Below are 57,671 nucleotides of genomic sequence, written 5' to 3' on the forward strand. Positions count from 1 at the left end.
TGATAAGAAGTGATGAACAGAACCTTAAGTTGACGCGTATGGTCGCCGCCCTGCACTCCGATCAACTGTAGATTTTATTATATAAAGAAGCATATTCGATGATGTTACTAACTAACATCACTTACAAGAGTAACGTCAACAATCTATTTAGATCAAATCGGCTATGAACCAAATTATAATCACGAAACAGAGAACAAAAGTCATCTATATCTCATTTCATAATCCCTATTATAAGAAACTATAAAAAACAATCCAGCGGGAGGCCTCCACCAGCGCCGCAGCGAATAAATGAGAAATCCCCACATATCACTTCACTAAGTATCTAAAAAAAACCATATCTCATCACACTAGAGCCCAACCTATGTAATCAACTGTCTTTATAATTGTTTCACGTCTCCCACAAATAATAGAAACGGAAACAAACTATAAAAACCAATCCAGCGAAGGCGCCTTACCGGTGGTAGCCGGAGCAATAAGACTGATAGTGACCTTCTATCAGGCTTATTGCGGGAGGCCCCCACCAGCGTCGCAGCGAATAAAAGAGAAATCCCCACATATCACTTCACTAAGTATCTAAAACAAAACCCATATCTCATTACACTAGAGCTCAACTTATGTAATCATCTGTCTATATAATTGTCTCGCGTCTCCCACAAATAATAGAAACGGAAACAAACTATAACACCAATCCAGCGTAGGCGCCTTGCCAGTGGAAGCCGAAGCAATAAGACTGATAGTGGTCTTCTATCAGACTTATTGCGGGAGGCCTCCACCAGCGCCGAAGCGAACTAAAAAGAAATACTCAATTATCACACCACCAAGTACCCATTAATTATAAATTACCAATTGACTAGCAAACAAGAAAACGCATCAAACAATATAGTAGACTATGTTATAATTGCAATATTGAAGTCTTGAATCTTCATAGTAAAACCTAAATTCTAACAATATAAATCTATAAACCATTGTGAGGGCTTAAAAATGAATTTTGCAATCATCGGATGCGGTTTTATCTCCATAAAACACGTAGAAACCATAAAAAAAATAAGCGGCTCGAAAATTGTAGCAGTCTGCGACAATAACCCCGCAGCAACAGAACGCTACGAAGTAGAATTCGGCGCAACCGCCTATACAGATATAGAAAAAATGCTAGCAACAGAAAATATAGACATCGTTAACATTTGCACACCTAGTGGATCACACGCGAAAATTGCCGAACTGGCGGCTTTTTACGGGAAACACATCATCGTAGAAAAACCGATGGCGCTCACACTAGAAGACTCAGACCGAATAATCGAAGCAACCGAAAAGAACAATGTGAAACTAGCGGTTGTTCATCCAAACAGATTTCGTCCCGCTGTGATGAAACTATATGAAATCATCGAACAAGGACAATTAGGTAAAATTAGCCATGCACTGTGTATCGTGAATTGGAATCGCGGTCAACATTATTACGACCAAGCACCATGGCGCGGAACCAAAGAACAGGATGGCGGCGTATTGATGAACCAAGCCATCCATAATATAGACTTGCTCTTATCGGTCATGGGGCGTCCAACCGAAGTATTTAGTATGGGCGCAACACGGCTTCGGGACATTGAAGTCGAAGACGTTTCGACAGGTGTAATCCGATTTGAGTCGGGTGCATTGGCGACTGTACAAGCATCCACGACAGTTTATCCACAAAACTATGAAGAGTCATTGACAATATTTGGAGAAAAAGGTACCGTGAAAATTGGCGGTGCACATGCACTCCATTTTGAAACGTTGGAGATTGACAATATTGCGGATGCAGAAATTGAACAAACGGTAGAAGCTGTAGCATCCGATCCTTGGGGAACACCCGGACATGAACGAATTATACGAGATATGATAGACGCGATAAAAGAAGATCGTAAGCCATTAATTGATGGAGATGACGGACGAAATGCAGTTGAACTCGTGCTAGCATTCTACGAATCAGCTGAGAAAAATAGTCCGATTAAAATTTTGAAAAGGGGAGAGCCAAATGACAAAAGTAAAAGCAAGACCAGAAAAGCTGATCGAGCAATTCGCGTCTAAAAAAGCAACGATTGGTGTTGTTGGTTTAGGCTATGTTGGCCTCCCACTAGCCGTTGAAAAGGCAAAAGCAGGCTTTACTGTAATTGGTTTTGATATACAAGAAGAAAAAGTAGGAATGGTGAACGACGGTAAAAACTATATTGGTGATGTCGTGCAAGAGGATTTACAAAATCTAGTAGACCAACAGAGGCTGACTGCCACAAGTGATTACGCTTTCTTGCAAGATGTTGATGCAGTCGCAATCTGTGTTCCAACTCCACTCGATATTTACAAACAACCCAATATGCAATATGTAGAGAGTTCTGCAAGATCAATAGCAGAAAACATTCGTCCAGGCACACTGGTTGTCCTAGAAAGTACAACCTATCCGGGTACGACTGAAAAGCTCATAAAACCAATCTTTGAAGAAGCAGGATTTGTCATCGGCGAAAATATCTTCCTAGCGTATTCACCAGAACGCGTAGACCCGGGGAATAAGCAATACAATACAAAAAACACACCGAAAGTAGTCGGGGGCGTCACGAAAAGTTGTACCAAAGTTGCAGCTGCTTTATATCGCGCTGTATTAGATAGTGACATACACGAAGTCTCTAGTCCGAAAATTGCCGAAATGGAAAAACTTTTGGAAAATACGTTTCGTAACATCAATATTGCACTTGCCAACGAGATGGCAATCCTCTGTCATAAAATGGACATTGACGTATGGGAAGTGATTGATGCTGCAGCGACAAAACCATACGGATTTATGCCATTTTATCCAGGGCCAGGAATCGGCGGACACTGTATTCCGATCGATCCATGGTATTTAACTTGGATTGCCCGTGAGCATAATTACCATATGAAATTAATTGAATCTGCAGGCGAGATAAATGACGGAATGCCTGATTTTATCATCCAACGTTGTACGGAAGTGTTAAATGAACAGCGAAAATCGGTCAATGGCTCAAAAATCATTGTACTGGGTGTTGCGTACAAAAAAGATATTGACGATTACAGGGAATCGCCGATCTTACCTGTATTGAAGAAACTCACCAAATTAGGCGCGGATTGGGAAGTTGTAGACCCATACATACCACAGTTTGTCATAGATGGTGAAGTCGTTGAAACAGTGTCACTAACAAAAGAGAAATTAGTAGAAGCCGATCTAGTCATTATCGCAACGAATCACAGTGCATTTGATTATGACCTACTGCATGACAATGCGAATGCGATTCTTGATACACGTAATTCTGCAGTAAATCGTGATTATATTAACGCGGGATATCAGAAGATATAACATGTCGAAAACGAAAAGAAACTCATTATATCTATTAGGCGGATTGTCATTATCACAGCTGATTAATTTCATCACATTACCGATTATTACACGCCTATTTACACCGGACGATTACGGAGTATTTACGATTGCGATGACAATCAGCACTTTCTTTATTATTATTTCAACCTTAAATTATGATAAAGCAATCATCTTACCGAAAGAAGAAAAAAAATCGCAAAACCTATTAAGGATTATTGTGATTAATTCTTTTGCCTTAGCCCTTATAAGTGTCGTGCTTCTTTATATAACAGGATTATATAAATTGCCATTTTTAACAGAAAAGGGGTTAACGGGGCCAGTTCTTCTGATGATCATCGGCATTACCTTTTTCACAGCAATGTCTCAAGCATTCTATTACTATAATAATCGGTTTGACCGGTATTTGAAGATGTCGATGTCTCGGATACTCATGTCAGTTATTTTTGTAGGACTTGCAATAGTATTCCCAACGCTTTACTTAAATTCTTCTGTGCAGTATTTACTGACAGCGCAGCTTGTTTCCGTTATAAGCGTATGCTTATTTTTATATATGCCGCGCCAATTTTCATTATCAACATGGAATTTTAAGAAAAACCATACAGGAATGAAGGCGACGGCAAAAGAGTATGATTCATTTCCCAAATATAATGTTCCGCATGCAATTTTAGATATTGTTTCTGCAAACTTAATCATCGTCGTCATTACGATTTTGTATAATGTTGCCTATGTCGGATTATTTGCAGTTGTACTTCGCGTGTTAAAAGCCCCGATTAGTTTGATTGGAACGAGCTTGTCGCAAGTATACAATCGTGAAGTAGCCAAATTACTGCAAGAAAAACAATATGACTTAGTGCGTCCGAAAACAAAAGGCTTGATCATTAAACTCATTTTTGTGTCGACCCCGTTATTTATCGTTTTCGCTTTCTTTTCGGAAACGATTTTCGATCTATTCCTAGGTGAAAGATGGGTTGGCGCAGGACAAATTGCAGCGATTTTAATTATTTGGATTTCGATAAACTTTATTTCATCACCGATTTCTCAAACGTATATTTTGGTAGGGGAACAGAAAAAAGCATTACTCCTTTCGGGAGCGCAAAATATATTGCTGTTGATTTATTTTGGTTTTTCGTTCTTCCTAAAATTGGAATTCATGACGTTCTTATTATACTTTTCTATAATTAGCGCATTTAATAATCTGGTGTTTGCCATTTGGACGTACAAAATTACAAATCGTGATTATTTGAAAAAGAAATTGGATACGGGAGGAATATCGTGAAGGTTTTAGTTATGTCTCATATGTACCCGCATCTTAATAATCCGAATTCCGGTACGTTTGTGCATGAACAAGTCGTCGAATTACAAAAACAAGGCGTAGAAGTTGTGGTGCTCTGTACATTATCCAAGAGTGCAAAAGCTTTAACATACATCTCCAAGAAGTGGAAAAACTACTACGAACAGCCGTCCTTTACAGAACTAGACGGGGTGCCAGTTCATTTTGATAATTACCTAGTCATTCCACGCAACTTTTTTTATCACACATCTGGCGCACGTATGTATAACGGGATCGTTGATAAAGCAGTAAGCTTACATAAAGAACATCAATTCGATCTGATTCACGCCCATGTTGCACTGCCCGACGGCTATGCCGCGGTAAAAATCGGTGAAAAATTGAATCTTCCGGTGGTGACAACAATCCACGGGCAAGATGTTCAAACTGTCATTCATAAAAGTAAGCAATGTAAAAACAAAATAGAATATGTGATTGATCAGTCAGATGCTACTGTTTTCGTTAGTACAAAGTTATTAAAGCTAAAAGAACAACATCTGACTATGAAAAATGATCGAAGTGTCGTGATTAATAATGGTTTATCTTCATTATTTAACAGCACTGCAGCTGAAAAACGACAATCGAATCACATAACCCAATTGCTAAGCATCTCAAATCTAAAAAGTACAAAAGGACTAAATTACAACCTCGAAGCCCTCAGCCAATTAAAGAAAGAAGGCTCTACTTTCCACTATTCAATTGTTGGCGAGGGAGAAGAGAAAGGGAATTTAGAAGCCCTCGTCACAAGGTACCAATTAGAAAACGAGGTATCATTTCTGGGTTTATTAAAAAGAGAAGAAGTGCTCCATCAAATACAGCAATCCGATATTTTCACGATGCCGAGTTGGCAAGAAGGTTTTGGCATGGTCTACTTAGAAGCTATGTCACAAGGGTTGCCGATTATCGCCTGTAGAGGTGAAGGCATTGAAGATGTTGTGACAGACGGAGAAAACGGATATTTAGTGAAGCCGAAAGAGCATCTGGAACTAAAAGAGCGCTTAGCCCAACTATTGAATGGTGCTGATTTACGTCGTAAAATAGGTGGAAATGCTAGAGATACGGTGAATCGCAACTTTACGCTGTCGGAAACCGTTAGAAGACTAAGAGGCTTATACCAATCTGTGGTAAATGGAGAGCGAGGTATTGAATGACTAACTTACATATTCTTCAATTAAACTCTTATTTCATTGCCAATAAGCTTCATCATAAGTTGACTTCAACGTTGGCTAGAAAAAACGTGCAGCAAACGGTTTATATACCAATTAAGTCGAAGGAACTTGAGAATCGAAATATTGTCGATTCACATCAACTTGAATTTCACTACGACTTTATATTGAAAAAGCATGACCGCATTTTATATAAAGGAAAGATCAACAAACAGTTGCGAAGAATTGAAGAGAAAATAACAAATATAGAATCGTTCGACCTGATCCATGCACATACCTTATTTAGCGACGGTGGCACTGCGTATTTATTGAAAAAGAAGTATGGGCTTAACTATGTCGTCTCGGTTCGAAGTGCGGATATTTATGCGTTTTACAAATATGCGATTATCCATCGGCCTTTTATTCATAAAGTGCTTGAGAACGCTTCAGCAGTCGTTTTTATTTCGCATGCCTATCAAAAACAAACACTAAATCTTTTACCTAAAAGCGTTGTGCAGGCAATTGAACATAAAACAAAAGTTCTACCAAATGGTGTTGACGACAAATGGTTTGAAATGGTGCCTTTGAAACAATACGTGGCCGAGCGAAAAAAGCTCCGTCTCTTATTTACAGGTTCATTAGATAAAAACAAAAATCTAGGGACCGTGTTGAAATTGGCACATAGCCTGCAATATAATCATGCCGTCGATGTGACAGTAAACGTAGCTGGAGATGGACCGTTAAAGGAACAGCTGCTGGCTGTGCGTAAAGAGTTGAAATTACAAGACTTCGTTCATTTCCACGGAAATGTTTCAATCGAAAAACTACGTGCACTTGCGGATGAATCAGATATGTTCATCCTTCCTTCATACAAAGAAACATTTGGCATTTCTTATATTGAAGCGATGTCACGAGGTTTACCAATTATCTACACAAGGGGCGAAGGAATCGATGGGTTTTTCCCTGAAGGGGTTGTTGGCTATTCAACAAATCCTGATGATATAGATGAAATGGCGGAGAAAATCGACTTAATTTTAAGAAATTATGACCAGATTTCCGATAACTGCATTGAAAAATCTAAACGATTTAATTGGCATGATATTGCGGATGAATATAAAGATTTGTATGAGAATGTAAGGAATAGGAGACCAAAAGATGAAAGTTCCAATGCTAGATTTATCTGAACAGTATTCGACAATGAGAGATGAAATATTAACCAAACTCGATGAAGTGATGTCTTCTTCACAATTTATTCTCGGCAGTCATGTGAAAGAAGTGGAGCAGAATATCGCAGAAATGAGTGAAACAAAACATGGGATTGGTGTTGGCAACGGCTCGGATGCCATCCATATTGCACTTCAAGCCGCGGGTATTTCAGAAGGCGATGAAGTCATTACTACAGCGTTTACGTTCTTTGCAACAGCGGGTGCAATTGTTCGTGCACAGGCAACACCTGTATTTGTCGACATCGACCCAATTACATTCAATATCGATGCAACTAAAATAGAAGCAGCCATTACAGAGAAAACGAAAGCGATCTTACCAGTGCATTTATATGGTCAAATGGTGGATATGGATGCAATTATGCAAATAGCTGAGAAATATAATTTGCATGTCATTGAAGACGCGGCCCAGGCAATTGGCGCGACATATAAGGGAAAACAAGTTGGCCAACTAAGCAGTGCAGCAACATATAGCTTCTTTCCTACGAAAAACTTAGGCGCTTACGGTGACGGCGGAATGATTGTATCGAATCTTGAAGACCTAGCAGAGCAGGCGCGGGTCATCCGTGTCCACGGGAGTAAACCGAAATACCACCATCATGTATTGGGGTATAACAGTCGTTTGGATGAAATGCAGGCAGCCATCTTAAGTGTCAAACTTCCACATTTAACAGCGTGGAGCGAAAAACGTCGAAGTCACGCGAATTACTACACAGAACAATTAGCAAAATGCGAAGCAGTTGTAACGCCGATAGAAGCAGAAGGGAATTATCATGTCTTTCACCAATACACACTACGTGTAGAAAATAGAGATGAACTTCAGGAATACTTAAAAGAACATGGTGTTTCTACGATGATTTATTATCCAATTCCATTACATACCCAACCTGTTTTTGAGGGGCTAGGTTACGCAGAAGGCGACTTGCCAGTTACTGAAAAAGCAACGCAAGAAGCTTTGTCATTGCCGATGTTTCCAGAACTGAAAAAATCACAACAAGATTATGTCATTGAGAAAATACTGGAGTTTTACGCATGAAAAAAATCATGACAATTGCAGGAACAAGGCCACAATTAGTGAAAGTTGCCGCAGTCTCTAGAGTTTTACGCGAATCTTTTGAAGAAATTCTCGTCAATACTGGCCAACATTATGATTACAAAATGGCAGGTGTGTTTTTCGATGAGCTTAATATCCCGAAACCAAATTACGACTTAGGAATTGGATCCGATACACATGGACGGCAAACGGGAAAAATGCTGATTGCTGTTGAAGAAGTTGTAGAGAAGGAAAATCCTGATGCCATTCTCGTGTATGGGGATACGAACTCTACGCTTGCAGGAGCAATCGTCGCCAGCAAATTACATATACCACTCATTCATATCGAAGCAGGACTACGAAGTTACAATAAAAAAATGCCTGAAGAAATTAATCGAATTATGACAGATCACGTCGCAACATTATTATTTGCACCGTCTGATTTAGCTGTCGCGAACTTGGCGCAAGAAGGAATTCATGAAGGCGTTCACCAATCGGGTGATGTCATGTACGATGCAGTGCGCTATAATATGGAAATAGCAGAAGGGAAACACGCCCTCGAAGCATTTAATGTAACGAGCGGTCAGTATATACTAAGCACGATTCACCGTGCAGATAATACAGATGACCCAGAACGCTTGGAAGCAATTTTAAAAGCATTTGTGGAAATGAACGAGAAAATCATTTTACCGCTTCATCCTAGAACGAAAAGTAAAGTTGATTCATTCGGACTACAGAACATAATAGAAAACGCTTCAAATATTGAAATTATTGAACCCCTCTCTTATTTGGAAATGTTACTTTTAGAGAAACATGCAAAAGCAATCATCACTGATTCTGGTGGGGTGCAAAAAGAAGCTTATTTTATGGGCGTACCATGTATCACATTACGAGATCAAACTGAATGGACGGAAACGATAGATGCAGGGTGGAACCAGTTAGTCAATCCACTCACGGATAACTTACCAAAAGTCCTCGAGAACCTAAAACCAGGAAAACCGGCTGAAAACTTATATGGTGATGGAAATGCTGCGAAAAAAATTATTGAGGTAATAAAATCTAATTTGTAAAATTCATAAAACTGGTCTAATAGTCGGCCAGTTTTTTATAGGTAGGTGGAATCACTATGACACTTAAAAAAGGTCGAAATGTGGTACTAGGGGATAATGTGGAATTTGGAAACAATGTTATACTAGGGAATAATGTAATAATTTACGAGAGAACGACAATTGGCGATAATTGCATCATTCAAGATAATGCCGTCATCGGAAAACAACCGACACGTGCAAAAACATCGATTTTGCCAGATATAAAAGAATTATTACCACCAACTGAAATTGGTAGTGGGGTAACAATTGGAACTTCTGCAATCATTTATGCGAACGCTAAAATAGGCAATGATGTATTTGTCGCAGACCTTGCGACAGTACGTGAGCGCGTTCAAATTGGTGAGGCAACCATTATTGGTCGCGGCGTCGCGGTAGAAAATGATTGTATGGTAGGTAAGCGTTGTAAATTAGAAACAAACTGCTATATTACGGCCTATTCACAGATTGGAAATTATGTTTTCATCGCACCAAATGTGGTGACCACAAACGACAACTATATGGGCCGAACAAAAGATAGACTGAGCCAATTCAAAGGGGTAACGATAAAAGATGGCGGTCGAATTGGCGCAAACGCAACCATTCTTCCTGGAAAAACGATTGGTGAAGATGGAACTGTTGCAGCTGGAAGCATTGTTTCAAAAGACGTTGAGAAAGAAAGTCTGGTCATCGGTTCCCCAGCGAAGGAAATTAGAAAGGTTCCGAACGAGCAATTATTAAGGAATCAATAAGGAAGTTGTTATATGAATCTTTGGATATTTAATCATTATGCGGTAGGTCCAGGTTCTTCAGGATTTACACGACATTATGACTTAGCAAGAGAATTAGTAAAGAAAAAGAAAAATGTCACCATTATTGCAGCCTCTTTTAACTATCAAACCAAAAAAGAGGAACGTCAGTATAAAAAAGGTGAATGGTATCAAATTGAAATGCTCGATGGCATAAAATTCGTGTGGATTAAAACGATACAATATCAAGAGAACGATTACAAACGCGTGATCAATATGTTCGAATATGCGATAAAGGCTTACTTCATCAAAAATGTCCTTAAAGATCAGCCAACACATGTCATTGGCTCATTAATGCATCCTTTTGCAGCGATTACTGGTGCAAGAGTCGCCAAAAAGAAAAAAGCATTGTTCATCTTTGAGGAAAGAGATTTATGGCCGCAGTCAATGATCGATCTTGGAAACGCATCGCCCAAGAGTTTTAAAGTGAAAATACTTCGAAAAATAGAACGTTGGCTGATTAATTCTTCAGACAAAACCTTATTGTTATTTGATAAAGCAAAACAATATATGTTGCAAAATGGCGTCGCACATGAAAAACTAATGGTTGTATCCAACGGTGTCCAATTGGAAAATTACACAAAGAATTTAGCGAAACAGTTACCGCCAGAAGTAAATGCAGTTTTTACCGAGCATGCTGGGAAACTTATTGCAGTATACACAGGTGCACACGGTATGGCGAATAATTTAGACATGGTACTCGATGCTGCAAAGGAATTGGAAAAACAACAAAAAAACGACATCCATTTTATATTTTTAGGTAATGGTGTCCATAAAACGGAACTTGAAAATCGGAAACATCTAGAAGACATTGACAATGTTTCATTTCTTGGTTCCATTCAAAAAGACCATATCCCTAACTTCTTAAGTAAGGCGGATATTGGCTTATTGCCATTACATGACTCGCCTGTGTTTAACTGGGGTATCAGTCCAAATAAGATGTACGATTATATGGCGGCGAAATTACCAGTAGTCATCATGACGGACATTGATGAGGACGCACTACACGCGGAGAATCCGAGTTTGCTCATTCGTCATAATCAAGCCGAAAACTTAGTGAAGTTGCTTAGTCAACTGCAACTGGAACGTCAAAAAGCGAAAGAAATTGGTGAACAAGGTTATCAATTCATTCTGCAACATTGTACATGGGAGACATTAGCAGAAGACTTTTTACGCCAATTAAACATAAATACTGAAACTTAATAAAGTCGATTGGATGGGACATATTTTGAATGAAAAACAAATTGATTTCAAAAAATATAGCTATTTATATGTCAGTACAACGGCCAAGCATGATACACCTATGCTTAGACTACCCGACCGCAAAATTATCAATGAGCGATCTTTAAATTACATTATTTCGGATGAAACAACAGCCATCGATTTCTTTCATCGAGTGGATGGACAAATACCGACTATTATCATAGATTGCGAGTTAAAACAAAAAATAGACTTATACACACTTGCAGAAAAATATATAAAAAAATCCAGAATATTTACCAATAAACCCAATGATATTGCAGTAGAGTCCACGGATATATTGCTACAACATCATTTTTCAGGTGCGCTTGTTGGAAAAAAGGTGTTAATTATCGGTACGGGTAATATTGCATTTAAAGTTGCACTGCGTCTAGCCGAACGCAGCGCTCAAGTATTTATTGACGGACGTAATGAACAGAAAGTCAATCAATTGGTAGAGACCATTAATATGGTGATGCCAGCATACAGCAAGCACAATGTGCAGAAATTGGATGTAGATACTTTTGACGGGCAACTAGATGCCATCATTCCATTCATATCTGCTGAAAAAATCATTGAAGATACCTATGCGAAGTGGTTGCACAGTGGTTCAATCTCGATTGATGGTGGAATTGGAAACTTTTCTGAAAACTATATTGCAGCTGCTTTAGAAAAAAACACAAAGATGATTAGATTAGATGTACGAATTGCAATGCCGTATATGGAAACTTCGCTTACATCGCTATTTCCGACATTCGATTTCTTTGAACGCGTAAGCGGTGAGAAAGAAATTGACGGCATCACGATGGTCGCTGGCGGAATTATTGGCAAAGAAGGATCTGTCATTGTTGACCAAATCGAAAATCCGCACCAAATCATTGGGATTGCGAACGGTTATGGAGGCGTTAAAAATGAGTCAGCATTATCAACAGAAGAGAGAAGAAGTATTGACTTGCTCCGAAAGCATGTCTTATAAAATCACCAAAAGAGCATTCGATATTCTGTTTAGTACCTTTACTGTGATCGTGATAAGCCCTCTATTACTCCTGCTTGCTTTACTTATAAAACTTGAAGACGGTGGCCCGGTCATATTTAAGCAAAAAAGATCAGGACAGAATGGTGAAGTATTTAATATTTACAAGTTTCGTTCCATGAAAGTTCAGCGCAAACAAAAGAGTAATACAACGTCTAAATATAATTGGCCAAATCGTGTACCTGATGACTTTGTTTTTAAGATGACAGATGATTTCGATCCTAACGTGACGAAAATTGGCCGATTTCTTAGAAAGTCCAGCTTAGACGAGTTACCGCAATTCTTTAACGTCGTCAAAGGTGAAATGAGTATAGTGGGTCCGCGCCCCGAAATCATTGAAATTACAAGTTGCTACGATCCGGAGCAATATCAGCGATTATCCGCGAAACCTGGCATCACAGGGTGGGCACAAGTCAACGGCCGCAGCGAGATGAACCACGGACGAAAAGTCGCATTAGATTTAGAGTATATTGAGCACCAAAGCTTTACACGAGACATTAAAATTATTGCCATGACCATTAAACAAACCTTATTTGGTAAAGGGGCGATATAAAAGAAAAGATAACCAACAGTATAAAACTGGGTTATCTTTTTTATTGGGAAATTTTTGATATGATTTCGCGACATTCTTTTAGAAAGGACGCCTTTCGTCGGGCATCACCGCATGTGTCATCCAATCCTACACAGAGCAACTTGAAATTATAACCAACAACGAAAAGCAACTTGAAAGATGGCAAACAAAAGCGACATCAACTCAGCCTTGTTTTTTCGGAGGGGATGCTCAAAACACCAAATTATTTACTTCATCATTAACATCGCTATCTGAGCTGCCGTGTCCTCCCTACCGATGTTTAAAAAGTATTGATAAGACTCCTTGGCATAAAAGCGGGCGTCAATAAATCCTCCATTTTCCATGAGATGCGGAATCAGTACCTTATATAATTTTTCGTAATAAAGTTCTTTTTCATCTTCCACAAGGAGGGTAAGGAGATCGAAATGCATGGTTTCATCGTTCCCAGGGTGTGAGATACCTTCTTTAATCAAACCCAACCATTTCTCTTTTTCATTATCAGCAAAAGGTTTGCTTTGCCATAAGCGACTGTTAATTTGACCTATCAATGAACTTATGTAATAAGCTTTATCATCCATTTGTAAAGAAAATTTCTTCGCCTCTTCATAGATGGTCTGTGCTCTTTCAAACTTTTTTTTCAAAAAATAAGTTCGAGCAAAGTTCATAAGCAGAACCCAACGTCTTTTATGAAACTGATATATATCACACATTTGAATCAAGTCCCGATACTTTTGAATCGTATCATCAAAAGTATCGATTTCATTGCTTTGTGTCAGGATCAGCAGTAGGATTTCCGTATCGATTATTCTTTTGAAATTATTAGTTTGTCTAAAGTAATCCAAGGCTTTCATGGCATAAAATAAAGCCTTGACTTGGTTATTTACGTAAAACAAAGAACCTGCGATGTGATAGTATATTTCATAATTAGGGTATTCACTTCCCTCGATCTTTATCAGATGTTCCAAAGCCTTATGATATTTTTCCTCTTGGCATTCTTTCATCCCAAGGATATGTTCCCTCATATACCATTCAAATCCTTGCAGGATCGGATAGTTATCATCTAACTCCTTCAACATTTTATTGAATTCGTCCATATTTTTGATTTCCAAAGCATATCGACATCGAATGAGTAAAAAAAAAGGATGAAACACATCCATATAAATAATGGGGTTTTTGGCCAAATCATTTAATCTGTTTTCGACAGTATCCAACTGAAGTTTCACAATCATCGTATTAATTTCGTTTAACTGTACTTTCAGATACTTGAATCGTTCAATTTCTATTTCTTCCTGAATTCCAAGTCGCTCACACAAAAGATTGATTGTGGCAGTAGAAACCTTTGTAGAGCCTTTTTCAATCCTACCTAAATGCGCCTCAGAACAGATGCCATTCCCCAAATCTCTCTGGGTCCATCCTTTCTGTTTGCGATAGTATTTGATGATCACGCCTATGTCCAATGTCAATCACCTCTAGTATTTACATCTATAATTTTAAGCAAGACTTCTATATCAGTCCAAAAGGCCTGAAAAAATAACCCAGATTAGAAGACTTGCATTAATTATACAACTCTATGTAAAGTAATAAAAGAAAGATGTTTCATTACATTTCGACTTTTATGAAAATGATGAACGGAAAAAGGGGGTTATTTGACGATTTTTGTTCAATAGAATCGAATCATCAAAGCCATCAGAAGTCGAAAGCCGGAAAACGCAATATGCTAAATCAAAATCGAATGTTTCCGAAGCGCTTTACAAAACAACAAAAGTCGTTGAGCCGTTCGTATTCTATTGAAAGAAGGAGGAATTTAATAGTTTTTACATTTAATTGCTAGGGGGATAAAAACAACTAGTCAATTGATCGATTTGTTTTATCGAACTATTATGCTAACAACATCATGAAGTATTTTTTAACATGACTTATACCACTACATAACTTATTTAAGGGAGGAAAATCTATTGTGGAAGAAGAAGCAGTCTCAAAAAAGGTTTTTCAGCATATTCGGCTCTTTTTTGATGATCTTTTCACTACTAGCACCTGGATTTGCTACGGCAGAATCATCAATTAGCAGAAATAGTCATTCTGTCAATGGCACACAAACAAGCGCGAAAGATAAAGTGAGTGATCGTCTACTCTCAGCGTTTAAAGATAATGAACAAGTCACATTTTTAGTTAAATTTAAAGCGAAATCTGATCCTATGAAAATTGCAAATGAAGCAAAAGAAAAAGCAAAGTCAAACCAATTATCATCGGGGCAGGCACGGTTTCAACAGCGTTCAGCAGTCGTAGCTGATTTAAAATCAGTCGCGCTCGAATCTCAATACAATATTGTTGAATTCCTAGAAAAGGAAGTCGAACGCGGGAATGTCGAAGAATTTGAATCATTCCATATTGTTAACGGAATGGTAGTCACTGCGACAAAAGATATTGCAGAAAGAATTGCTGCTTTTGCCGAAGTCGATAAAATACTACCAAACGAAGTACGTAAATTACAAAAAACAATTGTCAATACTGATGCAGTTGCACCACAGTCAGAACTTGCAAACGTGGAATGGAGCGTCGATCGGGTAAATGCACCTGAAGCTTGGGCGCTTGGAATTGACGGTTCAGGAACTGTAGTTGCGAGTCTGGACACGGGTGTCCAGTGGGATCATCCGGCATTAAAAGAGAAATACCGCGGCTATGACGGAGACGCTGATTCAATAGATCACGCGTATAGTTGGTTCGATGCTTCGGGTGGCCAAGCCGTACCTTATGATGATAACGGGCATGGAACACATGTAACCGGAACTATGGTCGGCAGTGAACCAAATGGAACAAACCAAATTGGCGTAGCACCAGGCGCCAAATGGATTGCCGCAAAAGTATTTGATGGGGCGGGCAACACGACAGACGCTATTTTATTGCGGGCTGCGGAGTGGATTATTGCTCCCGGCGGCGATGTGAACAAGGCGCCGGACGTTGTCAACAACTCATGGTCAGGCGGATCGGGTATTGATGAATGGTATCGTGATGCGGTTATCGCATGGAGGGCAGCAGAGATTTTTCCAGAGTTTTCAGCTGGGAATGCTTCGGTAGGGAACCCTGGTGGACCAGGAACAATAGCTGCACCATCTAACTACCCTGAATCATTTGCAACAGGTGCAACCGATATTAATAATGAGGTAGCAGATTTCTCATTAAGAGGACCTTCACCATACGGAGATAATAAACCGGATATTACAGCACCTGGTGTAAATATTCGCTCAAGTGTACCCGGCAGCAAATATGAAGGCGGTTGGAACGGAACATCAATGGCGGGACCGGCTTTAGCAGGTGTTGCGGCGATGTTGCGTCAAGCAGACGCTAATATAACGGTTGATGAGATGGAAGAAATTTTGTTGCGTACAACATTACCATTAACAGATACCTACTATCCAGAATCTCCAAATAACGGATATGGATACGGACTTGTTGATGCCAATGCAGCAGTATCGGCAATTCTGGACGGGGTGGGTATGTTAAAAGGTCAAGTTCTGATCGAAGGTGAAGATGCAGAAGCATTGACATTTGAGCATTATTCACCATTAGAAACATACACGGACCATGATTTGAATTTATCCGTTTTTGTCAGTGATAACGTTAGTATTACCAGCGTTCAACTGATGTACAAGACTGGGGCTGAGTGGACAACTGTCGATGCAGCGCGTAAATCGGGTGACTTTAAGGCCGGTGATTACGCTGTAACGATTCCCGGAGATGATATTGCAGGTTCTTCACTCACATACAAATGGGTGATTAATGACTTCGGAAATAACACAGTTGAAAGTAATGAGTATGTAGTCGAAATTAAGTCGGGAATTACAATAGGCTATTTCGAAAACTTTGATGCAAAGTACGCACCTTCTGGTTGGAGTTCTTCGGGAGCGAATGATGCATGGGAATGGGGGACGCCTACAAGTGGTCCAAAAGGAGCTTATTCCGGTGAAAATGTCTATGCAACAAATAATGACGGGTTATACAATTTCGACATGAATGCAACTCTCGTTATGCCTCCGGTAGATCTACCTGAAGGACCTTCCTTCTTGCAGTTCAAACACTGGCATAACTTTGAATTATCACCAATAGGAGCAGCTTATGATTATGGGCATATCGTTATTTCTACAGACGGAGTGGAATGGACGCAATTGCAAAAGGTCCAAGGTGTTTCAGATGGTTGGGAAACTGCTGAACTGGACCTATCGGAATATAGCGGACGCGTTTACCTTGGTTTCCATACGTTCTCTGACCCAGCTGTGAACAAAGATGGTTGGTATATTGACGATGTAAGCCTAACTGCTGCATCACCAACACCGACTGCAAAAGTAAATCAAAAAGTTGAAAATACACCTTCAAAACTTCCATTGCTTGCGCAAGTAAGCGTTGTTGAAACTGGAAGATCAGTAACTACAAATCCTGCAGACGGGTCTTACTCGCTAAGCTTACCTGTCGGTGAGTTCACTGTAGAGGCAGGAGCTTATGGATTTGAAACAGTACAACAAACTGTAGCCATTGCAGATGGCGAAGAGACACTTGCTAATTTCACATTGGATGAAATTGCCCAAGGAACGATCACAGGACAAGTGACGAACAGTGAAACAGGAACGGCAGTCAGCGAAGCAACTTTACTATTAATTGAAGATGCAAATGTTGCACCAATAAAAACGGATGACAATGGGAACTTCTCGCTCACAGCGTATGAAGGAACCTATACATTGAAAGTGATGGCATCGAATTTCTACAGCCATGAATTCGAAATTACAATTGGATCTGATTCAACTGTAATGGATATTGAACTTGAACCCTTCTATACGTATACTGGCAGAGAAATTGGCTATGACGATGGAACCGCTGAAAGCCAAATTATTGTCAGAAAAATAGGCGATGGCCGGGCAGTTAAAATGTCTCTGGCGGAAGGAAGAGATTCTGCAATCTTAACGGAGGGGACATTCCGTTTCTGGGATAAAAGAGTGCCAGTACCGAGTGAAACTGAATTTGCGGTTGAAGTTTGGGATGTTGGCTCTGACGGCATGCCAGGACAGAAGCTAGCGGGCCCAATCAAAGGGAAAGCACAATATGATGGTACTTGGACAACAGTAGACCTGAGAAACCAAAACATCATGGTCGAAGATGATTTCTACATGGTTTATATTCAAACGAAGTATCCTAATGGGCCGACTATAGCCACGGATAAAAGCAGTATAAATGCGGAAAGAAATTACGTATATGCGAACGGTGCAATGTCTGCAACACCATCTAAAGAAGGAAACTATATGATTCGTGCACAAGTAGATTACTTAATCGAAAAACCAGCGATTACTACTCCAGATGCCGACTTTGTGACAAATGAGGAAAGCATTACAATTGAAGGAACTGGATCGCCAACAACGACCATTCAGCTCAACAATAATGGCCAAGCAGTTGATACAGCTGTAATTGATGACCATGGTGCATTCAGTTTCACAACAGACCTGACTAACGGAGCTAACGAATTTGATGCAGTCATGCTTGTAAACGGTGAGGCAGCTGATTTTGCAGATGGTTCGTCAGAAAAAGTTACAGTCACGTCAGATACAAAAGACCCCGAATTGACAATCGATAGTCCAAGAGACGGGGATGCAACAAATAAGAATGCAGTTGACGTTGAAGGAACTGTATCAGATATACACCTTGATTCTGTAATGGTAAACGGTGAAGAAGCAACCATTGCAGAAGATGGCAGCTACTTTAAACGGATTACAGTGGAAAAAGGCGCCAATGAAATTGCGGTAGTGGCGACTGACCTAGGCGGCAACTCGGAAACGAAATCGGTCGCAATCACTGTGAGCCAAGAAGCTCCAGTTCTTGAAAATCTGCAACCGTCAGAAGATGTAACAGTCGAAGCCGGCGATGAAGTCGTCGTTTCTTTCGAAAGTGAAACAGAAGGCGGGGAAGCGAGCTTTACATTACAGCTTCCTGGTCAAAACACCCTGCAATCTTCTACAGCAACTCAGATGAAAGAAATAACGCCTGGATCCTATAAAGGAATTTGGAATGATTCAGAAGCTTCGTTTGAAAACGCAATAGTTGTTGTAGAATTAACAGACACTGTTGGCAATCAAGTAACAGAAGAAGCAACAGGGACAATTACGATTATTCCTAAAGAAGATGTAGATCCGGAATTACCAGGTGAAATAAACCGCATATCCGGCAAAGATCGTTATCAAACAGCAATCGAAATCAGTCGAAACGGTTGGCAATCAGCGGACACGGTAATCGTTGCTCGCGGAGATAATTTTGCGGATGCACTAGCTGGTGTTCCATTAGCGCATAAAGTAAATGGACCAATCTTATTAACACGAACAAAAGAATTAACGGATGGCGTACTCGAAGAAATTGAGCGTCTTGGCGCAAGTGACGTCATTGTTCTTGGTGGCAAAAGTGCTGTAAGCGAAACAGTCATCAACAAATTAACAGACGCTGATTTAGAAGTAGAACGCGCGAGTGGTGCTAATCGATTTGCCACTGCTGCAGCAATTGCGAACTTAATTGCACCAAATGGAGCCGATGAAGTTGTCGTTGCCAATGGCATGGACTTCCCTGACGCACTCTCTGTTGCATCGCACGCAGCGCAAGCAGGAACGCCAATTCTGTTAACAGAAACGAACAAACTTCCAGCAGAAACACAAGGTGCACTTGACGCATTGAAAACAACTACTACAATCGTAGTTGGTGGTAAAACAGTAGTTTCTGAAACTATCGAAGCTGATCTACCAAACGCAACACGCCTAGGCGGAAAAGATCGTTATATCACGAACACGCTAATTGCAAAACATTACGGCGTGAATAACGACCACTTCTACGTAGCAACTGGTAAAGATTACGCAGACGCTCTAACTGGGGCAGTCTTAGCTGGTAAAGCGGATAGTGCAGTGCTACTCGTCCATGATAGAGTTCCAGAAACTGTAGTTGACTATATCACCAATCAAGAAGTCAAAAACTTATCAATCTTTGGTGGAGAAAATGCTATAAGCGCAGAAGTATTCAACGAGTTAAAGAGACTGATTGATTAATATCTAATGAATAAGGCGCTTTAAAACTAAAGGGAGGGAAAAGATTTGAGACCAAAGAAAAAACGTCAAATGAAAGCTTTTAGTATAGTGGCTTCGTTTTTAATGATATTTTCTTTAATTGCCCCGGTCGTTTCCAGTGCGGAGACGGACGGGCGGATGCAAAAATCTGTAAATAAAGCCCAAACGGCAAAAGTGAAAATAAGTGATCGTTTAATTAATGAATTTAAAAATGACGAAAAAGTTACATTTCTGATTAAGTTTGAAGAAAAGGCAGATGTAGAAAAAGTGGCTGCAGATGCAGTATCTTCGGCAGAAAAAGCAAAGCTTTCTGCATATAAGACTACGTTTATGAAACGATCGGCCGTTGTCTCAGAATTGAAGGCGGTTGCACTAACATCACAACAAAGTGTAAAAGACTTCCTTACCAAAGAAGTAAAGAATGGGAATGCTGAAAATGTTATTTCCTATCATATTGTAAATGGTATGGCAGTTACTGCTACAAAGGAAGTGGCGGAAAAACTCGCTACATTCAGAGAAGTAGAAAAGATTTTACCGAATGAAACAAGAAAGTTAATAGAACCGCTATCCAATGACTCGAAAACTGATCTAGCAACAAGTGCTGACGATGGGGTAGAGTGGAGTGTTGATCGTATTGGTGCTCCCGATGCCTGGGCAACAGGTATCGATGGGACTGGGACTGTAGTAGCAAGTTTTGATACTGGAGTTCAATGGGATCACCCAGCATTAAAGGAAAAATATCGCGGCTATGATGCGGTGACTGGTGAAGTAGATCACAGCTATAGTTGGTTTGATGCAACTGCTGGAAAACCTGAACCCTATGATGATAATGGTCATGGCACTCACACAATTGGCACAATGGTGGGTAGTGAACCGGACGGGTCTAACCAGATTGGTGTGGCTCCCGGAGCAAAGTTTATTGTTGTTAAAACATTCGATAAATCTGGTAGTGGTACAGATGCTGCTCTGTTAGCAGCAGGTGAATGGGTTTTAGCACCGACAGATGCGGATGGAAATGAACGTGTAGATTTGGCTCCCGATGTGGTAAATAACTCGTGGAGTGGCGGTGCAGGTCTTGATGAATGGTATCGGGATGTGGTTATTGCCTGGAGAGCTGCTGATATTTTCCCTGAATTCTCTGCGGGCAATACAGGCTTTTCCAATTCCGGTGGACCAGGTTCTGTAGCATCTCCTGCAAATTATCCAGAATCATTTGCAACCGGTGCAACAGATAAGCGTGATATGGTTACCGAGTTTTCATTACGCGGGCCTTCCCCTTACGATGAAATTAAACCGGATATTTCTGCCCCTGGTGACATGATACGTTCTTCCGTGCCAGGAGGTGGATATGCGGAGAACAGTGGCACTTCCATGGCAGGGCCAGCTGTTTCCGGTGTCGCATTACTATTACGTCAAGTTAATGCAAGCATCACAGTGGACGAAATGGGAGAAGTCCTAAAAAGTACGGCAACCGCTAGAACAGACGACGAATACCCTGAATCACCAAATCATGGATATGGGTATGGAATCGTGAATGCCTATGATGCTGTTATGTCTATGCAAGATCGACTTGGTAAGATCGAAGGAAAAGTTACCAAAGAAGATGCTGCCGAAGATAAAACAACACAGCATTCAACGAAAAACAACATACAGCCTAGTGGAATGCTAGCGCAGATAAGTGTAATTGAGAGTGGACGCTCCGTAAATACAAATCCTGAGGATGGAACCTATTCATTAACGCATGCTGTGGGAGAGTATACATTGCAGGCAGAGGGTTACGGTTTACATTCTGCTGAGCAATCTGTGACAGTCGGAAAAGATGGAATAACGGAAGCGGATTTTATTTTGAAGGAAATAGACCATTATACGGTTAGCGGAACAGTTACAAATGAAGTAACCGGGGATCCAGTTGAAAATGCGTCCTTAATCCTCGTAGAAGATGGAAATGTTGCGCCTGTGAAGACGGATCAAAATGGGCATTATGACTTTGAAGCCTACGTGGGTGATTATACAGTAAAGGTGATCGGACCAGGCTACTATGGTAGAGAAATCGAAATTACCGTTGATAAGGATATTTCTACTGTGGATGTGAAATTAAAGCCATTTTATAGTTACCCAGGAGATGAACTTGCGTACGATGATGGAACATTTGAAACTGCAACCATTTTTAACGAAGCTGGCAATGGGAATGCTGTAAGAATGTCTCTCCCTGAAGGAGAAGAACAAGCTATGGTTACGGAGGGCAAGTTTTACTTTGACGATAGTGGAGATAAATTTCAAGTAGAAGTTTTTGATGCTAGTGGACCGAATGGATCGCCGGGGAATAAAATTGCCGGACCAATTGATGCTGTTGCTGCCGAAGGTGATCAATGGACGATAGTTGACTTAAAAGACTATGGAATTATCGTTGAAGGTGACTTTTATATGGTATATATGCAATCAGAGCTTGGCAATGAATCGCCATGGATCCAACTGGATAAAGACAAACCTTTTTCAGCAAGAAGCTGGGAATTTTATAAGGGTGAGTGGACGCAGCCTGATGAGTCTCGCTCTTATGCTGGAAATTTGGCGATTCGGGCACTTGTTGATTACGAAGTTTATTCACCAGTAATTACATCTCCTGCGGAAGGCTATCTAACTGGTGAATCAGAGATTACAGTGGAAGGAAAAGCCTCACCAACAACAACGATTCAGTTGACGAATAACGGGGAAAAAGCAAGCTCTAAAGAAGTTGGCGATGATGGTAAATTTGCTTTGCCTTTAGAACTAACAGAAGGTGAAAATGCGATTATAGCGGTTTCTGAAGTAGATGGGGTGTTAGCTGAAGAATCGGAGGCAGTCACGGTAACATTAGATACTTTGGCACCAAATTTATCGATTGATAGCCCGCAAGATGGTGATAAAACAAATCGAGAAACAGTAACTGTTGAAGGAACTGTTTCAGATACACATCTTGATTCTGTAATGGTAAACGGCAAAGAAACAACAATTGAAGAAGATGGTAGCTACTTTAAACGTATTACAGTTGAAGAAGGCGCCAATGAAATTACAGTAGTTGCGACTGACCTAGCCGGTAACTCGGAAACGAAATCGGTCACAATTACAGTCAATCAAGAAGCACCAGTAATTAAAAATCTACAACCGTCAGAAGCTATAACAGTCGAAGCTGGCGATGAAGTAGTCGTTTCTTTCGAAAGTGAAACAGAAGGTGGGGAAGCAAGCTTCACAGTACAACTTCCTGGACAAAACGCACTACAATCTTCTGCAGCAACTCAGATGGAAGAAATAACGCCTGGATTCTATAAAGGAATTTGGACTGCTCCTGAAGCTGCGTATAAAAACGCGGTAGTTGTTGTAGAATTGACAGACACTATTGGCAATAAAGTAACAGAAAAAGCAACAGGAACAATCACGATTAATCCAGAATTACCAGGTGAAATAGATCGCATATCTGGTAAGGATCGCTATCTAACAGCACTCGAAATCAGTCAAAACGGTTGGGAATCGGCCGATACGGTCATCCTTGCCCGCGGAGATAATTTTGCAGATGCACTTGCTGGAGTGCCATTGGCGCATTCAGTAAACGCACCAATTTTATTAACAGAAACGAAAGATCTAACAGATGGCGTACTTGCAGAAATTGAGCGACTTGGTGCAAACAACGTCATTGTTCTTGGCGGAAAAAGTGCTGTCAGCGAGACAGTCATTAACAAATTAACAGCTGCGGATTTAGAAGTAGAACGCACAAGTGGTGCCAACCGATTTGCAACAGCGGCTGCAATTGCAAACCTAATTGCACCAAACGGCGCAGATGAGGTCGTCATTGCCAATGGCATGGACTTCCCTGACGCATTATCTGTGGCATCGCACGCTGCACAAGCAGGAACGCCGATTCTTTTAACGGAAACGGATAAAATTCCTGCCGAAACACAAGCTGCACTTGATGCGCTGAACACAACTGACACAATCGTAGTCGGTGGTAAAACAGTTGTTTCTGAAGCTGTCGAAGCTGAGCTGCCAAACGCAACTCGCCTAGGCGGAAAAGACCGTTATATCACAAATACGCTAATCGCGGAACATTACAATGTGGATAATGACCACTACTACGTCGCAACTGGTACAGATTACGCTGATGCATTAACCGGCGCAGTCTTAGCAGGTAAAACGGATAGCGCAGTGCTACTCGTTCACGCAATCGTTCCAGAAACTGTAGCTGACTATATTACTAATCAAGAAGTCAAAAATCTAACAATCTTCGGTGGAGAAAGTGCAGTAAGTAAAAAAGTATTCAACGAGTTGATGAGACTGATTGATTAATAATAAGTAGAAAAAAGAGCTCGTTCATCATGAGCGTACTGAAAAACTCACTCTTATTAGATGAGCTAATCCTTAAAAATAAAAAAGAGGCACTTTCCGTTCACAATTGAACAGAAAGCGCCTCTTTTTTTTTCTTGTTTTCACTCTTTTTCGCGGACTCATTATTTCAACATAAATAGGTAAAACACAAAACTTTTGAATAGACTATAATCCCAGAACTATCACAAGTAGGAAGTTAGTATACTAGGCTTTAATTTCGGCAGTGTCTTTTTCATTTCGAGGACACTTTTCCTAATTGCGCACATCATGCCAACACCAAAAATTTGATTGAATAGAGCATGTTGAAAAATAATTTTACTCAAGATAATTTACTTCTACCTAGTCTATAATGCCTATAAAAATAATGAGTATGAAGATAGCTTACTAATATTTAGAATGGATAAAAATTCATAAGCTTTCGACAAATTAAATGGTTTAAGTAGGTCTAAGAAACTATAAAAGGCGAAAAAACATATAATTAATCGAATAAAGACGAAAAATATAAAGTACTCAGAATTAAATAATAATTACTTGACAATCTTTTCTAAATAATCTATGGTTGAGTCGTTCGTATTCTATCGAAAGGAGGAGGAATTTAATAGTTTTTACGTTTAATTGCTAGGGGGGGATAAAACAACTAGTCAATTGATCGACTTTTTATCAAACTATTATGCTAACGACATCATGAACTATTTTTCAGCATGACTCGCATACAACAGTACTTATTCATAGGGAGGAAAATCTATTGAGGAATAAGAAACAATCTCAAAAGAGGTTATTTAGCATATTTGCCTCTTTTCTCATGGTCTTTTCACTACTAACACCTGGATTTGCTGCAGCAGAGTCATCAACTAGTAAACTCAATCATTCGGTTAATGGCACACAAACAAATGCCAAAGATAAGATGAGCGAACGTTTACTATCAGATTTTAAAGATAGTGAGCAAGTCACATTTTTAGTTAAATTTAAAGCGAAATCTGATCCTATGAAAATTGCAAATGAAGCAAAAGAAAGTGCGAACTCGAACCAATTATCATCCGGGCAGGCACTATTTCAACAGCGTTCAGCAGTCGTAGCTGATTTAAAATCAGTCGCTCTGGAATCTCAATATAATGTTGTTGAATTCTTAGAGAAAGAGACGGAACGTGGCAATGTTGAAAACTTCGAATCATTCCATATTGTTAACGGAATGGCAGTGACTGCGACGAAAGAAATTGCAGAGAAAATTGCAGCTTTTGCCGAAGTTGATAAAATATTACCAAACGAAGAAAGACAGTTATATGAAGCGGTTGTCAAGACTGATGAAGTTGCACCACAATCAGAACTTGCAAACGTGGAATGGAACGTCGAACGTGTCAATGCACCTGATACATGGGCGCTTGGAATTGACGGTTCGGGAACTGTCGTAGGAAGCTTGGACACAGGTGTCCAGTGGGATCATCCAGCATTAAAAGAAAAATACCGTGGTTATGATGCAAATGCAGAATCAGTAGACCATACGTATAGCTGGTACGATGCTTCAGGTGGAACATCTGCAGCATTTGATGATCATGGACACGGAACACATGTAACTGGAACAATGGTTGGTAGTGAACCAAATGGTGCAAACCAAGTCGGTGTAGCACCAGGTGCAAAGTGGATCGCGGCAAAAGTGTTTAATGCGGCCGGTAGCACAACAGATGATATTTTACTTAGAGCTGCACAGTGGATGTTGGCTCCAGGTGGCGATGTTAATATGGCACCTGATGTTGTCAACAATTCATGGGGCGGTGGACCAGGACTTGATGAATGGTATCTTGACTCGGTTATCGCTTGGAGAGCATCAGAAATTTTCCCTGCATTTTCTGCGGGAAATACAACGTTAGGAAATCCGGGTGGACCGGGATCAGTTGCGGTTCCCGCAAACTACCGTGAATCATTCGCAACTGGTGCAATCGATATTAATAACCAAGTGCCAAGTTTCTCACTCAGAGGTCCATCACCATACGGTGAGATTAAACCAGATATTACAGCGCCAGGTGTAAATATTCGATCAAGTGTACCAGGTAGCGGCTATGAAGGTGGATGGAATGGAACGTCAATGTCGGGACCAGCTGTTGCAGCTGTTGCGGCAATGTTACGTCAAGTTAATGCCACATTACCAGTAGATGAAATGGAACAAATCTTACTAGATACAACGACGCCATTAACAGATTCCCAGTATCCAGAATCACCAAACCATGGGTATGGATATGGACTCGTCGATGCGTTTGAAGCTGTATCTTCAATTTTAGATGGGCTTGGAACGTTGAAAGGACAAGTCATGGAAGATGGGGAAGATACTGAAGCTCCAACTTTTGAACACGTTGCTCCAGCAGAAACATATGCAGAAATGGATTTAAATTTATCTGTTTTTGCAAGTGATGATATCAGTATCACTGACGTCCAATTACAGTACCAAACTGGAGACAGTTGGAAAACTGTAGATGCCACACGCAAGTCAGGTGACTTTAAGTCAGGTGATTACGCGGTAACGATTCCAGGCGATGATATCGCGACTCCTTCACTCACGTACAAATGGGTGATTAATGACTATGGAAACAACACAGTTGAAAGTGATGCGTATGTAGTCGAAGTTAAATCGGGAATTACAACAGGCTATTTTGAAAACTTTGATGCAAGTTACGCACCAGTTGGTTGGTATTCTTCTGGAGCAAATGATGCATGGGAATGGGGCGCGCCTACAAGTGGTCCAGGAGAAGCCTATTCCGGTGAAAATGTCTATGCAACAAATCTTGCTGGCCTTTACAATAGCAGCATGAATGCAACACTTGTTATGCCTCCAGTTGATCTTGATGAAGGACCTTCCTTCTTGCAGTTCAAGCACTGGCATAACTTCGAAGAATCATCAGCAGGAAGAGCATGGGATTACGGCCATGTGAGAATATCTACTGATGGCGAGAACTGGACAGATCTACAAATGTTCCAAGGTATCTCAGATGGTTGGTTAACAACTGAAATTGACCTGTCGGAATACAGTGGACGCGTCTACCTTGGTTTCAACACGTTCTCTGATGGAAGCGGTAATAGAGATGGTTGGTATATTGACGATGTAGGATTATCAGAAAGATCGCAGTACAGTGATGATGAAATAGATCCGGTCATCAACCACACTGCACCACTTGAAGTCTATTCTGATATGGATTTAGTACTGAAAGCAGACGTATCGGATAACTTACGAATTTCTTACGTAAATCTTCATTACAAAGATTCCAATGAAGATTGGCAAGTAGTTCAAGGAACACAAGATTCCGGAAACGATTTAGCTGGAACATATAGTGCAACAATTCCAGGAGATCAAGTTACTGGAGAATCAATCACTTACTACTTCGAAACAAGTGATTACGGTGGAAACGTCGTAAGAACTGAGGACCATACAGTCGAAGTAAAACCAGGAATCGGGATTGGGTACTTCGAAGATTTTGAAGGCGCACCTTCCGGCTGGTATTCATTCGGAGCGAATAACACTTGGGAAATGGGTGTTCCAACATCCGGTCCAAATGGGGCAGCATCCGGTGAAAATGTTTATGCAACAAATCTTGCGGGTACCTATCTCGCGAATATGAACGCGACACTTGTCATGCCTGCAATTGATTTACCTGCAGGAGATGCATACTTGAATTTCAAGAGCTGGCATAACTTTGAACAATCAACATCAGGCACAGCTTGGGATTACGGTCATGTCGTGATTTCGACGGATCAGGTAAACTGGACGCAACTACAAAAATTCCAAGGCTTAACAACCGATTGGACAGATGTAGAAATTGATTTATCTGCTTATAGCGATCAACGCGTTTATGTCGGTTTCCACGGATTTTCCGATGGTAGCGTTGTGAGGGATGGTTGGTATATTGACGATGTTGGTTTATCAAATACATCGCAAACACCAGCGCAAGTAAATCAGAAAGTAGAAAATGCACCAACAACACTTCCACTTCGCGCACAAGTGAGCGTGATTGAAACTGGAAGATCAGTCATGACAAATCCAGCAGATGGTTCTTACTCACTAAACTTACCAGTCGGTGATTACACTGTTGAAGCTGGAGCTTATGGATATGAAACTTCACAGCAAACTGTCTCAATAGAAGATGCTGAAGAAACAATCGCCAATTTCACATTGGAAGAGCTTGCCCAAGGTACAGTTACAGGACAAGTAACCAATAGTGAAACTGGAACGACAATTAGCGAAGCAACTTTATTACTAATTGAAGATGCGAATGTTGTACCAGTAGTAACAGGTGAAGATGGAACTTACTCCCTTACAGCGTATGAAGGCACATATACGTTGAGAGTAATGGCATCGAATTTCCACAGCACTGAAGTTGAGATTACAATTGGAGCCGATTCAACTGAAGTGAATATTGAACTCGATCCATTCTACACATATCCAGGCGGCGAAATCGGTTATGACGATGGAACTGCTGAAAACGCACGTGCTTTCTACGATGCAGGAAATGGTTGGGCAGTTAAAATGTCTCTGCCTGAAGGAAGAGATTCCGGTATTGTCACAGATGGTGTATTCCGCTTCTGGGATACAGAATGGCCAGTACCAGGCGGAACTGAATTTGCGGTAGAAGTTTGGGATGCAGGATCTGACGGCATGCCAGGACAGAAACTAGCAGGACCAATTGACGGCACGGCATTACGTGACGGTACTTGGACAACAGTAGACCTTAGAGATCAAGGCATCATTGTCGAAGGTGACTTCTACATGGTATACCTTCAAACGAAGGGAGATCCTCTTGCACCAGGACTAGCAACAGATGAAAGTAGTCCGAACGCAGGAAGAAGTTACCAATACGTTGGCGGAGCATGGTCTCCATCTCCGGCTGAAGAAGGAAACTACATGATCCGTGCACGAGTAGATTATGCAGTTGAAAAACCAACAATTACAACGCCAGAATCTTCATATATTACAAATGAAGAAAGCGTTACAATTGGAGGGACAGCATCACCAACGACAACAATTCAACTGACTAATAACGGTGAAGAAGTTGAAACAGCTGTCATTGAGGATGATGGCGCATTCAGTTTCGAGGCGGACTTAACAGAAGGTATGAACGAATTTGTTGCAGTCACGTTAATCGATGGGGATGCTGCTGGTTCTTCTGAATCAGTAACAGTCACGTTAGACACAACAGCCCCAGCATTAACGATTGATAGTCCAAGAGACGGGGATGTAACAAATAAAAATACAGTTGGCGTTGAAGGAACTGTGTCAGATGAAAATCTTGATTCTGTAACAGTCAACGGTGAAGAAGCAGCTGTTGAAGAAGATGGTAGCTACTTTAAACGACTTACAGTTGAAGAAGGTGCCAACGAAATTACAGTAGTTGCAACTGACCAAGCCGGTAACTCGGAAACGAAATCAGTTACAATTACAGTAAGTCAAGAAGCACCAGTCATTGAAAATCTACAACCGTCAGAAGACGTTACTGTCGAAGCTGGCGATGATGTAGTCGTTTCATTCGAAAGTGAAACAGAAGGTGGGGAAGCGAGCTTTACAGTACAGCTTCCTGGTCAAAATACACCACAATCTTCTGCAGCAACTCAGATGGAAGAAATAACGCCTGGATTCTATCAAGGAACTTGGACTGTTCCGGAAGCGGTTAATGAAAATCTAGTGATTGTTGTAGAACTAACAGACACTGCTGGCAATAGAGTAACAGAAGAAGCAGCAGGAACAATCACGATTCTTCCTACAGCTGTTGAGCCTGAACCAGATCCAGATCCAGATCCAGATCCAGAACCTGAAATTCCAGGTGAAATAGATCGCATATCCGGTGATGATCGTTATCTAACGGCAATCGAAATTAGCCAAAACGGTTGGGAATCAGCTGATACGGTAATCGTTGCGCGCGGAGATAATTTTGCAGATGCACTCGCTGGTGTGCCATTGGCGCATTCAGTAAACGCACCAATTTTATTAACACAAACAAAAGAGTTAACAGATGGTGTACTCGAAGAAATTGAGCGCCTAGGCGCAAGTATCGTTATTGTACTAGGTGGCGAAAGTGCTGTTAGCAAAGCTGTTTCTAACGAACTTTCTAAAGCTGATTTAGAAGTAGAACGTGCTTCTGGTGCGAACCGATTCGCTACAGCGGCTGCAATTGCAAACTTAATTGCACCAAATGGAGCCGATGAGGTCGTCATTGCCAATGGCATGGACTTCCCTGACGCACTATCGGTTGCATCGCATGCTGCACAAGCAGGAACGCCGATTCTATTAACGGAAACGGATAAAATTCCTGCCGAAACACAAGCTGCACTAGATGCGCTGAACACAACTGACACAATCGTAGTCGGTGGTAAAACAGTTGTTTCTGAAGCTGTTGAAGCTGATCTGCCAAACGCAACTCGCCTAGGCGGAAAAGACCGTTATATCACAAATACGCTAATCGCGGAACATTACAATGTGGATAACGACCATTACTACGTTGCAACTGGTAGAGATTACGCTGATGCACTAACTGGCGCAGTCTTAGCTGGTAAAACGAATAGCGCAGTGCTACTCGTCCATGCAAAAGTTCCAGAAACAGTCGTTGATTATATTACTGATAAAGAAGTTAAGAACATTACAATCTTCGGTGGAGAAAATGCCGTAAGTGCAGAAGTATTCAACGAGTTGAAGAGACTGATTGATTAAGAGTTGTAAAAGAGTAGAGCCCATTTTGTTGGGCTCTATTTTTCTGTAAATCTATTTGATTTATTTGAACGATAAAAATTAGAGTAACCATACTTTTATTAGAAGCTTTAACCCTAAAAAAAAGAGGTGTTTTCCGTTCTTAATTGAACAGAAAATGCCTCTTTCCTTTGTTTTTCGAGGAAATTATTTATTTCATCATTAACATCGCTATCTGAGCCGCCGTATCTTCCCTACCGATGGTTAGTATCAGCGGAAAAGTCGAAGCTTTATTGAGATTCAGCAGTCATGAAAATCTTAAATCCGTGGCGACTGAATCACAGCAAAATATTGTTTGCGAATCAATTATTCAGACTAGGAAGATACGAACTTGACAAAGTTTTCATAATATTCTATGGTTAATTTGTTCCTATATTTCTAGGAAAAAAAGGTGAGGCTGTGAGTATTCCATACTAGTCTCAAGGATGGGGGGGAAAATAGAGTTATAGATTTCTTGCCAATTGATTGAAGCAAACCGTCACCCATGAAGACGATGGCTACGGTAAGTCTCTGTAGGTTTTTTTGCTTGTCAAAATCAATTAAACATGAAAAAAGAAGCACCAGGATTCGTAAAAAAGCATTATATTCTAAGGGGGAAATTTTATTGCGGAAAAAGAAGCAATCACAAAAGAGGATTTTTAATATATTCGCCTCTTTTCTTATGATCTTTTCACTACTAGCACCTGGATTTGCTGCAGCAGAGTCAAATAACAAAACGCACCATTCTGTAAACGACACTAAAACTAGCGCTAAAGACAAAGTTAGTGAACGTTTACTAAGCGAATTTGATAACAATGAGAAAGTAACATTTCTAGTTAAGTTCAAAGAAAAATCAGATGCTGCAAAAGTTGCAAAGGAAGCGAAAGCGAGTGCAGTGTCGAAAAGTCTATCTGCACAAGAGGGGAAGTTTCAACAGCGCTCAGCCGTCGTATCTAATCTAAAATCCGTATCTATTGAATCTCAGCAAAATGTTATGGAATATTTAGAGGCCGAGACGAAGAATGGTAATGTTGAAGACGTTCATTCGTACTATATCGTCAATGGAATGGCGGTTACAGCTACTAAAGAGGTTGCCAAAAAGATTGCAACTTTTGCAGAAGTTGAAAAAATATTACCAAACGAGACACGTCAATTACATCAAGCGACTATTACAGATGAAGAAGCGCCGCAATCTACTTTAGCAAACGTTGAGTGGAATGTTGAGCGTGTAAATGCGCCAAAAGCTTGGGCACTCGGCTTTGATGGCACAGGTACTGTAGTTGCCAGCATTGATACTGGCGTGGAGTGGGATCATCCAGCATTAATGGAGAAATATCGTGGTTATAATGCAGAAACAGGGGAAGTTGACCATGAGTCTAGTTGGTTCGACCCTTCCGGAGGAGAAGATGTTCCGTTTGATGATTATGGGCACGGAACTCATGTTACCGGAACAATGGTAGGAAGTGAACCAGATGGATCTAACCAAATCGGTGTGGCTCCTGGCGCGAAATGGATTGCTGCCAAAGTATTTGATGACTACGGTGAAACAACAGATGATATTTTACTAGCAGCGGCAGAATGGATGCTTGCCCCAGGCGGCGACGTTAACAATGCTCCTGATGTTGTAAACAACTCATGGGGCGGTGGACCAGGACTTGATGAGTGGTACCGTGACGCTGTCATAGCTTGGAGAGCAGCCGAAATTTTCCCTGAGTTTTCGGCGGGGAATACAACTTTTTTTAATCCAGGCGGTCCAGGTTCAGTTGCAGTACCTGCAAACTACCCAGAATCATTTGCCACAGGAGCAATTGATATTAATAATAAAGTTGCAGGATTCTCTCTAAGAGGACCTTCTCCGTACGGTGAGATTAAACCAGATATTACAGCACCTGGGGTAAATATTCGTTCAAGTGTCCCTGGTGGCGAATATGAAGGTGGTTGGGATGGAACGTCAATGTCTGGACCGGCAGTAGCAGCGGTTGCGGCATTGTTACGTCAAGTTGATGCTAGTATTTCCGTTGATGAAATGGAAGAAATATTGCTAAGCACAACAACTCCTTTAACCGACAATGAATATCCAAAGACACCAAACAATGGATACGGACATGGACTTGTTGATGCGTTTTTCGCAGTGTCCGCCCTCGAGGATGGACTTGGTAAGTTAAAAGGACAAGTATCAATAGAAGGCGAAGATAATGAGGCGCCAACATTCGAACATACAGCACCGCAAAAATTGTATACAGGGATGGACTCGAATTTATCGATTAGAGTTAAGGACAATGTTAGTGTCACAACTGTCGCATTAGCTTATCAAGTTGATGGCGGTGAAGCGCAAACATTGGATGCAACCCACAAATCCGGTAATTATAAAGATGGTATGTATGTTGCAACAATTCCCGCTGAGGAAATTACTGAAGGTTCAATCACGTATGAGTGGGTCATTAACGATTTTGGAAATAATGAAGTCGTAAGTGATGAATACTTACTGACAGTTGGAACTCCTTTGTATTTCGAAGATTTTGAAGACACCCCTGATGGTTGGTCATCTTCGGGAAAAAGAGATACATGGGAGTGGGGGGCACCTACTATGGGGCCTAAAAAAGCGTATTCTGGCGAAAAAGTGTACGCAACAAATCTTGATGAAAGCTACTTGCCAAGAATGAATGCTACGCTTCAAATGCCACCAATGGCGTTGCCGGCGGATGAAGATTCTTATTTAAACTTTCAACACTGGCATAGTCTTGAATCGTATGGGGATGGTTCGTCCTTTGACTTCGGTTATGTAGTTGTTTCTACGGATCAGGAGAACTGGACGGAACTTATGACAGTAGAAGGTTATTCAGACGGATGGGAAAATGCCTCAGTTGATTTGTCGGACTACGCTGGACAAACAATATATATTGGCTTTAACGCTACTTCTGACGAAGGTTTAGAAGAAGAAGGTTGGTATATTGATGATGTTTATTTACTAGATTCCGATCCGAATGAATTCAGCGCACTGGAAACTAAGAAAGAAGCGGCATCAGTGACTTCAATTACTCCTATGTCCCTTCCATTAGGTGCACAAGTAAGCGTAATTGAACTAGGGAAGTCAGTATCTACAAATCCTGCTGATGGATCCTATTCACTTAATCTCCCGGTTGGCGCATTCACAATCGAAGCGGGCGCTTATGGTTATGAATCTAAACAACAAGAAGTAGCTATCAAAGACGGTGAAGAAACAAGAGCTGATTTCACCTTAGAAGAATCGGTAAAAGGTGCGGTTAATGGTCTAGTTACCGATGAGTCAACTGGAAATGCGATTGAGGGAGCAACGTTACTCTTAGTTGAAGATGCAAATGTTTTACCGGTAAAGACTGATGACAATGGAAGCTATTCAATTACTGCCTACGAAGGTACGTATACGTTAAAGGTAATTGCACCTGGTTACCATAGTGAAGAGGTCTGGGTAACAATTGATGAGGACGGCATTAAAATCGATGTAGCACTCGAACCGCATTACACCTATCCGGGTGGAGAGATTGGCTATGACGATGGAACAGCCGAAAATGCGCATGCATTCTACGAGGCGGGAAATGGTTGGGCGGTTAAAATGTCTTTACCTGAAGGCGAAGATTCTGCAATCGTCACGGACGGTGTATTCCAATTCTGGGATACAGAATGGCCAGAACCGGGTGGAACTGAATTTGCAGTTGAAGTTTGGGATGCTGGTTCAGATGGTAACCCAGGGGAGAAACTTGCAGGACCAATAAATGCAAACGCATTACGAGACGGTACTTGGACAGTCGTTGATCTTATGGACCACAATATCGTCGTTGATGGTGATTTCTATATGGTCTACATTCAAACGAAATCAGATCCATATGCACCTGGTTTGGCGGCCGATATGGATGATCCATACTCCGGAAGAAATTACGTATATGCTTATGGCGAATGGATGGAATCATTTGGCGATGAAGGAAACTTTATGATTCGTGCACGAGTGTCTTATGAAATCGGTGCACCTACTATTACTTCCCCAGTTGAGGGATTAATAACAAATGAAGCCGATATTACTGTTGAAGGAACTGCTGATCCAACTACGACAATTCAATTGGCGAATAATGGAGAAGAGCAGGGAACAGCTGATATTGGAGACGATGGAAGTTTTGCACTTCAAGCTGAACTAACCGAAGGTGCAAACGAGTTGACAGCAATAACATCATCCAGAGGTCAAGTAATTGGAGAATCTGAGCCTGTTACCGTAACTCTAGACACGGCAGCACCTGAACTAACGCTTGACAGTCCAGTTGACGGAGAAGTAACAAATAAGAATACAGTAGTTGTCGAAGGAACTGTATCAGATGAACATCTAGATTCTATTACAGTGAACGGTGAGACAGCATCTGTTGAAGAAGACGGCAGCTACTCTAAAGAGCTTATAGTTAAAGATGGTACCTTCGAAATCACAGTAGTTGCGACCGATTTAGCTGGTAACAAAGAAACGAAAACAGTCACAATCACTGTGGACAAAGAAGCGCCTGGCATAAAAAATCTACAACCGTCAAAAGACCTAAAAGTCAAAGCTGGCGATGAAGTAGAAGTTTCTTTCGAAAGTACGACAGAGGGCGGGGAAGCAAGCTTTACGGTACAACTTCCTGGTCAGAAAAAATTACAATCTTCTACGGCAAATGAGATGGAAGAAATAACACCTGGATTCTATAAAGGAATTTGGACTGTTCCAGAAGCCACGTTTGAAAATGCATTGGTTGTTGTTGTAGAATTCACAGACACTGCTGGCAATAAAGTAACAGAAGAAGCTTCAGGAACAATTAAGATTCTTCCTGGATCATCAGGTGAAATAGACCGCATATCTGGTCTGGATCGCTATCAAACAGCAATTGAAATTAGCCAAAATGGTTGGGAATCCGCTGATACGGTAATCGTTGCGCGCGGAGATAATTTTGCGGATGCACTAGCTGGTGTTCCACTAGCGCATAAAGTAAATGCACCAATTTTATTAACACAAACGAATAAGTTAACAGATGGCGTACTCGAAGAAATTGAGCGCCTAGGCGCAAGTATCGTTATTGTACTAGGTGGCGAGAGTGCTGTTAGCGAAGATGTTGCTAACAAACTGTCAAAAGCTAATTTAACAGTAGAACGTGCTTCTGGTGCGAACCGATTCGCTACAGCGGCAGCCATTGCAAGGCTAATTGCTCCAAACGGCGCGGATGAAGTCGTCATTGCCAATGGCATGGACTTCCCCGATGCACTATCTGTTGCATCGCATGCTGCACAAGCAGGAACGCCGATTCTATTAACAGAAGCGGACAAAATTCCTGCAGAAACACAAGCTGCACTAGATGCGCTGAACACAACTGACACAATCGTAGTCGGTGGTAAAACAGTTGTTTCTGAAGCTGTTGAAGCTAATCTACCAAACGCAACTCGCCTAGGCGGAGACGATCGTTATATCACAAACACGCTAATCGCGGAACATTACAATGTGGATAACGACCATTACTACGTTGCAACTGGTACAGATTATGCCGATGCATTAACTGGCGCAGTCTTAGCGGGTAAAACGAATAGCGCAGTGCTACTCGTCCATGCTAAAGTACCAGTAACAGTCGTTGACTATATCACTGATAAAGAAGTTAAGAACATTACAATCTTCGGTGGAGAAAATGCCGTAAGCGAAAAAGTGTACAATGAGTTGAAGAGATTGATTGATTAATAGTTGTAGGAAGATAGAGCCCATTCAATTGGGCTCTATTTTTTATTGCTTGAATTGTATTAATCGTATAACCACTCTATTAAACTGTTTCTCCCTGTAAACAATTGACGAATTCAACGAGTATTATTACCATAGATAGTATAGTCATAATTTTAGAGAAATAAAGTGATTTTAGATTTGCTATACAAAGGGGGAAATAAAATGAAGAAAAAACATCGACTAAAAACACAGATCTTTAGTGTCATCGCTTCATTCCTGATGATGTTTTCATTACTAACACCAGCGTTGGTCAGTGCAAATTCATCAGATACATACGTACGATTCAATGAAACAAGCAAAACAGAAAAAATGAGTAGTCGCCTAGCAAGTGAATTTGCAGATGACGAAAAAGTATCCTTTCTCATAAAGTTCAAAGAAAAAGCGGACACCACAAAAGCGGTACAACGTGTAAAAACAAACGCAGCAAAAAGAATGCTATCTTCACATGATGAACGATTCCTACAACGTTCAGCGGTCGTATCGGAGCTGAAAGCAACCGCCCAATATGAACAAGAAAATGTACTAAAATACTTAGAACAAGAAAAAAAGAATGGCAATGTGGATGAAATCAAATCATTTTTCATCGTAAACGGGATTTCAGTCACAGCGACAAAAGAAGTAGCTGAAAAACTAGCAACATTTTCTGAAATCGAGAAAATCTTGCCAAACGAAACCCGCCAATTAATCAAGTCAACAACACTCGAAACAGCACCAAAGACAACACCTGAAAACGTCGAGTGGAACGTAGAAAGAGTTGGGGCCGCGTCCGTTTGGGATATGGGAATTGACGGAACAGGCGTCGTAGTGGCGACAATCGATTCAGGTGTCCAATGGGATCATCCAGCGCTCAAAGAAAATTATCGTGGGTACGACACAAAGACAGGAAAAGTTGATCATAATTTTAACTGGTTCGATGCGGTAACAGGCAAAAAAACACCATATGACGACATAGACCACGGCACACACGTGACAGGAACAATTGTCGGAAACGGCACCGATGGGAACAACAAAATTGGGGTAGCACCTGGTGCGAAATGGATTGCAGTCAAAGCATTTTCCGAGGACGGCGGAGATGATTCGGATTTATTGGAAGCGGCGGAATGGATTTTAGCCCCCACCGATGAAAACGGCAATACGCGCGTCGACCTAGCGCCAGATATTGTAAACAACTCATGGAGTGGCGGACCGGGACTAGACGAATGGTACCGCGATGTCGTGATTGAATGGAGAAACGCACATATATTCCCGCTCTTTGCAGCAGGAAATACGACCATGTTTAATCCCGGTGGACCAGAATCGATCTCAAGCCCAGCGAATTATCCAGAATCCTTCGCTGTTGGCGCAACCAACAGTAATAATACGGTCGCAAACTTTTCGCTGCGCGGCCCTTCACCGTACGGGGAGATTAAACCAGATATTTCAGCGCCAGGCGTTAATATTCGCTCATCTGTGCCTAGTGGAAAATACGAAGATCGCTGGAACGGCACATCGATGGCAGCCCCAGCAGTCGCTGGCGTGATTGCGTTATTATATGAAGTAAACGGCAGTCTCACAATCGATGAAGTAATCGACACATTAATTGAAACAGCTAAACCATTAACCGACAAAAATCATCCGGAAACACCAAATAACGCCTACGGTTATGGATTAATCAATGCGTATCAAGCAGTTTCTTCTATTAAAGAAGGACTCGGCACAGTTCAAGGTAAGGTTGTGAAAGCGGGACAAGAACCGTTAACTGGAACTGTGAGGGTAGTAGAAAGTAGGCAATCTGTCAATACAAATCCTGATGAAGGCTCGTATTCTTTATCTCATCGTACCGGCCAATTCACGATCGAAGCAAAAGCCTATGGCTATTATCCGAAACAACACGTTGTCGTTATAAAAAAGGACCAGACAATCGACGCCAACTTTACATTAGATGAAATTCCACTAGCAACAATCAACGGGGAAATTACAAACGACATCACAGGAGAAGCAATTGAAGGTGCAATGTTGCAACTTGTAGATGACGCAAATATAACGCCAATCGTGACCAATGCGGATGGTTCCTACAGTCTCACGGCTCACGAAGGCACATACAAATTAAAAGCAACGAAAAGTGGTTTTCATAGCAAAGAAGTAACGATTACAATTAGCGGTGATAGTGGAAATATCGATGTTTCACTAAGCCCAATCTTCACCTATCCGGGCGATGAAATTGGTTATGATAACGGTGCAATTGACAATGCCAGTATGTATTACGGCAGCGGTGCCGGGTGGGCAGTAAAAATGTCTCTGCCTGAAGACAAAGACCACGCATTTGTCACGGAAGGCCTGTTTCATTTCTTAGATAAAGGATTTTCAGACACAATCGGCACGGATTTTAATGTTGAAGTGTGGGATGCAACTGGTCCTGATGGGCTTCCAGGTGAAAAACTAGCCGGACCAATTGCAGGGGAAGCCGTGTCAGTCGGTTGGACAAGTGTTGATTTAACAGAACATGATATTCAAGTAAACGGTGACTTTTACATGGTCTATGTCCAAACATTGGAATACCCGAATGCGGCAGGACTTGGAACAGATAATGGAAACCCCTATATAGAAAGAAGTTATCAATATTTGGATGGCGAATTTTATCCAGCATTTGTTGAAGACGGGAACTATATGATTCGTGCAAAAGTGAGTTATGAAGTAGCTGATCCTGTTATTCATTCGCCAAAACAGTTGGAAGGATTTGACGGGGAAAATATCGTAGTTCAAGGCGCAGCATCGCCAACGACGACGATTCAACTAAAGAATAATGATGTAGAAGTTGGAATAGTCGATGTCGGTGAAGATGGCATGTTTTCAATTCCAGTCACATTAACCGCCGGCGACAATAAACTAATCGCTGTCTCTATGTTGGATGGTAAATTAACAGGACAATCGAGTCCCGTAACAGCAGTGTATATTACCGAAGAACCAACAATCGAACAAATCACGCCGCTGGAAGATCAATATGTTTTACCTGGTGAAGTTGTAAAAGTGACGATGAAAACGAATGTTACACATGGTGATGCAAATTTTGAAGTGAAATTTCCAGCACAAGACACATCACCAGCCAGCGTGAACAACATGATTGAAGTTGAACCTGGTGTCTACGAAGGTTCATGGACCGTTCCTAGAAATATTAACATTCAAAATGTCAGCATTAGTGCTTCCGTAACAGACTTAGTGGGGGATAAAACCTCAGGAGATGCTGACGGGAAACTCATGATCTATCAACAAAAAATGGAACGGTTTTCTGGAAAAGATCGTTATTTAACAGCAATTGAAATTAGCCGACAAGGGTGGACAAAATCCGATAAAGTCGTCCTAGCACGTGGCGATGGCTTTGCAGATGCACTCGCAGGCGTACCACTTGCACATGAAATGAAAGCCCCGATTTTACTAACTGTCAGTAAAAAAATTGGCGCTGAAACACTAGCGGAGATCAGAAGACTTGGTGCAAAAGAAATTATTGTATTAGGCGGGGCAACCGCAGTGAATGAAACAGTTGTCAAAGAACTTGAACAAGCAGGATTGAAAGTTACACGGATAGCAGGAAGTGACCGTTTCGAAACAGCAGCAAAAATAGCGTCATTTGTCGCACCGAATGGAACGGACGAGGCAGTCATCGTCAACGGGATGGATTTCCCAGATGCATTATCTGTCGCCTCACATGCTGCAACAAAAGGATTACCGATTTTATTAACACAAGCAACTAAACTACCAACAGCCACGAAAAATAAACTAGCGGAACTAAAAACAACAAAAACAATTGTTGTTGGCGGAAAGACAGTCGTTTCTGACGATGTCGCAAACCAATTGCCATCGATGACGCGATTAGCCGGCCAAGACCGCTACGAAACAAATAGCCAAGTAGCCAAGCATTTCGGCGGGCAAGGGGAAAATGTCTATGTGGCAACTGGAAAAGGATATGCAGATGCCCTAACCGGCGCAGTATTTGCAGCTAAAAATAACAGCACAGTCCTACTCGTCCATGACCGAGTCCCAGAAGTCGTCACAAATTACATCACAGAAAACAAAACAAAACACCTCACCATTTTCGGCGGAGAAACAGCCGTTAGTAAAAAAGTGGCGAGTGAATTGGAGAAATTGTTACAGTAAATAACAAGACCCATCTTCGACTTGTGAAGATGGGTTTTATTGATGTTGACGACGAAAAACGACAAGGAAAATGTCGATATCTGTCTAGTAGTGTTGAATAACCAGAATAGTCTAAAATTATATTGATTTATTGATTATTATGTTCTACGATAGGGATATTGATGAAAACTTGTTAATTATAGTGGAGGTGAATACCTAAAAGAAAGAATTTGACAGTCGCACAATTGAAAGTAGAAGAATCATCAAGATTCTATGACACCTAAGAACTTCACGAAAAGTATCGGAAGCAGCTTAAGGTGTTTTTAAGTTGGATTACTATTCTATCAAAACGATTCTGGGGGAAATGGACAAGCAGTTTAACAAGGGGGGAAGTTAATTGAAGAAAAAGAGAAATTCTATGAAAAAAGCCTTTAGTATACTAGCTACATGGCTAATGCTTTTTTCACTAATTACACCTGGATTTGCATCAGCAGCTGAGTCAAACTTGAAAGTTTCTCATTCCGTAAAAGAGACATTAGCTAGTTCACAATCCAAAGTGAATGAAAGATTACTCAGCGAATTTGAAGACAAAGAAAAAGTCACCTTTCTAGTAAAATTTAAAGAAAGCGCAGACTTAGATAGTATTGTTAATGACGCCAAAACAAATGCTAAATCGAAAAAGTTAACGGCTGGGGAATCAAGATTTCAACAAAGATCAGCAGTCGTATCTGAATTGAAATCAGTTTCTCTGGAATCACAGCACAATGTTGTCGCATTTTTGGAGGAATCAAAAAATGAACAAGTTGAGGACTTCCAATCATTCCACATTGTGAATGGGATGGCAGTAACGGCAACGAAAGAAATCGCGGAAAAGATCGCAGGTTTTGCGGAAGTAGAAAAAATCCTGCCGAATGAAGAACGACAGTTGCAGGAAGCGGTCATAACGGATGAAGAAACGCCACAGTCGACGATGGAAAATGTGGAATGGAATGTAGAGCGGGTAAATGCACCGCAAACTTGGGCACTAGGAATTGACGGAACAGGAACTGTTGTCGCAAGTCTCGATACTGGTGTTCAGTGGGATCATCCCGCACTTAAAGCGAAATACCGCGGATATGACGCGGGAAATGATATAGCAAATCACGAATTTAGCTGGTTCGATGCCTCAGGTGGACAAGCTGCCCCGTACGACGATCATGGGCACGGAACACATGTAACAGGCACAATGGTTGGGGGAGAATCAAATGGATCTAACCAAGTTGGTGTGGCCCCGGGAGCAAAATGGATTGCAACCAAGGTGTTTAATGCAGCAGGAAATACAACGGATGCGATTTTATTAAATGCGGCTCAATGGATTCTTGCGCCAGGTGATCGTGTGGATATGGCTCCCGACGTTGTTAACAACTCATGGGGCGGTGGACCAGGTCTAAATGAATGGTATCGTGACGCGGTTCGAGCTTGGAGAGCTGCTGATATATTCCCGGAATTTTCAGCTGGAAACACAACATTGAGTAACCAGGGCGGACCAGGATCAGTTGCAGTACCTGCAAACTATCCAGAATCTTTCGCCACAGGTGCAATTGACATCGATAATCAGGTACCGAGTTTTTCGTTACGGGGACCATCTCCGTATAGTGAAATTAAACCTGACATTACAGCACCTGGGGTGAACATTCGTTCAAGTGTAGCAGGAAGTGGTTATCAAGGCGGTTGGAACGGGACGTCAATGTCTGGACCTGCTGTATCAGCAGTTGCAGCGTTATTGCGTCAAGTGAATGCCACTTTGTCGGTTGATGATATTGAACAAATACTGTTAGAAACAGCAACCCCATTAACAGATTCCCAATATCCAGAATCACCTAACAATGGCTATGGGTATGGACTTGTCGATGCATTTGAAGCAGTATCTTCAATTTTGGATGGTCTCGGAACGTTATCCGGGCAAGTAACGATAGATGGTGAGGATAACGAATCACCTACATTCGAACATACTGCACCAGCAGAAATATATGCTGGGATGAATTTAGACTTAAAGATAACTGTAAACGACAATATTAGTGTCGAAAGTGTTGAACTAATGTATAAAGACGAAACGGGAAGTTGGCAAACGGAGGTAGCGACGCGCAAGTCAGGAAACTATAAAACAGGCGAGTATAGTGCAGCTATTTCAGGTGAAAGAATCATAGGAAATTCTTTCACATACAAATGGAAAGTGAATGACTTTGGCAATAACCTAGTAGAGACAAAAGAATATGTAGTTGAAGTAAAATCTGGAATTACAATTGGGTATATGGAGGACTTTGAAAATACGCCTAATGGTTGGTATTCCTTTGGTGCCAATGATATATGGGAATGGGGAGAACCCGAATCTGGTCCAGGAAATGCTAATTCTGGTGAAAAGGTATACGGAACAAATCTTACTGGTGACTATAATAACTTGATGAATGCAACGCTTGTTATGCCACCAATTGATTTGCCAGAAGGGGACGCTTACTTACAATTTAAAAGTTGGCATAACTTTGAAGCGTCATTTTCAGGATTAGCTTGGGATTATGGTCATGTCGTCATTTCTACAGATCAAGTGGAATGGACACAGTTGCAGAAATTCCAAGGACTATCGGATGATTGGGAAAGCGCTGAAGTGGACTTATCGTCATATAGTGGACAACGAGTCTACGTAGGTTTTCATGTTTTTTCCGATAGCAGTGTTGCAAGGGATGGTTGGTATATCGATGATGTTGTCTTAGATGACGTCTCTCAATTTATTAGCGATGTTGAACCGCCTACATTTGAGCATATTGCACCATTGGGAATCTATGCGGATGAAGATTTGAATTTAAAAGTACTGGTAAACGATAACTTAAGTATCGCCAGTGTTGATTTAAGTTATAAAGATCCTAATGGTGAGTGGAGAGAAGTGGTTGCTCTGCAGGAGTCAGGAAGCGGAAGGTCTGGAGAGTTTAGTGCGATTATTCTTGGAGAATATATCACAGGGGACACCATTACGTACAAATGGACCATTAATGATTACGGAAACAATGAAGTGGAAAGTGAAGAGTATGTTATTGTCATCAACCAAGCAGTTACAATTGGTTATTTTGAAGACTTTGAAACCGACCCGATTGCCTGGAGTTCAGTAGGAGCAAATAATACATGGGAATGGGGCATTCCGACATCCGGACCTGAAAATGCTGTGTCCGGTGAAAATGTATTCGCGACGAATCTATCCGGTAATTATAGTCCGAATATGAATGCGACGCTTATTATGCCAGCAATTGATTTGCCTGAGGGGGATACCTTCCTACAGTTTAAAAGTTGGCATGACTTTGAAGAATCTCCGGCAGGAAGAGCCTGGGATTACGGTCATGTAGTCATTTCTACGGATCTTGAAAACTGGACACAATTACGGATGTTCCAAGGGAAATCAGATGGTTGGGAAGCTGCTGAGGTGAACTTGTCGGAATACAGTGGACGAGTCTACATCGGTTTTCATGGATTCTCTGATGGAAGTGTTGTAAAAGAAGGTTGGTATATTGATGACGTTGGAATATCGGCCACATCAGACGACTACGTGCCAGGGATTACGATTGGTTATTTTGAAGACTTTGAAACAGAGCCAGTTGGATGGGATTCTATTGGAACAAATAATACCTGGGAGTGGGGAATTCCAACATCAGGTCCTGATGAAGCTGCATCAGGTGAAAAAGTGTATGCAACAAATCTTTCCGGTAACTATGAAAGCAATATGAATGCCACACTTATTATGCCTGAAATTGAACTTCCAACAGGTAACGCTTACCTACAGTTTAAAGATTGGCATAACTTTGAAGAAAATCAGTCAGGAACAGCTTGGGATTATGGTCATGTTGTCGTTTCCACAAATAGTGGAAAGACTTGGACGGAACTACAAAAGTTTCAAGGTGAAACAGGCGGATGGATAGACGCAGAAATTGATTTGTCGGATTATAGTGGACAACGAATTCAAATTGGTTTCAAAGCCTATTCCGATGTGAGTAGCGTAAGGGAAGGTTGGTATATAGACGATGTAGCTTTGTCTGATACATCACTAAATGCCGCAACAACCGAAACGAACGAAAAAGAGTCAGCACAAGAAGATCTATCAGCTGAAAATAAACCAACGCTTCTTCCATTAGTCGCGCAAATAAGCGTGCTGGAAGCTGGAAGATCTGTCTTTACAAATCCCGCTGATGGAACCTATTCATTAAGGCTACCTGTTGGTGAATTCACAGTGAAAGCAGAAGCCTATGGGTATCAATCGAAACAACAGAAAGTGTTAATTGAAGATGGTGAAGTGAGAACAACGAATTTCACTTTAGATGAAATAACGCAAGGAACAGTTTCTGGTACCGTTACCAATGAATTAACCGGTGAAGGTATTAGCGATGCGACGCTTCTTCTAGTCGAAGATGCTAACAATTTACCAATTAAGACTGATGCAGATGGAAACTATTCTATCACGGCATTTGAGGGTACGTACACACTAAAAGTACTTGCACCAAATTATCACATGCAAGAACTAGAAGTCACAATCGGGGAAGATCCTATTGAAGTTAATATCGCACTAGAACCCTTCTACACATACCCCGGCGGTGAAATCGGTTATGACGATGGAACAGCTGAAAATGCTCATGCATTTTATGATGCAGGGAATGGGTGGGCAGTGAAAATGTCATTGCCAGAAGGAAAAGATACGGCGATTGTCACGGATGGTGTTTTTCGTTTCTGGGATACTGAATGGCCAGTACCAGGTGGGACTGAGTTTGCAGTCGAAGTTTGGGATACAAATACGGCAGGCAATCCAGGCGGGAAACTGGCAGGTCCTTTTGAAGCGACCGCATTGAGAGACGGCACATGGACTGTTGTTGACTTAGCAGAACATAACATCGTCGTTGATGGAGATTTCTATATGGTATATATCCAAACAGAAGCCAATCCATATGCACCTGGATTAGCCACGGATGAAAGTAGCCCTAATGCCGCAAGAAGTTATGAATATATTGACGGCACATGGCAACGATCACCAGCAGAAGACGGTAACTATATGATTCGAGCCCGCGTCGCTTACGAAGTGGACAAACCTATGATCACTTCTCCTGAGGAAGGGCTAGTAACAAACACGAAAAATACGATAATTAGTGGAACTGCAACACCAACCAATCAGATTCAATTAACAAATAATGGAGTAGAAGTTGACGTTGTAGAAGTTGGGACGGACGGTAATTTTGCCATTCCATTGGAACTAACAGAAGGTGAAAATAAATTAATCGCAGCAATCCTGGATAACGGATTGCCAGTAAGTAAATCTGATTCGGTAACAGTAATTTTGGATACGATAAACCCAGAACTTACCATTACTAGCCCTCAAGACGGTGATCGAACAGATCTTGAAAATATCACGGTAGAGGGGACTGTAACAGATGCCAACCTTGATTTTGTGACAGTGAATGGCGAACAAGCAACGCTTGCAGATGGAAGCTATTCTAAACAAATCATGCTGGCAGAAGGGGTCAATGAAATAACAGTAATTGCTGTGGATAAAGCGGGCAATGAGCAATCTAAAACAATCGAGATTACTTTCGAGACGGAGTCAGACTCACCTCCATTCGAAGAAATCGCTTACGACGATGGGACAGCGGAAAACGGCTGGACGTTTTTCCATCATGGAAATAAACGAGCGGTTAAGATGTCCTTACGGGAAGGTGAAGATTCAGCGCGCGTAACGGATGGGCTCTTCATGTTTTACGGGGCATGGCCATCGCCTGGCGGAACAGAATTTGAAGTAGAGATTTTGGATGATACAGGCGTTGATGATTGGACAGGGGAAAGAGGATTCCCTGGGGAAGTAATTGCAGGACCATTCACAGCAGAAGCTAAACGAGATGGCAGTTGGACAATTGTTGATTTATCAGGACACGACATCGTTGTGACTGGTGACTTCTATATGACTTATGTCCAAACACAAGACCATCCTTATGCACCTGGTTTAGCATCAGATGAAGATGGTGTCTATTCGAACCGAACCTTTGAGTACAATATAGGCGAAGGTTGGTGGCGTCCACCTACTTCAGATGGAAACTACATGATTCGAGCGCGTGTTGACTATGATTTGCAAGAACCAGTTATCAAAAATCTAGAACCAACAGAAGATCGAATTGTACAACCAAGTGATGAAGTAGAAGTATCCTTTACAAGCGACGTAATCGGTGGGGATGCCTCCTTTACAGTACAATTCCCAGGTCAAGTCGAAACACAATCGTCTGGTGAAAATAGCATGGAAGAAATTGAACCAGGTGTATACAGTGGAAGCTGGACGGCGCCTAATATTGCTGTCGAAGATTTAATTATCGTTGCCGAGTTAACAGACACAGACGGCAACAGCTTTACAGAAGAAGCGTCTGGGAAATTAACAATAGTTCCAGAAGAACCAGAAGCGCCGACCCTTCCTGTCATTGAAAATGTACAACCATCAACCGATCAATCTTTACACCCGGGTGATGAGGTTGAAATTTCATTTGCAAGTGATTCAATAGGCGGAGCAGCAAGCTTTACCATCCAACTCCCAAGTCAACTAGGACAACAAGCTACCAGTGGAAATCCAATGGTTGAAGTGGAGCCGGGGGTCTATAAAGGCACATGGATTGCGCCAGATATTAATATTCAAAACCTGGCAATCGTCGTCGAACTGACCGATACCAACGGCCTTAAAGTGGTAGAAGAGGCTGCAGGAAAACTATCGATTAGTCAAGAGGAACCATCCATGCCTGTCATTGAAAATATACAGCCATCAACCGATCAAACTTTACAACCGGGTGATGACATTGAAATCGCATTTACGAGTGATTCAGTTGACGGGGAAGCGAACTTTACAGTGCAACTTCCTAATCAGACTGGCCCACAATCTACTGGGAAATATCCGATGGAAGAAGTCGAACCGGGAGTATACAAAGGAACTTGGACAGCACCAGATATAGCCGCTGGAGACTTGATCATCGCTGTTGAATTAACCAGTGCGGCGGGAAATAAAACAACCAAAGAAGCGGCAGGAAAAGTGACAGTTGTTCAAGAAGAACCTGAGGTACCAGGTGATCCTGTCATTGAAAACCTACAACCGTCGACTGATAAAACAGTCAAGCCAGGAGATGAAGTCGAGATTTCATTTACCAGTGATTCGGTTGGTGGGGAAGGTAGCTATACGATTCAGCTTCCAAGTCAAATAGGACAGAGTTCTGCAACTGGAAATACGATGGAAGAAATCGAACCAGGTGTTTATCAAGGGACATGGATTGTGCCAAATGCATCTGTAGAGGGCTTAACCATCGTCGTCGCATTGACCGATGAAGCCGGAAATACAACAACAGAAGAAGCAACAGGAAAACTAACAATCGTTGTAGAAGAGGAAGAACCTGAAAAACCTGAAATGCCAGTGATTACAAATCTACAGCCATCAACCGATCAATACGTAGTAGCGGGTGACGAAGTAGAAATTTCATTTAACAGTTCTGAAGGTGGAGAAGCAAGTTTTAACATTCAATTGCCTGCGGAAATGTCAGCACAATCTGCTTCGAAAATGCCTATGGAAGAAGTGGAACCAGGCGTTTATAAAGGAAAATGGAAGGTTCCAGCTAACCTAAACCTCAGTGCTGCTGTCATACAAGTTGAACTAACAGACATGGCAGGTCAAAAGGTTACTAAGGAAGCAGATGGAAAAATAGAAATCTATCCGGATGAATTAGAACGAATCTCTGGTCAAGATAGATATCAAACAGCCATCGAAGTAAGTCAAAAAGGCTGGACGAAATCAGACACAATTGTCATTGCAAGAGGCGATGATTATGCTGATGCATTAGCTGGTGTACCGTTTGCTTACCAATTAGACGCACCGATTCTACTCACAGTGAGCAATAGAATCTATGAAGAGACATTAGCTGAAATAAAACGACTCGGCGCTAAAAATGTCATCCTATTGGGCGGTCAAAATGCAATCGATGAGTCCGTAGCCAAAACGCTTGAGAAAGCGGGCTTAGATGTAAAACGAATTGCAGGAAAAGATCGTTTTGAAACAGCTGCCAAAATCGCATCAGAAGTTGCGCCGGACGGAGCTAGTAAAGTAGTTGTTGCGAATGGCATGGATTTCCCAGACGCACTATCTGTTGCATCTCATGCAGCAAAAGCTGGATTGCCAATTCTCTTAACGCAAGATGCTAAACTACCTGTGTACACAAAAGAAGCGATCGATGCACTTGGCATAACAGAAACGATTGTTGTGGGTGGAAAATCGGTCGTGACAGAAAATGTAACAGACGAGCTCCCTAAAGTAACACGTTTAGCGGGCGCAGATCGATACGAAACGAATATCGAGATTGCTGAACACTTCGGTATGCAAAACAAGCACCTATACGTAGCCACTGGAAAAACGTATGCAGATGCGTTAACAGGAGCTGTTTTAGCTGCGAAGAACGGAAGCGCCGTGATACTCGTTCATGATAGAGTCCCAGAAGTCGTCACAAATTACATCACAGAAAACAAAACAAAACACCTCACCATTTTCGGCGGAGAAACAGCCGTTAGTAAAAAAGTGGCGAGTGAATTAGAGAAATTACTAAAATAGTGAGAACCCATCCTCGAATAATGAGGATGGGTTTTTTGATGGACATTGTCGAAATAAGAAGAATAGATTAAATAAAAAAATATCTTATTGATTTAATCAGAAAGATGTTCTACGATTATTATAATGGTCTACTTTAAGGGGTTTGGGGGATGTTGAAAATGAAAAGATATATTGTAATTGCTGTTCTTTTACTTATCGTTATACCGCTCATTATTTGGACAAACCTCGAACTCAAATTAGAAGTAGAGGAGGGAAAAGGCTTGAAGAAGGATATTGTCAAAGAAGAAAAATTCGATCCAAATAAATTGAAGTCTGATAGGGAGAACACACTCGAATTTTCACTAACCGAAGATCCTGAGACAAATACAATTATATACACGATTAAAAATGAAGGTAACGTCAAAGAAACTTTGTCATTCACAACAAGCCAAAGATATGACTATGTGCTAAGCAGCGAAGAACACGGATTGATAGAACGATATTCCGATGGTAAGAACTTTTTGCAAGTATTATCAGAGATTACGATTATGCCAGGCGAAGAAGTTAAATACTCAATAACGCTACCAGAATTACAGGCGGGTACTTATACATTAACCGTTAATTCAGCTGCAACCGGGGTAAATAGTACTACTAAAACCCTTTTATTTACAAAGAATTAATAGTAATTACATGACTAAATTAATAAGTATAAACTCATATAATAATTTGACTATTTAACGGATTAAGACTAGACTATTAATTGGGACGAGAATATTTAATAGATTAGGAGGAAATTTGTAGAGTTATTAGTCGATGAGTGCTAAACAAACATCATCTAGGGGGGAAATTGATTGAGAATCAAAAGAAGTTTTGCCTTACTCTTAACGTTTCTACTAGTTTTCACTAGTAGCGCAATGGCGGCAGCTGGACCTGTACAGTTGAAAGACGAGCGAACGAAACCAGTTATAAGCCAAGAAAACTTTAGTACAGAAGATGAACAGACGTATAATGCGACAGATAAAGTCAGAGTTATTGTTGAGGTCGAAGGCGATCCAGCAATTACTTATGCAACAGAACAGGGAAAAAAGTTCAGTGAATTAGCTGAATCTAAAAAATTAGAACTACACAATAAGGCATTAAGTGCACAAGAAAAAGTAAAAAAACAGATCACAAGTAAAAATGTGAAGATGGAACTAAAACAAAACTTTACAACAGTATTTAACGGGTTTAGTGGAATCGTAGAATACAGTGAAGTTGAAAAAATCAAACAAATTTCAGGCGTAGTCAATGTAAGCGTTTCAACTGAATACGAACGTCCAGAAGCTACACCAGATATGAAATATAGTAAGGAATTGGTGGAAGCACAAAGAGCATGGGACGAGTATGGCTATGACGGCGAAGGCATGATTGTCGGCGTAATCGATACAGGTGTCGATCCAAGTCATAAAGACTTTGTGTTAACAGATGATTCAAAAGCAACATTAACTGAAGGCGATGTTAATGGCGCAATCGGGGAACATGGTCTTCCAGGAACATTCCATACAGAAAAAGTGCCTTACGGCTATAACTATATGGATGAAAACCAAGAAGTTCTTGACCTTGGGCCGGGTGCATCTATGCATGGTATGCACGTTGCTGGTACAGTAGGTGCAAATGGTGATGAAGATAATGGTGGGATTAAAGGTGTTTCCCCTGAAGCGCAAATTTTGGCTTTAAAAGTATTTGGTAATGACCCAGGAATGCCTTCAACATGGGGCGACATTTATATTAAAGCAATTGATGATTCTATCATTTTAGGTGCAGATGTACTGAATATGAGTTTAGGATCAACAGCTTCATTCGTTTCGGCTGATAATCCAGAACAACAAGCAATTGCAAGAGCAGTAGAAAACGGCGTGTTAATGTCAATTTCTGCTGGTAACTCAGCGCATTTAGGAAATGGTTTTTGGAATCCATATGCATCGAATCCTGATATTGGTGTCGTAGGTGCACCTGGTTTATCTTATGACTCACTACAAGTAGCGTCATTAGAAAACAGCTTCATGGATATGGATGCAGTATCGTTTTCATTTGGTGAACAAGAAGGACTTGCACCATTCATGTCGGCAAGCAGTGTCCACCCAGATGATTTGTCTGTCAAAACATACGGGTTAGAATATGCTGGCCTTGGTGGAACGGATGCAGATTTTGAAGGGAAAGACTTCGAAGGAAAATTCGCACTGATTGTACGTGGAGAATTTGACTTTGTTTCAAAAGCTAGAAATGCACAAGCAGCTGGCGCGGCAGGTGTAATTATTTACAATAACGCAGACGGCTATGTAAATATGGCAACTGAAGCTGATATTGTCATTCCACAGCTATTTATGCTGAAAACAGATGGCGATAGACTGGCTGCACAAATTCAAGATGGTGTGGAAGTAACAATTTCGTTTGACGGAGAAAAAGTAACATCCGCGAACCCTCTTGCAGGTAAAATGTCAGCTTTCACATCTTGGGGAGTAACGCCTAACTTAGATTTCAAACCGGAGATTACAGCACCGGGTGGAAATATCTTATCAACACTCCAAGATGATGAATATGGAACGATGAGTGGTACTTCAATGGCTGCTCCACATGTATCAGGTGGATCTGCAATTGTCCTTCAGCGTGTTGACGAGGACTTTGAGTTAGAAGGAAAAGAACGCGTTGAAATGGCTAAGAATATTTTGATGAATACTTCTAAACTTGTACAAGATAAAGGAACAATTCAGGGAATGTTTGGATTCGACAATCCATATTCGCCTCGTCGACAAGGTGCTGGATTAATGCAACTTCATGCTGCGTTAAGTACACCGGTAGTTGTGACTGAGGAGAATACAGGAGAAGCAAAAGTAGCGCTTAAAGAAGTCGGAGATAATATTAGTTTCACATTAGAAGCGACAAACTTTAGCGATGCGGCTGTAAACTATAATGTTGATGCAAACGTTCAAACTGATTTAGCTTTGTTTGGAGAATTAGGCTATGCAGTTGACGAACTCGAAGCACAAGAAATCTCAGGTGCCGTTGTAACACTTAATGACGGTGCGTCAACGATAGAAATTCCAGCAAATAGTACTGTTTCAATTGAAGTCGAGATCGATCTAGCAGCAGCTCAAGTATTATCTCCAAACGCTGGTGGCTATGTTGATCCTGAAGAAATCTTCCCGAATGGTTATTTTGTGGAAGGTTACGTAACATTATCAAATGAAACACAACCAGAACTTTCTGTTCCGTATGTCGGATTCAAAGGTGACTGGAACGCGGCACCTATTCTTGATGAATTAGCTTACGATGGTAATGATTCATACTATGAACAAGCAGGATTGCTCACGACTAGTGGAGATAACTTCAATTACCTTGGATATGATCCAATTACTAGAGGGAAATCTGTTGCAAATATCGCAATTTCACCAAATGGTGATGGGGCGCATGATGATGCAATCCCAATTCTATCATTCTTACGAAATGCGAAATTAGTTGAATACAATGTGTTAGATGAAAATAAAAATCCGTTACGTAAACTTAAGTCTGAGAATGACATTAGGAAAAACTATTTTGACGGTGGATCAGGCGGAGCCCAGACCTACAGATTAAATTCATCTGTTGCTTGGGATGGAACTGTGAAAAACAAAGTAGTAGCAGATGGACAATATTATTATGAGATTTCTGCAACAATTGATTATGCAGGAAAAGAAGCACAAAAAGTTCAAATTCCTGTAATTGTCGATACTGTAGCACCAGTAGTATCAGCAGATCTTGAAGGCAATACAGTAACATTCAGTGCTACTGACGAAAGATCCGGCATCGCTTACGCAGAGTTATTAGTAAACGGTGAGTCTGTTGGCGCAACAAACGGGGAAGAGACAGTACATGTCTTTGAAACGAAACTTCCAGCTGGTTCCACAGTTTCAGTAGTCGCAGTAGACTATGCTGGGAACTCATCAGTAAAAGTTATTCAAGGTGTGAATGATACAACGCCACCTGTAATAACACCAGCGAAACCAGGAACAGGCACTGTCTATAACACAAACGAAGTTCAAGTAACTGGAACTGTATCAGATGCTTCGGAAATCGTTGAGTTTAAAGTAATGGGACAAGATGTAGAGTTAGTGTATGACGCTGAAAAAGGTCACTACAACTACGATACAACAATCACTTTTGAAAACGATGGCTCACATGTCATTTCATTTTATGCGAAAGATGTAGCAGGCAATGAAGCATCACTAGCAAATAGCCGATTTGTCATAATCGATACAACAGCTCCTGGCCTTGAAGTTAACGCTCCAGCAGTAGTTAGTATGGATACAACTTCAGTTGAACTTGTCGCGCACGTGACAGACAATTTCGATGAAATCAGCTATTACGTAGATGGAAGCGAAGTGTTTGCTCAAAATCAATCTGGCTATGACATGGTTGCATTTGACAAAGAAATAACGACAGAAGTTGCTGTAGCACCAGGCAAAAACGTCTTTGAACTAAAAGTCGTTGACGTTTCGGGTAATATAACAATTGAAGAAATCGAAGTTATCCGTGAAAACATTTCACGTGTTTCTGGAAACGACCGCTACGACACGTCGGTAGAAATCAGTAAAAAAGGTTGGGATTCTGCTGATACAGTCGTACTTGCACGCGGAGATAACTATGCAGATGCTTTAGCAGGTGTTCCATTAGCACATAAATTGAATGCACCAATTCTATTAACTGGTAGCAATAAAATTTATGACGCAACATTGGACGAGCTTGAGCGTCTAGGTGCAAAAAATGTCATTCTATTAGGTGGAGAATCTGCAATCAGCAAAGCTGTGGAAACTCAACTTGAAGAAGACTATGAAGTAAAAAGAATTGCGGGAGAGAATCGTTTCGATACAGCAGCGAAAATTGCTACTGAAGTTTCACCAGAAGGTGCTTCTAAAGTAGTTGTTGTAAACGGTATGAACTTCCCAGATGCATTATCTGTAGCATCACATGCAGCACAAGAAGGCTTGCCAATTCTATTAACAGAAGCGAACAAGCTTTCAACAGAAACGAAAAAAGCACTCACAGATCTTAAAGCAACTGAATCAATCGTGATCGGTGGAACAACAGTTGTTTCGCAACTAGTTGAATTAGCGCTACCAGATCCGACTCGCTTATCAGGTGCAGACCGTTTCGCAACAAACATTGAAGTCGCAAATCACTTCAATGCAGAAAGCGATTACGTTTACGTAGCGACTGGACTCACATATGCAGATGCATTAACTGGCGCAGCACTAGCAGCGAAAGATAATAGCACAATCATATTGGTCGGTCACTCCGTACCTGAAGTTGCATCAGATTACATCACCGAAAAAGCATTTGAACGCATCACGATTTTCGGCGGCGAATCAGCAGTAAGCAAAAAAGTATCCGATGAGCTGGAACAATTAATCCAGTAAACGCAGTACCAAAACTAGAATCCACTAATACTGGATTCTAGTTTTTTTATGAGTTTTTTAAAGACTTGTGAATTCTACTCAATCGGGATTGAAGTCTGCCCAAATACCTTAATAGTATCTAAACTAGAATCCCGCATACAGATTCTAGTTTTTTAAACTCATAAACCTAGGATGTCCGCTCAATCACCTAAAACCAGCGATTATGTCCGCCCAATTCCAAAAGATCCCCGCTCAATATCAAGATGTCCGCTCTATCAAACGATATTCAGTCCAAACCGCTCCCACAACTACAAACCCCTTCACACTAAAATAGGTAATAGGTGTTTACTCCCAATCCATAAACAATTTACTAGTCATTACTACTACCTAACTACCCACCTAATATAGGCCAAATCATTCAAAAACGACATACTAATACAAATTTTCTAATAACTTATAGATTAATAGATAGAACTTTGGTACAATTGTGACGGTTCCTGTAATAGGAGAAATAATTAAGCAAGGGGGATTCTTTAGAAGATTCAGGTCATAAGCGAACAAAAAGCATAGGGGGGATCATTGACAATGCATCAATCAAAAGCTGCAAGGAAAATGTTTTCAATCTTTATGATTTTATTGCTAGTCTTTCCTTTAATTTTCCCACAACAGGCTGCAGCACAGACGTCTGGCACTTCAGATTTTACGATTAAAGAAGAGCTGAAGTTGGAAAAAGAGAAGGAGCAAGACATTGAATTACAAAAACAACAACCAAATAACGTAAACCAAGTAAATGAAAATAAGATTCCAAGTTTACTGGATGAATTGTCTTCGGAAGAAAAACCGGCTGAGGACTTATTTGTGATGGGCGGAAAGGTTGAAGCAGCGTTACTGACAACACTGGAATCGGAAGAAACAGTAAATGTCATTATCAAAATGCAAGATGCTGTCGACTTAACGAAACTTTCCACAACACTAGCTACAAAAAGTAAAAACGACAAAGCGAAAGCAGTCGTCGATCAACTTCAAACAGTTGCGAAATCCAATCAAGCTGAAGTTATGAAACAACTGACTTCTTTTGAAGCCTCAAAAGAAGTCAGTAATATTCAGCAGTTATGGGTAATTAATGGAATCGCAGCAACAGTTACGAAGGATGCACTTGAAGAGCTTTCAAAGAGAAAAGACATAAAAAGCATTACGGAAGACATGGAAATTCTTGCACCAGAAGTTACAGTGGAAGACACAAAACCGCGTCTACCTGAGTGGGGACTAGAAAAGATATTTGCACCTAGAGTGTGGGGCGAATACGACTTACAAGGGGAAGGTATTGTCGTTGGGATTATGGATACGGGTGTTTCTGAGACACACGAAGCCTTGCGACATAACTACCGAGGACGTGATGGACATCATCAATATTCTTGGATAGATGTATCAGGCAATGGGTACGACACACCAAGTGATGGAAACGGTCACGGAACGCATGTTGCTGGATCTGCTGTTGGCGGCGGAGAAGGTCAGCCGATTGGTGTTGCACCAGGCGCTGACTGGATTGCTGCAAAAATCTTCGATGATGGTGGAAGAGCAACAGCATCTGGTATTCACCAAGCATTCGAATGGTTTTTAGCGCCAGGTGGAGACCCAAGTAAAGCACCTGACGTTGTTAATAACTCATGGGGAAGTGCCGATTCATATCGAACGGAATTCTTACCGGGTGTACAAGCCTGGGTTGCGGCGGGCATATTCCCGTTATTTGCAGCGGGAAATGATGGGCCTGGACCACAAACAATCGGTTCGCCAGGAAGTTTCACTGAATCATTTACAATTGGCGCGACAGATGTTCATGATCAAATCGCAGGATTTTCAAGTAGAGGACCAGTTTTTTGGCCAGATGAAAGTGGAGAACGGGTTCGCCATGTGAAACCTGAAGTTTCGGCACCTGGACATCAAATTTATTCTGCATTGCCAAGCGGCGGATACGGTACAAAAAGTGGAACGTCAATGGCGACACCACATGTTGCCGGGGCAATCGCGCTAATCTTACAAAGTCAGCCAAACCTTACGATTGATGAGGTCGCTGATTTACTAGAAAGCACGGCAAGAACTGAAAGTCATATGGGCAATTTGCCAAATGATAGCTATGGTCATGGGATTATCAACGTTTATCAAGCAGTGACTGAGTCTTCATTTGCAGGAACGCTTTCAGGAACTTTAACGGATGAAAATGGCGATGCGATTGCCGGAGAACTCTATTTTCCAGATGAAGACCTTCGTATAGCCGTAGCAAACGACGGGTTATTCAACTTCAAAATGAGGGAAGGCACGCATACTGTCGAATTACAAGCATTCGGCTATCATTCGCTAACTGAAACAGTCGAAGTGATAAAAGGACAAGTCGTCACGAAAAACTGGACTTTACAACAATCCGAAGTCGTTGACGTTACGGGAACAATCACGTATGAAAACGGAGACCCAGTTCCGTATGCATACGTGCGCATTAAAGACACACCTTTACAATCAGTTCGTACAGACGAACAAGGTGCGTTTAAGCTAACGGGTATTCCAGTAGATGACTATACATTTGTCGTTAGCGGAGCAGGCATTAAACAAAAGTCACTACTAATTCCGATCAATGAAGAAAACAAAACCATCACAATTGAGGTCGAAACAATTTCGATCGAATCAGCAGATGGTTGGGCAACAGCTAGAAATAATTACGGGAGAAACGCAGTCAGTACTGCAGAAATCGATGCAAACAGCCTGAAATCCTCCTGGAGTTACGCAACACCAGGCTCAATGATATTTTCTTCACCAGTCATTGCGGAT

At 41.2% G+C, this 57,671-nt stretch carries 21 protein-coding genes and 4 pseudogenes (1 of these 25 running past the window's edge); 24 read left to right on the plus strand and 1 reads right to left on the minus strand.

The features are described from left to right. Positions 1 to 981: 981 nt before the first annotated feature. The 11 genes from AC25Y1_RS04760 to AC25Y1_RS04810 are packed head-to-tail and all read left to right on the plus strand — an operon-like array spanning position 982 to position 12,805. Positions 982 to 2,061, plus strand: a complete 1,080-nt coding sequence (locus tag AC25Y1_RS04760) for a Gfo/Idh/MocA family protein (RefSeq protein ID WP_488146813.1) — start codon at positions 982 to 984, stop codon at positions 2,059 to 2,061. Continuing rightward, a complete protein-coding gene (locus tag AC25Y1_RS04765; protein ID WP_488146814.1) occupies positions 2,009 to 3,337 on the plus strand; it encodes a nucleotide sugar dehydrogenase in 1,329 nt (442 codons plus the stop codon). The genes AC25Y1_RS04760 and AC25Y1_RS04765 overlap by 53 nt, the downstream gene beginning before the upstream one ends. 1 nt (position 3,338) lies before the next feature. Further along, positions 3,339 to 4,634 carry a lipopolysaccharide biosynthesis protein gene (locus AC25Y1_RS04770; RefSeq protein WP_488146815.1) on the plus strand — a complete coding sequence of 432 codons (1,296 nt, stop codon included), beginning with the start codon at positions 3,339 to 3,341 and terminating at the stop codon, positions 4,632 to 4,634. Continuing rightward, complete coding sequence (locus AC25Y1_RS04775; protein WP_488146816.1) at positions 4,631 to 5,836, plus strand: glycosyltransferase; 1,206 nt, start codon at positions 4,631 to 4,633, stop codon at positions 5,834 to 5,836. The genes AC25Y1_RS04770 and AC25Y1_RS04775 overlap by 4 nt, the downstream gene beginning before the upstream one ends. Next, positions 5,833 to 7,014: a glycosyltransferase family 4 protein gene (locus tag AC25Y1_RS04780; protein WP_488146817.1), complete on the plus strand. Its 1,182-nt coding sequence runs from the start codon at positions 5,833 to 5,835 to the stop codon at positions 7,012 to 7,014. Before AC25Y1_RS04775 ends, AC25Y1_RS04780 begins: the two co-directional genes overlap by 4 nt. Continuing rightward, entirely contained in the window at positions 6,986 to 8,089 is a 1,104-nt protein-coding gene (locus tag AC25Y1_RS04785) for a DegT/DnrJ/EryC1/StrS family aminotransferase (protein ID WP_488146818.1), read from the plus strand. Before AC25Y1_RS04780 ends, AC25Y1_RS04785 begins: the two co-directional genes overlap by 29 nt. Continuing rightward, the gene (gene wecB / locus AC25Y1_RS04790) at positions 8,086 to 9,156 is read left to right on the plus strand and encodes a non-hydrolyzing UDP-N-acetylglucosamine 2-epimerase (RefSeq protein ID WP_488146819.1); all 1,071 of its coding nucleotides are present in this window, start codon (positions 8,086 to 8,088) and stop codon (positions 9,154 to 9,156) included. Before AC25Y1_RS04785 ends, wecB begins: the two co-directional genes overlap by 4 nt. A gap of 56 nt (positions 9,157 to 9,212) precedes the next feature. Beyond that, positions 9,213 to 9,923 (plus strand): acyltransferase, encoded by a 711-nt coding sequence (locus AC25Y1_RS04795; RefSeq protein ID WP_488146820.1) that lies wholly within the window; start codon positions 9,213 to 9,215, stop codon positions 9,921 to 9,923. 12 nt (positions 9,924 to 9,935) lie between these two features. Beyond that, on the plus strand, positions 9,936 to 11,183 hold the full coding sequence (locus AC25Y1_RS04800) for a glycosyltransferase family 4 protein (RefSeq protein WP_488146821.1): 1,248 nt from the start codon (positions 9,936 to 9,938) through the stop codon (positions 11,181 to 11,183). Between the two features lie 25 nt (positions 11,184 to 11,208). Further along, positions 11,209 to 12,195: an NAD(P)-binding domain-containing protein gene (locus AC25Y1_RS04805; protein WP_488146822.1), complete on the plus strand. Its 987-nt coding sequence runs from the start codon at positions 11,209 to 11,211 to the stop codon at positions 12,193 to 12,195. Next, complete coding sequence (locus tag AC25Y1_RS04810) at positions 12,185 to 12,805, plus strand: sugar transferase (RefSeq protein ID WP_488146823.1); 621 nt, start codon at positions 12,185 to 12,187, stop codon at positions 12,803 to 12,805. Before AC25Y1_RS04805 ends, AC25Y1_RS04810 begins: the two co-directional genes overlap by 11 nt. A gap of 245 nt (positions 12,806 to 13,050) precedes the next feature. Here the strand turns inward: AC25Y1_RS04810 and AC25Y1_RS04815 are convergent, their stop codons facing one another. Beyond that, positions 13,051 to 14,280 carry a helix-turn-helix domain-containing protein gene (locus tag AC25Y1_RS04815; RefSeq protein WP_488146824.1) on the minus strand — a complete coding sequence of 410 codons (1,230 nt, stop codon included), beginning with the start codon at positions 14,278 to 14,280 and terminating at the stop codon, positions 13,051 to 13,053. Between the two features lie 199 nt (positions 14,281 to 14,479). Between AC25Y1_RS04815 and AC25Y1_RS04820 the strand changes: the two genes are divergently transcribed. The 13 genes and pseudogenes from AC25Y1_RS04820 to AC25Y1_RS04880 form a co-directional block, all read left to right on the plus strand. Next, positions 14,480 to 14,614, plus strand: coding sequence for a hypothetical protein (locus tag AC25Y1_RS04820; RefSeq protein WP_488146825.1), 135 nt, complete (start codon positions 14,480 to 14,482; stop codon positions 14,612 to 14,614). A gap of 164 nt (positions 14,615 to 14,778) precedes the next feature. Next, positions 14,779 to 19,890, plus strand: coding sequence for a cell wall-binding repeat-containing protein (locus AC25Y1_RS04825; protein ID WP_488146826.1), 5,112 nt, complete (start codon positions 14,779 to 14,781; stop codon positions 19,888 to 19,890). 45 nt (positions 19,891 to 19,935) lie between these two features. Further along, complete coding sequence (locus tag AC25Y1_RS04830) at positions 19,936 to 24,225, plus strand: cell wall-binding repeat-containing protein (RefSeq protein WP_488146827.1); 4,290 nt, start codon at positions 19,936 to 19,938, stop codon at positions 24,223 to 24,225. A gap of 784 nt (positions 24,226 to 25,009) precedes the next feature. Continuing rightward, complete coding sequence (locus tag AC25Y1_RS04835; RefSeq protein WP_488146828.1) at positions 25,010 to 30,949, plus strand: S8 family serine peptidase; 5,940 nt, start codon at positions 25,010 to 25,012, stop codon at positions 30,947 to 30,949. A 697-nt stretch (positions 30,950 to 31,646) separates the two neighbouring features. Next, a pseudogene (locus AC25Y1_RS04840) lies at positions 31,647 to 35,783 on the plus strand (S8 family serine peptidase); the annotation flags it as partial. Positions 35,784 to 35,822: 39 nt separating this feature from the next. Further along, a pseudogene (locus tag AC25Y1_RS04845) lies at positions 35,823 to 36,683 on the plus strand (cell wall-binding repeat-containing protein); the annotation flags it as partial. 201 nt (positions 36,684 to 36,884) lie between these two features. Continuing rightward, positions 36,885 to 40,853 (plus strand): S8 family serine peptidase, encoded by a 3,969-nt coding sequence (locus AC25Y1_RS04850; RefSeq protein WP_488146829.1) that lies wholly within the window; start codon positions 36,885 to 36,887, stop codon positions 40,851 to 40,853. A gap of 376 nt (positions 40,854 to 41,229) precedes the next feature. Next, positions 41,230 to 43,593, plus strand: a pseudogene (locus tag AC25Y1_RS04855) (S8 family serine peptidase); the annotation flags it as partial. A gap of 348 nt (positions 43,594 to 43,941) precedes the next feature. Beyond that, a pseudogene (locus AC25Y1_RS04860) lies at positions 43,942 to 45,408 on the plus strand (carboxypeptidase-like regulatory domain-containing protein); the annotation flags it as partial. A 525-nt stretch (positions 45,409 to 45,933) separates the two neighbouring features. After that, complete coding sequence (locus tag AC25Y1_RS04865) at positions 45,934 to 49,461, plus strand: cell wall-binding repeat-containing protein (protein WP_488147026.1); 3,528 nt, start codon at positions 45,934 to 45,936, stop codon at positions 49,459 to 49,461. A 158-nt stretch (positions 49,462 to 49,619) separates the two neighbouring features. Then, a complete protein-coding gene (locus AC25Y1_RS04870; protein ID WP_488146830.1) occupies positions 49,620 to 50,120 on the plus strand; it encodes a BsuPI-related putative proteinase inhibitor in 501 nt (166 codons plus the stop codon). A 171-nt stretch (positions 50,121 to 50,291) separates the two neighbouring features. After that, positions 50,292 to 54,872 (plus strand): cell wall-binding repeat-containing protein, encoded by a 4,581-nt coding sequence (locus tag AC25Y1_RS04875; RefSeq protein ID WP_488146831.1) that lies wholly within the window; start codon positions 50,292 to 50,294, stop codon positions 54,870 to 54,872. Positions 54,873 to 55,436: 564 nt separating this feature from the next. Continuing rightward, positions 55,437 to 57,671: the beginning of a carboxypeptidase regulatory-like domain-containing protein gene (locus tag AC25Y1_RS04880; protein WP_488147027.1), read on the plus strand. 8,928 nt of this gene lie beyond the right edge of the window; 2,235 of the gene's 11,163 nt are visible here — the first part of the coding sequence; its start codon is at positions 55,437 to 55,439; its stop codon lies off the right edge, out of view.

The sequence above is a fragment of the Sporosarcina sp. Y1009 genome (assembly GCF_057669865.1).

What these genes read in the sequence shown, in the direction of transcription:
- AC25Y1_RS04765 (WP_488146814.1), top strand. Translation starts at nt 2,009, where the DNA reads ATGACAAAAGTAAAAGCAAGACCAGAAAAGCTGATCGAGCAATTCGCG.
- AC25Y1_RS04795 (WP_488146820.1), top strand. Translation starts at nt 9,213, where the DNA reads ATGACACTTAAAAAAGGTCGAAATGTGGTACTAGGGGATAATGTGGAA.
- AC25Y1_RS04850 (WP_488146829.1), top strand. Translation starts at nt 36,885, where the DNA reads ATGAAGAAAAAACATCGACTAAAAACACAGATCTTTAGTGTCATCGCT.
- AC25Y1_RS04760 (WP_488146813.1), top strand. Translation starts at nt 982, where the DNA reads ATGAATTTTGCAATCATCGGATGCGGTTTTATCTCCATAAAACACGTA.
- AC25Y1_RS04770 (WP_488146815.1), top strand. Translation starts at nt 3,339, where the DNA reads ATGTCGAAAACGAAAAGAAACTCATTATATCTATTAGGCGGATTGTCA.
- AC25Y1_RS04780 (WP_488146817.1), top strand. Translation starts at nt 5,833, where the DNA reads ATGACTAACTTACATATTCTTCAATTAAACTCTTATTTCATTGCCAAT.
- AC25Y1_RS04810 (WP_488146823.1), top strand. Translation starts at nt 12,185, where the DNA reads ATGTCTTATAAAATCACCAAAAGAGCATTCGATATTCTGTTTAGTACC.
- wecB (WP_488146819.1), top strand. Translation starts at nt 8,086, where the DNA reads ATGAAAAAAATCATGACAATTGCAGGAACAAGGCCACAATTAGTGAAA.
- AC25Y1_RS04865 (WP_488147026.1), top strand. Translation starts at nt 45,934, where the DNA reads ATGATCACTTCTCCTGAGGAAGGGCTAGTAACAAACACGAAAAATACG.
- AC25Y1_RS04785 (WP_488146818.1), top strand. Translation starts at nt 6,986, where the DNA reads ATGAAAGTTCCAATGCTAGATTTATCTGAACAGTATTCGACAATGAGA.
- AC25Y1_RS04800 (WP_488146821.1), top strand. Translation starts at nt 9,936, where the DNA reads ATGAATCTTTGGATATTTAATCATTATGCGGTAGGTCCAGGTTCTTCA.
- AC25Y1_RS04870 (WP_488146830.1), top strand. Translation starts at nt 49,620, where the DNA reads ATGAAAAGATATATTGTAATTGCTGTTCTTTTACTTATCGTTATACCG.